This is a genomic window from Paenibacillus pasadenensis DSM 19293 (assembly GCF_000422485.1).
In the GTDB taxonomy this organism is placed as follows: domain Bacteria; phylum Bacillota; class Bacilli; order Paenibacillales; family Paenibacillaceae; genus Paenibacillus_O; species Paenibacillus_O pasadenensis.
The window spans coordinates 229,340-274,335 of the sequence record NZ_AULW01000016.1 but is presented as its reverse complement, the minus strand read 5'-3'; the positions used below and the strand labels follow the sequence as shown (position 1 = coordinate 274,335).

General features: G+C 63.0%; 28 protein-coding genes and 1 pseudogene (1 of these 29 cut by a window edge). 3 read left to right on the top strand and 26 right to left on the bottom strand.

The window, feature by feature from the left end; genetic code table 11:
* Positions 1-73: 73 nt before the first annotated feature.
* On the bottom strand, positions 74-2,803 hold the full coding sequence (locus H582_RS0104950; RefSeq protein WP_028597637.1) for a discoidin domain-containing protein: 2,730 nt from the start codon (positions 2,801-2,803) through the stop codon (positions 74-76).
* A 337-nt stretch (positions 2,804-3,140) separates the two neighbouring features.
* Entirely contained in the window at positions 3,141-4,394 is a 1,254-nt protein-coding gene (locus tag H582_RS0104940; protein WP_028597636.1) for an MFS transporter, read from the bottom strand.
* Between the two features lie 178 nt (positions 4,395-4,572).
* Here H582_RS0104940 and H582_RS0104935 point away from each other — a divergent pair, with 178 nt between their 5' ends.
* Positions 4,573-5,205 carry a DUF1796 family putative cysteine peptidase gene (locus H582_RS0104935; protein WP_052332975.1) on the top strand — a complete coding sequence of 211 codons (633 nt, stop codon included), beginning with the start codon at positions 4,573-4,575 and terminating at the stop codon, positions 5,203-5,205.
* Between the two features lie 689 nt (positions 5,206-5,894).
* Here the strand turns inward: H582_RS0104935 and H582_RS26050 are convergent.
* The 22 genes from H582_RS26050 to H582_RS0104820 form a co-directional block, all read right to left on the bottom strand.
* A complete protein-coding gene (locus H582_RS26050; protein WP_052332974.1) occupies positions 5,895-7,925 on the bottom strand; it encodes a DUF2264 domain-containing protein in 2,031 nt (676 codons plus the stop codon).
* Between the two features lie 12 nt (positions 7,926-7,937).
* Positions 7,938-9,098 (bottom strand): glycoside hydrolase family 88 protein, encoded by a 1,161-nt coding sequence (locus H582_RS0104920; RefSeq protein ID WP_240478933.1) that lies wholly within the window; start codon positions 9,096-9,098, stop codon positions 7,938-7,940.
* Positions 9,091-10,956: a cache domain-containing sensor histidine kinase gene (locus tag H582_RS26045; protein ID WP_240478932.1), complete on the bottom strand. Its 1,866-nt coding sequence runs from the start codon at positions 10,954-10,956 to the stop codon at positions 9,091-9,093. Before H582_RS26045 ends, H582_RS0104920 begins: the two co-directional genes overlap by 8 nt.
* Positions 10,953-12,584, bottom strand: a complete 1,632-nt coding sequence (locus tag H582_RS26040) for a response regulator transcription factor (RefSeq protein ID WP_052332973.1) — start codon at positions 12,582-12,584, stop codon at positions 10,953-10,955. Before H582_RS26040 ends, H582_RS26045 begins: the two co-directional genes overlap by 4 nt.
* A 72-nt stretch (positions 12,585-12,656) precedes the next feature.
* Positions 12,657-14,054, bottom strand: coding sequence for an ABC transporter substrate-binding protein (locus tag H582_RS0104905; RefSeq protein WP_028597633.1), 1,398 nt, complete (start codon positions 14,052-14,054; stop codon positions 12,657-12,659).
* Positions 14,055-14,183: 129 nt separating this feature from the next.
* Positions 14,184-14,987, bottom strand: coding sequence for a carbohydrate ABC transporter permease (locus H582_RS0104900; protein ID WP_043110945.1), 804 nt, complete (start codon positions 14,985-14,987; stop codon positions 14,184-14,186).
* Positions 14,988-15,041: 54 nt separating this feature from the next.
* Complete coding sequence (locus tag H582_RS0104895; RefSeq protein ID WP_028597631.1) at positions 15,042-15,983, bottom strand: carbohydrate ABC transporter permease; 942 nt, start codon at positions 15,981-15,983, stop codon at positions 15,042-15,044.
* 249 nt (positions 15,984-16,232) lie between these two features.
* Positions 16,233-18,089 (bottom strand): heparinase II/III domain-containing protein, encoded by a 1,857-nt coding sequence (locus tag H582_RS26035; protein ID WP_052332972.1) that lies wholly within the window; start codon positions 18,087-18,089, stop codon positions 16,233-16,235.
* Between the two features lie 187 nt (positions 18,090-18,276).
* Positions 18,277-21,069 (bottom strand): beta-galactosidase, encoded by a 2,793-nt coding sequence (locus tag H582_RS26030; protein WP_052332971.1) that lies wholly within the window; start codon positions 21,067-21,069, stop codon positions 18,277-18,279.
* 48 nt (positions 21,070-21,117) lie between these two features.
* A complete protein-coding gene (locus H582_RS0104880; RefSeq protein WP_028597630.1) occupies positions 21,118-22,113 on the bottom strand; it encodes a carbohydrate ABC transporter permease in 996 nt (331 codons plus the stop codon).
* Positions 22,100-23,035 carry a carbohydrate ABC transporter permease gene (locus H582_RS0104875; RefSeq protein WP_028597629.1) on the bottom strand — a complete coding sequence of 312 codons (936 nt, stop codon included), beginning with the start codon at positions 23,033-23,035 and terminating at the stop codon, positions 22,100-22,102. The genes H582_RS0104880 and H582_RS0104875 overlap by 14 nt, the downstream gene beginning before the upstream one ends.
* A 12-nt stretch (positions 23,036-23,047) precedes the next feature.
* Positions 23,048-25,672: a DUF5696 domain-containing protein gene (locus H582_RS0104870; RefSeq protein WP_028597628.1), complete on the bottom strand. Its 2,625-nt coding sequence runs from the start codon at positions 25,670-25,672 to the stop codon at positions 23,048-23,050.
* Between the two features lie 4 nt (positions 25,673-25,676).
* Positions 25,677-26,303: a YIP1 family protein gene (locus H582_RS0104865; RefSeq protein ID WP_028597627.1), complete on the bottom strand. Its 627-nt coding sequence runs from the start codon at positions 26,301-26,303 to the stop codon at positions 25,677-25,679.
* Between the two features lie 51 nt (positions 26,304-26,354).
* Positions 26,355-27,809, bottom strand: a complete 1,455-nt coding sequence (locus tag H582_RS0104860) for an NHL repeat-containing protein (RefSeq protein WP_028597626.1) — start codon at positions 27,807-27,809, stop codon at positions 26,355-26,357.
* A gap of 22 nt (positions 27,810-27,831) precedes the next feature.
* Positions 27,832-28,722, bottom strand: a complete 891-nt coding sequence (locus H582_RS0104855; protein WP_228551605.1) for a carbohydrate ABC transporter permease — start codon at positions 28,720-28,722, stop codon at positions 27,832-27,834.
* Positions 28,723-29,673 (bottom strand): carbohydrate ABC transporter permease, encoded by a 951-nt coding sequence (locus tag H582_RS0104850; RefSeq protein WP_164820091.1) that lies wholly within the window; start codon positions 29,671-29,673, stop codon positions 28,723-28,725.
* Positions 29,670-32,528 (bottom strand): extracellular solute-binding protein, encoded by a 2,859-nt coding sequence (locus H582_RS0104845; protein WP_164820092.1) that lies wholly within the window; start codon positions 32,526-32,528, stop codon positions 29,670-29,672. The genes H582_RS0104850 and H582_RS0104845 overlap by 4 nt, the downstream gene beginning before the upstream one ends.
* Before the next feature lie 100 nt (positions 32,529-32,628).
* On the bottom strand, positions 32,629-34,707 hold the full coding sequence (locus tag H582_RS0104840; protein ID WP_028597622.1) for a hypothetical protein: 2,079 nt from the start codon (positions 34,705-34,707) through the stop codon (positions 32,629-32,631).
* A gap of 29 nt (positions 34,708-34,736) precedes the next feature.
* Positions 34,737-36,074: a glycoside hydrolase family 30 protein gene (locus H582_RS26025; protein WP_052332970.1), complete on the bottom strand. Its 1,338-nt coding sequence runs from the start codon at positions 36,072-36,074 to the stop codon at positions 34,737-34,739.
* Positions 36,075-36,314: 240 nt separating this feature from the next.
* Entirely contained in the window at positions 36,315-39,119 is a 2,805-nt protein-coding gene (locus H582_RS26020; RefSeq protein WP_052332969.1) for a beta-galactosidase, read from the bottom strand.
* A gap of 361 nt (positions 39,120-39,480) precedes the next feature.
* Positions 39,481-40,536 carry a LacI family DNA-binding transcriptional regulator gene (locus H582_RS0104825; RefSeq protein ID WP_028597621.1) on the bottom strand — a complete coding sequence of 352 codons (1,056 nt, stop codon included), beginning with the start codon at positions 40,534-40,536 and terminating at the stop codon, positions 39,481-39,483.
* Between the two features lie 177 nt (positions 40,537-40,713).
* A complete protein-coding gene (locus H582_RS0104820) occupies positions 40,714-42,165 on the bottom strand; it encodes an RICIN domain-containing protein (RefSeq protein ID WP_028597620.1) in 1,452 nt (483 codons plus the stop codon).
* Positions 42,166-42,607: 442 nt separating this feature from the next.
* Between H582_RS0104820 and H582_RS0104815 the strand changes: the two genes are divergently transcribed.
* A complete protein-coding gene (locus tag H582_RS0104815) occupies positions 42,608-43,468 on the top strand; it encodes a helix-turn-helix transcriptional regulator (protein WP_028597619.1) in 861 nt (286 codons plus the stop codon).
* A gap of 63 nt (positions 43,469-43,531) precedes the next feature.
* On the opposite strand, the gene H582_RS0104810 is transcribed toward H582_RS0104815, so the two are convergent.
* On the bottom strand, positions 43,532-44,149 hold the full coding sequence (locus H582_RS0104810; RefSeq protein ID WP_028597618.1) for a histidine phosphatase family protein: 618 nt from the start codon (positions 44,147-44,149) through the stop codon (positions 43,532-43,534).
* Positions 44,150-44,496: 347 nt separating this feature from the next.
* On the opposite strand from H582_RS0104810, the pseudogene H582_RS32715 reads away from it, so the two are divergent.
* Positions 44,497-44,574: pseudogene (locus H582_RS32715) on the top strand (IS1096 element passenger TnpR family protein); the annotation flags it as partial.
* A 365-nt stretch (positions 44,575-44,939) separates the two neighbouring features.
* On the opposite strand, the gene H582_RS0104805 reads toward H582_RS32715, so the two are convergent.
* A protein-coding gene (locus H582_RS0104805; protein WP_028597617.1) for a glycoside hydrolase family 2 TIM barrel-domain containing protein crosses the window boundary here: on the bottom strand, positions 44,940-44,996 show its 3' end. It continues 2,283 nt past the right edge of the window; the window shows 57 of its 2,340 coding nt (coding positions 2,284-2,340); the start codon falls outside the window, past its right edge; its stop codon occupies positions 44,940-44,942.

The following is a 44,996-nucleotide window of genomic DNA, read 5'->3' as shown; positions in this document are numbered from 1 at the left end:
CCCGGCCGGTTTTCGCAAATCCAAGGCAGGTTTATGCCTTGGTTCCGGCCGCCCGGCCGAAAAGCCCGTTGTGCTAGTACACGTTCAGCTCGCGGATCGACCACCAGCTGCTCGCCGTGCCGGTCTGCACGATCTTGATATAGCGCGCTGTTTGGGGCGCGAACGTGGCCGTCACGACCGGTCCGCTGCCGGTGCCCATCGCCACCGGACTGCCCCAGCTCGCGCCGTCCGCCGACACATACACTTCATAGCCGCGCGCATAATCTCCGTCGCTGCCCGTCGAGTCCATGACGAGCTTGCTGAACGTCTTGGATGCCTTCATATCGATCGTGATCGACTGCCCCGGCGCCATCGCCGTGCCCGTGCTCCAGCGCGTCGCCATGCTGCCGTCCAGCAGGTTGGCCGCGATGTCGCCGCTCGACGGCGTGCTGCTCGCCGTCCAGCCCGTACGGTCCAGCGCCGCTCCCGGCGTCGGACTCGGGGACGGCGTTGGACTTGGCGTCGGCGTCGGGCCTCCGCCTGCCGTGCCGTACACGTTCAGCTCGCGGATCGACCACCAGCTGCTCGCCGTGCCGGTCTGCACGATCTTGATATAGCGCGCTGTCTGGGACGCGAACGTGGCCGTCACGACCGGTCCGCTGCCGGTGCCCGTCGCGACCGGACTGCCCCAGCTCGCGCCGTCCGCCGACACGTACACTTCATAGCCGCGAGCATAATCGCCGTCGCTGCCCGTGGAGTCCATGACGAGCTTGCTGAACGACTTGGACGCCTTCATGTCGATCGTGATCGACTGCCCCGGCGCCATCGCCGTGCCCGTGCTCCAGCGCGTCGCCATGCTGCCGTCCAGCAGGTTGGACGCGGCGTCGCCGCTCGACGGCGTGCTGCTCGCCGTCCAGCCCGTACGGTCCAGCGCCGCTCCCGGCGTCGGCGTTGGTGTCGGAGTTGCCGTCGGCGTTGGTGTCGGCGTTGGTGTCGGCGTTGGTGTCGGCGTTGGTGTCGGAGTCGCGCTTGGAGCAGGCGTCGCCGAGCCGTTGCCGGCCCATTCCGTCAGCGTCTGGCGCATCGCCTCGGCCGGCGTGTTGGCGTACACGCGGCCGCCGATGTTGTTGACGATATGCGTAATCTCGCTGCCTGCCGTGCCGGAGAGCCAGATCGTCGTCATGTTGTGGAATTTCACGCCCGGCGCGTTCGGCGCCTCGATGGCGCTGCCCAGCTTGACGGCCGCGTCGCGGAAGTAGGAGTAGATGCCGAGCCCCCACGCCTCGTGGCTCGTCACGCCGTCTCCGACCTTGTAGGAGGCATAGCCGTTCACGGCGCCGCCGCCGCTTTTCCAGGAAGCCTGGTTCGGGACGTCGTACGGAATCTCGGACTGGTAGAAGTACAGCCGCCCGCCGTTGCCGTTCCACACCGTCTGGTACTCGTTGTGATGCTCGTTGAACAGGCCGTACAGCGTAACGTCGGTTCCGTTGACGACGAGCCCGTTCTTGGAGACGTTGGACGTCCAGCCCGCTCCGGCGCCGTGGTCCGCCCGCCAGATCCAGAAATGGTCGCCGATGACGTCGCTGCTGTTGATGCGCAGGCTGACCTCGTTGCGTCCGTTCGATCCTCCGCCAGTGCGGAACGTCAGGTCATGGAGCGACGTCGGATTGGCCTGGTGGCGGGCGGCGCTGCCCTGCGGGCCGACCTCCAGCAGCACCGGCGAGCTCGCCGGGCCGGCGTCGAACATGAGCCCGGCGATCTTCACCCCGTCCACGTCGGCGACGCTCATCGCCGCCAGGCCCGTATCCGGCACGAGCGTCGGGATGCCGATGCCGAGCACGACCGTATTGGCGGAGGTGATCCGGATCGTATCGTTCAGATGATAGATGCCCGGCGTGAACAGCAGATGCTTGCCTTGAGCGAGCGCGGCGTTCAGCGCGGCTGCGGTAGCGCTTTCAGGACGCGCGATGTAGAACTGTCCGATCGGAATCGACTGGCCCGGCGTCGAGCCGGCCGCCCAGCTGACGCCCTGCGTGCCGCTTTGCAGCGCGGGCACGAACACCTGATACTGGCCGTTTCCGTCCACATACAGATAAGGCTTCTCGCGGATGAGCGGCGTCGTCGGCACGACCGTGTAGGGCGGATCGGGAAAGCTGGCGGCCGGCGCGTTTTTGCTGCCGACGAACACCATGTTCCAGACGCCGTTCGTCCACTCGCCCCACTCGCTGTTGCGGGAAAACCACTGCTGCTGCGACGCAGGCACGATCTTGCCGTCGACCCTGGAGTCGGCGAGGAAGCCGCCGCTCGCCCAGCCGGCATTCCAGTTGGAGTCGAAGTCAAACAGGTCGAGCTCGCCCTTGACGTTCAGGCGGCGCAGCGGCGCGGCCTGGGAGACGGCGATCTGCGTCTTGCCGCTAGCCGGCGCAAGCGTCATGTTCTCGATCGCGCGCCAAAAGTTGCGCGTCGCATTGCCGTTGTCCCAGTCGGCATTGACATTCACCCCGCCGGTCACCGTCACGTCGCCGGGATTGCGTCCGAGTCCGGCGACATGCGTGTAGAAGCCGACGTTGAAGCTGACGTTGTACGTGCCCGGCTTGAACAGCAGCGCCTTGCGGCTCGTGCTGAACTCGGCCGACTCCAGCAAGCCGAAAATCGACGTCGCCGTGGCGGAGATGTCCGCCGCCGGCATGGACGGATCGAACACATAGACGTCCGGTCCGAACATCGTCGTGTTGGCGTCGCTGACCGGAGCGGCCGAGGCCGCCCCAGCCGCCAGGCCGCCCAGCGCCATCGCCGCGGCGGCCGTCAGGAACAATCGCTTCATTTTTCATCCTCCTTCGGATTGGCCTTGCTTGTTTTTTCAGGCTGGCCGTCTTTCTGTAATCGTTTTCAAAAAGGTTGTCAGCCGCCTCCTCTCTCTCCGTATCGCCGGTGCTTCTGCCCCCGCTTGGGCGGATGGCTTTTCCAGTATAAATCGCCTCCTATAGGCTGGATATGGGGTTTTTCCAAGTTCTTGAAAAAACAAACCTAACGGCTGAAGTTTGCGCCGCCGGCCGCATTCGAAAAGCCCGCCCTCGCGCCGGAAAGCGCGAAGGCGGGCTGGATCGAACGGGCCGGGAGAACCTCTGCATCCGCCCATCCGAGTCGGAAGGCGCGGCCCTTCATCCCTCCGCCGGCTCCGCAGCCGGCTCGTCGCGGCGGACCAGCACCAGCAGCAGGAATTGCAGGCCGGCCATCGCGACGAGCACGAGCGCCATGCCGGCAGGCTGGAGGCCGCCGGCGACGAGCAGCAGGATGCCGATGGAGATGACCCGCCCCGTATTGAGGAACAGCTCGCGCATGATGACGGACTCCACCCTCAGGTTGCCCTTGAGCGGCAGCGTGCCGATGAGCCGGTAATAGTAGGAGGTCAGCGTGTTGACCGCGAGCGGGTTGAAGATCGAGAACAGCATCATGAACAGCACGACCGACCAGAGCGAGACGTCGACGAGCAGCAGCGACGCTCCGATCGTGACGCCGCTGGAGGACATCAGCAGGTACTTGTGGACCTGTTCCTTTTGAGCGGAGCGGGAGATGACATAACCGGTGGCGACCGTCAGCGCGGAGAAGAAGACGCCGAGGTATCCGACCCAGTCCTCGCGCCCGACGGTGCGGAAGAGCAGGATGTTCGGCAGGAACAGCATGACGCCCTGGAACAGCCCGAACACGAGGAAGCCGTACAGCGCCAGCAGCCAGCGCCGGTTCTTGCCCATGAGCAGCCCCATCAGCTTCAGGTAGTAGGTCCGGTGCCGGTCCGGCTTGAACGGGATGCGGAAGCTGACGGCCGCCGCGACGACGAACATGAGGAAGGCGAGGGCGAAGATCACGATATAGCCCTGCAGCCCCTCGCTGCGGCGGATGATGAAGCCCGCGAGCGCAGGCCCGGCGAGTCCGGCCGAGTTGAAGCAGATCATGTTGAACGCGAGGTAGCGGATCCGGTTGGCCTCGGTCGAGACGTCGTACTGGAGCACGAGGTAGCCGACCCAGTAGAAGCCCGACGAGATGCCGTTCAGCAAGGCGAAGAGCACGAAGAACTCGGCGACGTTTTCCTGGGCGATGACGACGAGCAGGTAGAAGACCGCGATCATGACGATGCCGAGCCGGTACGCGACCATCCGGTCCTTGCGCTTGGCGAGCCAGCCGCCGAGCGCGAAGGCCGCCGGCGTGATGCCGAAGCTGATGATGTTGTACATGCCGTTCACCGCCAGGCTTTCCGTCAGCCGCCACAGATACAGGTTGAGGAACAGCCCCGACATCGACGCTCCGAACTGGAAGCAGCTGTGGATGATCAGCGAGACGACCGCGTCGCGGCCGAGCCTTCTTTCCGGCGGAAGCACCGCGCGTGCGGGGAGCCTCCACCTTAGCCTTGAGCCCATTTCTTCTCTTCCTTCCGTCTCTCCCGCCGCTCGCCGGCCCTCTGCCGGACGGGCAGGATTGGTGTCAGGACGGATTATAGCACCGCCTGCCCAATTTGTCCCGCTTTCTGCGCCTGCCCTGTCCATCTATCGCCTTCTAGCATCTATTGATAGAAAGCTGAACGAGGAGGGACATCCGATGATGACGCTTTCGGAACTGAAAGGACCCTACGACGCGATCTACAGCCTCGGCCACAACTGCCTGCCGGGCGTGCAGCTGGCCAAGAACGGCCTCCGGCGCTACTCCGGGCCGATCGACTGGATGGGCTCCCCGCTGCTGAGCGGCGTCTCGCGCGCCTTGCAGGAGCGCTTTGCGAGCTTCATGGAGCTGCGCAACCTGAGCGTCACCGGCATCGATCCGAACGCCGGCTGCTATCTCGTGTACGATCCGGCCTACCACATCGTATCCAACCACGATTACCCGGTGCGTGCCGACCATGCGGAGGCGCTGCTTCCCTATCCCGAGGTGAAGGCCAAGCTCGACCGGCGCGTCGACCGAATGCTCGGCAAGCTCTCCGGCAGCAGCCGCATCCTGCTCGTGCGCACCGAGGGCAGCTATCCGGAGCTGTTCGAGCTGCAGCTCGTGCTGCGCTCGCTCGTCGGCGCGACGTTCGCCGTGCTCTACGTGCAGCATGGCGATACGGAGGGCATCGTCGACCTCGGCTGGCGCATCCCCCATGTGTGCGCCGTGCAGATCCCCCGCGTCCCCGACATGTTCCATGACAATGATGGAATCTGGCGCGAGCTGCTGGACGGGATCTATCACGTCTAGAGGTCTCGCGCTGGCGCGAGCTGCTGGACGGGATCTATCACGTCTAGAGGTCTCGCGCTGGCGCGAGCTGCTGGACGGAATCTATCATGTCTAAAGGTCTCGCGCTGGCGCGAGCTGCTGGACCAGCAAAAATCGATGTAGCTTCACGCGCTAACGACGCGTCAAACGCTTAGAAGCCTGGTTTTCGACTTTCCGACCAGCTAACGACGCCTCAGACGCTTACAAGTCACCAGGACCGTTATTTAGGCCGATTGGACTTCATTTTCCGCCTCTAAGCGTCTCACGAGTCGTTACGGTATGGAGAGAGCCGAAATCAGCGCTCTAGCGAGCTGATTCGTCGTTAGCTCCATGGACGACTTCGCTATTGGCTTCACAATCGAGAAGCAATCAGCTTCTCAACCGGCTTCTCAACCGAAGCTGCAGCCGCTGCGCAACCGGCAGCAGGCGCGCTTCGCTATCCCAAACTTGAAAACGCGCCAAAGCGGCGGGGCAGACGCCTCGCCGCTTTTTTCCATTCTCTCTACTTTATGCCTTGCCCTGCTTGCCTTGCCCTGCTTGCTTGGCGCTGCCTTGCGGAGCTAGTCGTTGCCGACCTCGCCGCACGCCGTCCTGACCATTGCCGCCCTTTTGGCTGCCGCCCTGACGGACCTCCTCCTGCTCCTCCTCCGACTGCCGGCCCGGGTCCGCCCTCATACGAGGCTCCATCCGCCGGAGTCGAGGTCGATCGTCAGCGTCCGTCCCGACCCGAGAGATTGGACCTGCAGCGAGCCTTGGCGCTCCTCGAAGGCGAACAACGCGCGCCATCCGCCGCGCAGCCCAGAGGCAGCGACCGCTGCTTCCGCTGCCGGCGCCTCTGCGCCTGCGGCTCCCGCTCCCGCAAGCTCCGCCCCTGCGGCTCCCGCCGTTTTCGGCGCGGCGCTGGAGCCGCCTCCTGCTCCAGCATCCGCCCCGACCGCCTCTCCCGGCGCTCCGAAGACGGCGGAGGCGAGCCAGAATATCCCCGGCTCGTGGCTCGAGCGCAGCATCGGGATGAACGTGCGCGGATGCAGCACATTCGTATTCGCCTGCGCCTGGATCAGCTCGCCGCTCCGCTCGCCGCCCGCGAGCAGCGCCTCGATCGCCACGGCTCCGCCTGCGCCCGAAGCGGCCGCCAGGCCCGGGCCCTGCTCGGCCTGCGGGTCGGCGAGATCCCGCCGCAGCGCGAAGCCGCCCTCGGCCGCGTCCAGCGGCCTGGCGCTTTCGATGCGGTGAATCCGCATATGCCAGGGCAGCCCCGCGACCAGCCAGGTGCGGATCTCGACGTCATGCCAAGGCTGCCAGCGCGCGTACAGGAACTCTCCGTCCACCTGCGACTCCTCGTTGCGCCGGCGTACCCGGTAGAGATTGTCCCGCTCGGACAGCGCCAGCATCGAGTCGAACGCGCCTTGGGCGAGCCCCCACTCCGCGCGCGGCACGCTGAAGCCGAAGACGGTCGAGTAGGCGAACTTCTCGTACTTGGCCGACGCATGCGTATGCTCGTTCGTTCCCGGATGGCCCGCGTTGAACGCCGCCACATGGCGGCCGCCGGCAGCGCGGCTCAGCACGAGGCGCGCCGGCCGCTGCGGACGGATCGCCTCCAGCGCAGGCAGCGCCAGCTCCTCGGCCGTCCAGAACGGATGATCCTGTGGCAGCGCCAGCGGCAGGAACGACTTGAGCGCCCAGTACGGCGAGCCCGGGGCGTTGTAGTTTTCGGCCATGACGAGGTTCGGATACGCGTACCCGATCGTCAGCACGCCGTCCGGTCCGAAGATCGGCTGCCGCAGCCACCAGCGCAGATGGCGCAGCAGCAGCCCTTTCATGACGCCCCACGGCAGCGCCTCGACGCCCGCATAGGCCAGCGCGCCCCAGAAGGCGGCCTGCGAGAAGCGGTACGACAGGCTCCGGCCGTACGGCAGCGCCGCGCCGTCCGCATCGAACCAGTGGACGAAGTCGAGGGCGAAGGCCGCGGCGCGCTCCCGGTATTTCGCCGAACGCTCCGGATCCTCTTGTCCCATCAGCACGCTGTAGAACAGGCCGTAATAGTGGAACGCGAACGGCACGTAGTAGTCCGCATGGGCGCCCGCGCCGTCCGCATACCAGCCTTCGCCCAGGTAGAAGGCGTCGATCCGGTCCAGATTGCGCTCCACGAGCGCCTCGTCCCAAGGAAGGCCGAGCTTGCGCAGCGCGAGGTTGACGATGACGGGGAAAAACAGCCAGTTGCAGTCCCAGACGGGATGTCCGCTCAACGAGGACAGCCAGGCGGCGACGCGCTGCTTGTCCGCCTCGGACAGCGGCTCCCACAGCCGCTCGGGCGCAAGCGCGAGCGCGAAGCCGAACGCGGCCGTCTCGACCATCTTCTGGTCGTAGTCGGCGAAGTCGCCCCAGTAATCGGGATGGGCGGGATCGGTGCCGGAGCGGAAGCCCCGGACGCAGCGCTCCGCCCAGTCCCGATCGTCCGCCGCCAGCTCCGAGCCGCGCTGTCCCGCAAGCAGGGGCGCCACGCCCCACAGCACGCGCGAGAAGCCTTCGAGCTGCGACACCTCGGGCGCGTAGCTCGCGCCGGTCGCTCCCAGCCGCAGCCGCGCGCCGCCTTCGCTGTAATGGGGCCGCAGCGGGGCGATCAGCTGGCGGACCGCCTCCTGCAGTTCGGCTCTCGTACGCAGCGGATTGTCCGCCGCCGGATGCCGGATCGATCCATGCATGACGGCCGCCCCCTATTCCCAGCCGATGACGTCGGCGCCGCGCAGGCGGGCCAGCGCCTCGACGAAGAAATAATCGCCGTAGATGAGCGGCACGTCGAGATGCTTGCGCTCGGGATAGTGGCTCGTGCCATGTCTCAGCAGCCCCTCCTCGGCCGGATCGTCCCAGGCGCCGCAGCGTTCGTCGAGCGCCCGCAGTAGGCGGACGCCCGCGCGCCAGTACGACGCGCTCTCGGCCGGCGGCACGAGGCCCGCGAGCAGCAGCAGCCCCGACGCCGCGCAGCTGCCGGCCGAGCTGTCGCGCAGATGCAGCGTGTCCTCCGGCGCGCGGAAGTCCCAGTGCGGCACCCCGTCCTCGGGAAGCTGGGACAGGAAATAGTGGGCCACGCGCTTGGACGCGTTCAAATAAGGCTCGCGGCCGGTATGATGATAGGCGAGAGCCAGGCCGTACAGCGCCCAGGCCGTTCCGCGCGACCAGCCGGATTCCGGCGACCAGCCCTGGCCGCCGAGCGCCTCGAGCGCCTCGCCCGTCTCGGGATCGAAGCGGACGATGTGGCGCACCGAGCCGTCCTCGCGTACGAAATGCTTCACGACCGTATCCATATGGGCGTTCGCCGCATGGCGGTAGCGCGGATCGCCGCTCTCGCGGGAAGCCCAGTAGAGCAGCGACGTGTTCATCGAGCAGTCGATGATGGCCAGTCCCGCGTTGTCGTCGCCCTCGAACCAGGGATTCCAGGCGCGGATGTAGCGTCCCTGCAGATTGAAGCGCCCCATCAAATACTGGGCCGCCTTGAAGGCGCGGCGGCGCGAGTCCTCCGCACCGGTCCGCTTATAGCGATAGACGCTCGTCGGCACCCACATGAAGCCGAGATCGTGGTCGAGCTTGTCGTAGCCGTCCAGCACGGCGTCGAGCCGCTCCTCGCATCGCTCGGCGATCTCCCTCAGCTCCGGAGCGCGCCCGCCCTCGTCGAGCAGCAGCAGCATGCCGGGCCAGAAGCCTGCCGTCCACCAATGCGGCGCTTCCAGCCCGTACGAGCCGCCCTGGCTCGCATGCGGGAATTCCGCGCCGATGCGCCTGCTGACGCGGAGCGTCTTGGCGAGCGCCCTTTCCCATGCCGCTTCCGCCCACTTCGCTCCCGCCTTGTGCTCGATATCCGCCATCGTCTCGTTACCCATCCTCTCGTTCCCCCTTTGTCATCTGCCGCTTCGCCGCGATCGTTCCTTCCGCCGGCCGCGCGGCCGGCAAAGGCACCCTCATCGTCACCGACGTTCCTCGTCCCGGGGACGAGTCTGCCTCGATCGCGAACCCTTCGCCATACATGAGCCGCATCCTTTCGCCGACGTTCGACAGGCCGATGCTCGCCTCCGCAGCCGACGCCTCCTGCGGACGCGGCTCCTCGAGGCGGCGCCGGAGCCCTTCCAGGCTCGGCTCGTCCATGCCCGCTCCGTCGTCCTCGACGCGCAGCAGCAGCCGCGCGCCGCCGGCCTCCAGCCGCGCCTCCACGCGCACCGTCCCTCCGCTGCGGCTGAGGCCGTGGAGGAGCGCATTCTCTACGAGCGGCTGCAGGATGAAGCGCGGCACCGGCACGAGAAAAGCGTCCGCGTCGATGTCCAGGACAAGATCGGCTCCCTCCTTCTGCCGCAGGTTCATGAGCTCCACATAATGCCGCAGCAGCTCGATCTCCTCATGCAGCGTGATCGCGGCCTCCTCCCGGCTGATCGTCATCCGCAGCAGCCGCGACAGCGAGGAGATCATCTTGGCGCTGTCGGCGTCGCCGGAGCGCAGCACCTTCATCCGGATCGAGTTCAGGACGTTGAACAGGAAATGAGGGTTGATCTGCGCCTGCAGCATTGCCAGCTCCGCCAGCCGCTTGCGCGCCTGGCCGGCCGAGATTTCCCGGATCATGTCCTGCACGCGGTCGAGCATCTGGTCGAACAGGATGCCGAGCCGTCCGATCTCGTCCGGCCCGCGCACGCCCGTCCGCATCTCCAGATTACCTCGCTGCACGGCGCTCGCCGCCTTGCCGAGATGGACGAGCGGATACGTCAGCCGGCGGATGATGCCGACGAGCAGCGCCAGCATCGCGACGAACAGCAGCAGCTGCGCCAGGAAGACGCGGTTGAAGATCTGGCTGATGTTGGCGATCGCCTCCTTGTAGGGCTGGACGGAGACGAGGCTCCAGCCGTTGATGCCAAGGCGCATCTCCGTCACGAGCCGCTTTCCGCCGTCCTCGCGGACGACGACCGATGCTGGGACGCCTGCATCGGCCGGCCGGACTCTGGCGAGCTGCGCGGAGCCGATGTCGCTCAGCTCCGGTCCCGACAGCACGGTGCCTTCTTCGTCCACGAGCAGCACCCGGCGCTCCTGCGCCACTTTTTCGAACTGGACGCGCAGCCGGCTCTCCATCGTCGTCACGACGACATAGCCGTAGATCGTCGAGTCGTCGAGCCGAAGCGTGCGCGCGACGCTCAGCTGGTACGGGCTGTTCTTCTTTTCGTACAGGAACACGGTCGGAGACGTCGGAATCCAGTAGCTCTGCAGGCCGATGAACGACTGCAGCTCCCCGAACCAGGCCTCCTCCCGGAACCGCCGGGGATGGAACTCGTCGGTCGAGTAGTTGGTGAACACCGTGCCGTCGGTGAGCAGGATGCTGATGTAGCTCCGGTCCCCGACGGCGCTCAGGCTCTCCAGCTGCTGCAGGATGCGGCTGCCGGCCGCGAACTTCCCGACCGGATCGGGCTGCTCGGACCCGAAGCGCACGTACCGCTTGAAATACCCCGTCATGTCCGGATTGAGCTGGATGTGGTTGGCGATCGTCAGCATGTCGCCGAGCTGCGTCTCGATGGAAGCCCCGGTCAGCTTCATCGCGTTCTCCGCATTCGCGATCGCCTGGCGCTGCACCGCGTCCTCGGCAAGCGAGCTGAACAGCAGCAGCGTCAGGAGCGCCGGCGCCAGCACGCAGACGACGACCGCAACCATCAGCTTGCCGCGGATCGATCGGAAGCCCGGCAGCCTCCCGAAGCCGCCCTTCACGCCCGGCCGCCTCCGCCGGCCTGGCCGGCGCCCGCCGTGCGGTACTCCATCGGCGTCGCTCCCGCGTGGGACCGGAACGTCTTGATGAAGTAGCTCAGGTTGTCGTAGCCGAGCTTCTCGCCGATCTCGCCGACGGACAGCGCCGTATGCTCCAGCAGCTCCCGCGCCCGCTCCATCTTCTCGACCGTCACATGCTCGATGAACGTGCGCCCCGTCTCCTTCTTGAACAGCCGGCTGAAATAGCTCGCGTTGAGATGCAGCTGCCCGGCCACCTCCTCGAGCGCGATCCGCCGCTCCAGGTTCCGCGAAACGTAGCGGCAAGCCTCGGCCACCTCCGGCCGCGGCCCCGTTCCGCCTCGCTTCGGCGCGCTCGGGTAGTAGGCGTCGAGCCGCTCCGCCGTCCACTGCTCCAGGCTCCAGAGCGAGTCCGTCTCCACGATCTCCCGGTGCATCCGGTCGGCGCTGGGCGCGGCTCCGGCATACGGAATGCGCCGCAGGCCGAGCCTCAGATCGAGCAGCAGCTTCAGCATCCACTCCTTGACGGCATGCTCCGGATGCCGCTCCGCGCGGATGACGTCGATCCAGCGCCGCAGCGCCAGCCTGCGGGCGCCGGGATCGGGGCTGGCGACCGCGTCGCGGATTTCGGTCCGCGCCTCGTCGTAGCGGCTGAACAGATCCCCGCGTCCGGGCGCGACGGGCGTCAGCCGGGCGATCTCCCTTTCTTCAAGGTAGAAGCGCTGCTCGGTCGCCGCGAGCAGCTCCTTCATCCCCCGCCGCAGCTCCTCCGGGGTGCCCGCTCCCGTGCCGATGAGAGCGGCGAAGCGCACGCCCAGCACCCGCTCCAGCTCCCGCTGCAGGCGGACCAGCGTCTCCTCCGCCGCGCCGACCGGGCGGCTGTGGATGCCCCGCCGGAACGGAAACAGCAGGAACGTATGGCGCTGGCCGTAGCCGACATGGATCGCTCCCTCATGCTGGAGCAGCTCGCCGAGCACGTTGCCGATCGCAAAGTGAAGCGTCTGCTCGGAGGAGAAGCGCTCCTTGAGCCGCTCGTAGCTCTCCGTGCAGACGAGCGCCGGCAGCACATGCTCCCCTCCGCGCAGCAGCCCGTAGGCGGCCGCTTCCTGCTGCCACTGTCCGGAGCTGAGCAGCGGCTGCTGGATGAAGCTGCGGAAAAACTTCTCCTTGCCGAGCTCGCCCGCCTCCCGCATCACCTGCTTCATCCGCGTCTGCTCCCAGTCTGTCTCGAGCTTCGCGTCGAGCGCCTGCTTGAACTTGCGCAGCACCTCCTTGAGGTCGGCCGGGTCGAGCGTGTCCTTGACCAGATACTCCTGCACGCTCAGCCGCATCGCCTGGCGGGCGTAGTGGAAATCCGAATGGCAGGAGAGGATGGCCACGCACAGTCCGGGATGCCGCTCCTTCATCCGGCGGCACAGCTCGAGCCCGTCCATCCGGGGCATGCCGATGTCGGTCACCAGCACGTCCGGCATGTCCCGCTCGGCATGCGCCCAAGCGGCGGCTCCGTTCTCGTACGCTCCGCAAAGCTCGAAGCCGAGCTCCGTCCAGTCGATCGCCTCGGACAGCAGCTCCAGCACGGGATAGTCGTCGTCGGCCAGCAGCACCTTGTACATCCGAGCCCCTCCCCTCCATCAAGGAAAGGGAAACGGGCAAGGGGCCGAGTCCCCTGCCGCTTCCCCGCTTCGTTAGTTTTTGTTCGCGGCGATGATCTCGTCGACGCGTTTCTTGGAAGCTTCGATCGTCTTGTCGATATCCTGGCTGCCCAAGATGAGCTTTTCATACTCCTCGTTCAGCGCTTTGTACACCTCGCTCTGGTACGTGGCCGGCGCGATGATCTGGGACGCCTTGGATTCCAGCATGACCGTGACGAGCGACTCCTTGTCGACGAGCTCCGGATTTTTCGTGCCGGAAAGGATCGTGTCGATCGTCGCGCTGACGTCTTCCGTCTTGACTCCGTTCCAGGCCGGGATGTTCTTGCCCTGCACGACCTGGCCTTCCGTCGTGTACCAGCGCACGAACTCATACGCCTCCTGCTGATGCTTCGACTTGCCGTAGACGGCGACGTAGTCGGTCGTCACCGGCGTCAGGCCGTTCTCGTCGGCCGCGTTCGTTTTCGGGAACGGCGCGACCGCGACGTTGAACGTCAGCGGCACCTTGTCCGTGCCGCCGATCTCCGTGTTCATCCAGGAGCCGATCGGGATCATGCTCGCCGTCTGGTTGAAGAACTGGTTCCGGTAGGCCAGCTTCTGAGAGATCATGTCCGCGTAAGGAACGGTCGACTGATCCTCCTTCTCCATCCGCACGCGCAGCTCGAGCGATTTGCGGAAGTTCGGGCTGTCGAGGTTCGACGTGCCGTCTTCCTTCAGGAAATCCGCGCCCTCCGGCTGGTTCTCCATGGCGATTTTCAGGAACTCCATCCAGCCGCCGTTCTGAGGACCGTGGAAATAGGCGCCGTAACGCTTCGACGGGCCGTCGCCCTTCGTCAGCGCCTTGGCATAATCGGCGAACTCGTCCCAGGTCCACTCGGTCGGAACGTCGAGTCCCGCCTCCGCGAGATGATCCTTGTTGAGCAGCACGTACCACGGGTTGAACTTGCCCGGCAGCGCGTACACCTTGCCGTTCAGACGGGTGTCGACCTTGTACTCCTCTTCGAGCTTGATGCCTTCCTTGGCGATGAAGTCGTCGAGCGGAGCGGCCATGCCGAGCGCCACCCGCTGCGCGTAGCCGGCCGGATCGGAGAACATCAGCACGTCGATCTGCTCGTCGGAGGCGGCCGCCAGGTCCAGCTTCTTGAACGCTTCCTGCGTATCGCCCTTCTCGCTCAGCTGCACGAGCTCGATCGAGACGCCGGGCTTCTTCTCCGTATAGGCGGCGAGCGTTTTTTGCCAATTATAAGCCTCTTCCGTGCCGTACGTATAGAGCCGCAGCTGGACCGGATCGCCGCTCGCGCCCGCCTGGCCGTCGTTGCCTGCGGCGGCCTGGCCTCCGTTGCCGCCGGCGTCCCCGTTGCCGCAGCCGGACAGCAGTCCGGCGACGAGCGCCCCTGCCAGCACGGTCGTCATCCAAGGTTTCGTTCTTGCCATATGCATTCCCCTCTCCGTTCTCGTTGGCTTGCTTCTTCATTATAGAAGCCGGCGCTCGCCGCCAATGTCGTTATCTTGACCGGAACTAGCGGCATTTTTACTTTTTTGGTTCCGTTTACATCCCCGGCCTCAGCCTTTGACGCCGCCCGTGGCGATGCCTTCGATGACGCTCTTCTGGCCGAGGATGAACACGATCAGCAGCGGCAGAATCGCCGAGACGGCCGCCGCCATGATGAGCGAGTAGAACTGGCCGCTCATGGAGGTGAACTTCTGCATCGCGAGCGGGATCGTGAACAGGGAATCGCTGCGCAGGAAGATGAGCGGGTTCTGGTAGTCGTTCCACGTCCAGATGAAGCGCAGGATGGCGTAGGTGGCGACGGCGGGGCGGACGAGCGGCAGCGCGATCGACCCGAACGTGCGCGGATGGCTCGCGCCGTCGATCTTCGCCGATTCGATCAGCTCGTTGTGCACCCCCATGAAGAACTGCCTCAGCATGAACGTGCCGAGCACGCTGAACGAGCCGAGCAGGATGAGGCCGAGATGGCTGTCGAACAAGCCGATGCGGCGGTACAGGATGAACTGCGGCACGAGGATCGCCTGATGCGGGACCATGTAGGTGGCGAGCACGATCAGGAACAGCGGCCCCGCCGCCTTGAAGCGGATTTTGGAGAAGCCGTAGGCGGCCAGGCTCGACACCGCCACCGAGATCGCCGTCGTGATCAAGGCGACCTGGATGGAGTTGAGATAGTAGCGCCAGAACGGATAGGAGCCGGCCCACACCTCCGAGTAGTTTTGGACGGCGTTCCATTGCTTCGGAATCCACTGGATCGGATAGACGAACACTTCCGATTCCGGCTTGAACGACGTCACGAGCATCCAGACGAACGGCAGCAGGAACAGGAGGCTGAGGACGAGCAGCGCGGCGGTCAGGATGCCTTTTTTCCAGCTGAATGCGGCGGCGGTTTCCGTCACTTGGTCTTCCCTCCCTTAATAATTGACCCATTTTTTCTGGGCGGCCCACTGGCCGAGCGTGATGAGCAGCACGAACGCGAACAGCACGACGGCAATCGAGGAAGCATAGCCGACCTTCAGGTTGACGAAGGCGGTGTCGTACAGGTACCAGACCATCATCGAGGTCGAGCCGATCGGCCCGCCCTGCGTCGTGACGGCGATGATGTCGAACACCTTGAACGTGCTGATGACGCCGGTGACGAGCAGGAAGAAGGACGTCGGCGACAGCAGCGGCACCGTGATTCGGGCGAACCTGACCCAGCCGCTCGCGCCGTCGATCTCCGCCGCCTCGTACAGGTCGCGCGGGATCGACTGCAGGCCGGCCATGTAGAGGATCAGGTTGAAGCCGATCGACGTCCAGACGACGATGAGCATGATCGAGGGGAGCGCGTAGTTCGGATCGGCGAGCCAGCCCGGCGGCTGGCTGACGCCGAGCGCGCGCAGCATCTGGTTGACCGGTCCGTTCGATGGATGGAACAGCACCTGCCAGACGACCGCGACGGCCACGATGTTGGAGATGTAGGGCATGAAGTACGCGACCTTGAAAAAGCCCTTCATATACACATGGCGGTCGATGACGACGGCCAGGATCATCGAGATCGCCATGTAGACCGGGACGGCGAGCAGGAAGATGACGTTGTTGCGGACGGATCGGAGGAACAGGTCGTCCCGCAACAGCTTGTCGAAATTGTCCAGTCCGATCCACTTGATGCCGTCCCAGCCCTGGACGAAGTTCCAGTCCGCCAGGCTGAGGACAAACGTGGCTACGATTGGCAGCAGCACGAGCACCGTCACGCCGAGCAGCATCGGACTGACGAACAGCCAGCCCCACAGCTCCTCCCCCCGGCTTCTTCTCCGCGCCTTCGAGGGCGGGGCGGCGGCTTCGACCGCCGCGCCGCCAGTCGTCGTTGCTTTCATGAGGTCCACCTCGCCTTTGCACGATGGACGGCCATCCCGGCCGCATGCTCCCGGGATGGCCGCCTCCTCGTTCCAGTATAGGAAAAGCCCGCGCGTCGCAGTGACGGTATTTTGATCTCGTTCACGCTCATTTTGACTGCTTGCGCAAGCGGCGGAAACGAAACAAGCAGCAGCCGGAGGACGGCTGCTGCAGGCAAGTCTCGGATGGCTTCCGCAGGCGGACGAGTCAGCGCTCCGGCGACTCGACTCCTACGGCAGGAAGCGCAGCGACAGCGAAATGGACGCGGACGAAGCTGCCGCGTCGACAGGGGCCGCCGTCTCGAAGGCCAGGCGGACGTACGTTTCCTCCAGCCCGGAGTGGTTCGAGAACGAATGCCTCTCGATGCGGAGCCGGAGCGAGCCTGGGAGCCAACATATCCGCATCCGGCGCCGGTTCCCATGCAGCAGCAGGCTGCCATCCTCCTGCCCGAGCGGCTCGCAGCGGGTGATCAGCGCCGTCGCGAGCAGCGGCACGCCGTCCGGCCGCGCCGCGCCGGCGAGCTCCGGCAGGCGGAGCTCGTCGGTCAGCTCCAGCTCGGGCAGCTCCTGCTTGCGCCAGCGGAGGCGGCGGGTCAGCGAGGCGCCGGGAGGCAGCGCGTAGGCGGCGGCCAGCTCCAGGCGCAGCCGGTCCTCGGCGGCGCCGGCCTCCGCCTCCAGGATGCGGGCGAAGCGCTCCCTGCCCGGCAGCTGGGAGAGGCCGAGCGGCGACGGCAGCGAGTGTCCGTGCGCCCCGGTGCAGGCATAGCCGTACCGCTCCGGGCCGAAGTAGGCGGCCGTGTACTCGCCGCTCCCGAGATCGGCGGCGAAGTCCGGCTCTCCCTCCTCGACGAGCAGGAAATGGCCGAGGTCGAGATGGTTGTGCGGCTCGGTGTTGTGCCCGCCCTTGGCGGCGAAGCCGAAGCTCCCGCCGGCGCTGCGATGGCGGGAGACGAGCCAGCCGGCATCGGGCAGCAGCCAGCTGCCGCTCGGCCAGCTCTCCGGCGCCGGCGCCCCGCGCTCCGCCGGCGCCCTCCACAGCAGATTGCGCAGGGCCGGCGCGAAGCGGGCGCAAGGATCGTCGCCGAAGCGCGCCAGCACGGACGGCGGAGGCGACGGCAGGCCGGGATAGCGGCGGCTCAGATAGGCGGCCAGGCCGGGCATGGCTCGCTCATGGGGCTCGGCGTCCGAGAAATTGACGGTGCGGCTGCCGCATAGATAGGCTTTCTGCTGGAAGCCCGCGATCGCTTGCTCCTTCGGACCGTCCAGCAGATCGAGCCTGCCGCCGGTGCGCGCCCGAAGCAGATCGGCGAAATAGACATAGTAGCCGAAGCCGTACGTCCAGTAACCGATTCCTTCCAGGCAAGCTCCGTCATCCCCGAAGCCCGCGAGGTAGGCATCCATCGAGCCGAGCGCCTTGGCGACGATCCGCTCCAGCCGCGGATCGTCGGCCGGCAGCGTCAGCAGCGCCGCCGCGCCGATCGAGCCGGCGCAGACGGCCGACCAGTTATGCTCGGCCGTCTCCCAGGGATAAGGCCCCTGCTCCAAATACGGGCCGAACAGACGCCGCTCGAGCTGCCCGGCGATCCGGCGGCGCAGCGGCTCGTCCAGAGCGTCGCCGCCCAGCACGAGCAGCTCCGCCAGAGCGAAGCCGGTCTCGGACGCGAACAGGTCGATGCCGCGCTCGATCGCCTCGCCCTTCATATGCGCCGGCAGGCACCAGGTGTTCTCGCCCAGCACGGCGTCGATCGTCTGCCGCATCAGCGCCCGCGCGGAATCGCCGCCGAGGCCGAGCAGCGTCAGCAGCCCGAACGCCGTCAGCCGTCCGCGCCGCTCGAAATAGGCCGCTTCGTAGCCGAGCCTCCTGCCCTCGCGCTCGAACTCGGCATACAGCTCCTCCGTCAGCTGCGGCTCCGGCCGCTCCTGCAGGCGGGCCGCCTCGGCGCGCAGCTCGGCGATCGGCTCCGCGAGAGCGGGATCGGCCGCGATCGCGGCCCAGTCAGGCGCTTCGCCGTCCCGTCCGTAGAGGCCGGCAGCCGGATACGGCTCATAGAAGGCGATCTCCTTTTCCTTCGATCGGTCTGGCTGCAAGCGAGCACTCTCCTTTGGCGGTCCGCAGCAGCCGGCGGCGGTCCGCGAATCCATCGTTTCGATCATTTTAGCGCGAAAATGAACGGGCCGGTATCGGCTTTTTTACCCTTTTGACGGCGATATTGACTTTCGGCTCCGCCAGCGTGCCTTCTCGCGGATCGTCGAGTCCATGGCGGCCGGCGTTCTCCTACTCGATATGCGGCTCCCACTCGCGGGCTGACGCCTCGTCATACAGCAGCCGCACCCGGTCCGGCGAGCGGCCCTGCTCATCGAACAGGACGAGCCGGTTGCGCTCCTGCAGCCAGGACATCGGAATCTTGTAGTCCTCCTGCGGTCCGATCTGCCAATATCGCCCGAGGTCGATGCCGTTCAGCCAGATCGAGCCCTTGCTCATGCCTGTCAGCCGCAGCTTGAGCCTCGGGCGCAGCGTCTCCGGCAGCGACGGCGCTGCGAACTCGCAAGCATGCCAAGCCGGAGTCCCGGCGGCGGCAGCCGCTTCTTTTCCGGCCGCCCTCGCCGCACCGTCCGCCCTCGCCGCTCCGGCTTCCTCAGCCGTCGCTGCAGCCGCGCCGAGCCGGGCCGCCGCCTCCGGCCGCTCTTCTCCGATGCCGGCCATGCTCCAGCCTCCGACGCTGTCGGCGGAGCGGTAAGCCAGCAGCTCCAGGCGCGGGATCGGGGACTTGAAGTACGGCATCTCGATGACGTTGCGGCCTTGCTGCACATACGCCGACAAATCGACCGTCCGGTGAGCGAACCAGTTCTGGTAGCCCTCGAGCGGCACGATCCGGCCGTTGACGCGAAGCGGAACGGCCACGGCGCCGACGAGCAGCGCCCGGTCCTGTCCGTCCAGGCTGAACATGCGGGACAGACTCGGCTGCCCGTCGACGGCAGCGACCCGGTCCAAATGAACGGCCGCCTCCGTCTCGCCGTCATCGGCCTTCCAGCCCGCGCGCAGGTCGAGCGCCACGCCATCGACATATCCCGTGTCGAACAGCCCTTTCGGCTCGCCCAGATCGGGCGAGAAGTTCAAGCGGCCCATGTTCTGCACGAGCAGCTGCAGCCGATTGCTTCCTTGCCGCAGGGGAAGGCGGACGGCAGCCGAGCCGACCTCGCGGATCAGCGCGGCTTCGGTTCCGTTGACGAATACCCGCGCCGGATCCTCCAGCTTCGGCAGAATCAGCGTCGTCCAGCCCTCGAGCTCCCGCTCGATCTCGCAGCTGTACAGCAGATAGCCGTACGGCTGCCCCCAGCTCGTGAAGTCCCGAGGCCGATCGACTGCCATGCCGCCGATGCAGTCCAGCTCCAACGCCGCGCTCGACCAGTCCAGCAGCGCCGGAGGCTGCGGCAGGCGGGCGGCCGCACGGCTGACCGCGACCTGGAACTCCCCCTCGCCTGCGGGCGTCAGATCGACATCGTCGCAGCCGAACAGCCACCGTCCGGCGCCGAGGCGCCAGGTCCGGTCCATCTCGCTGCCGCTCAGCACGATCAGGCGCAGCGCTTCCCCGCCTATCGTCAGCTCGATCGTTTGCGGCTCGCGAAAATGGTAGAGGTCGAAGGAAACGGTTCGCCCGTCCGGACTCCAGGAGGCGAGCTGCGGCCGCTCGCCTGCGAGCCGGATCGGCTCGGCGGCGGTCAGCTCCACGAACGAGCGCAGTCCGTCGCGCGCATGGACGATCAGCGTCCGCACGCCGCCGACGGGCTCGTTGCAGGCGAGGCTCGCCGTGCTCGTCAGACGCAGCCCTCCGCCGATGTCGACGGAGACGAGCACGGGGGCGATCTCGCCGGGATGGACGATGACCGGCAGCGTCCTGCCGTCCTCCAGCGTCAGATGGAACGTCTCCCTCTCCTCTTTCCCGCTTTCGACGAGCAGCAGCTGCTGATCCCCCAGCCTCCTGCCGCGCACGTCCAGCCCTGCCGACGCCCTGACGGCGGCAGCATCCAGCGGCTCCGACTCCAGCAGGAACGGCTCGATGGCCTGCACGAGGCAGGCGATCCGCTTCGCGGCGAAATATTTCGGCGTCGTCCGGCCGTACTCGTCGAGCGGCGCATCGTAGCCGTAGGAGGTGACCATGAACACATCGCTCGCGCCGACCGTCCGGCCGCCGTATCCGGCGAAGTTCGTGCCGCCGAAAAACATGTAATGGCTGATCCCGGAAAATCCGGCCCGAATGATCTCGAGCATCCGCTTCTCATACAGCTCCGGCGTTTTTTGAATTGCGGCCGGCGCTCCCCAATGCTCGAACCATCCGCTCCAGAACTCGGTCACGATTTTCGGAGCATCCGGCTGCTTCCGGGCGAGCTTGTCAAAATGCGAATCCGCCCCGCTCCAGAAGTTCGCGCCCTCCACCGCCCCCTCTACGCCGCCGGCGCAGGTGATCAGCGGCACCTCGATGCCCCGCCGCAGCCAGCCGTCCCGCAAATAAGCCATGTATGGCCGGCTGGCCTCGTCATCGGCCAGATAGCCGTATTCATTCTCGACCTGGACGAGAATGACGGTGCCGCCGGCACCGAGCTGGCGGTCCCGGATGATTTCGCCGATCCGGTCGAAATAGATGTCCACGGCGCGCAGGAACGTCTCGTTCGCTTCCCGGAAGCGGATGCCCTCCTTGCGGCTGAGCCACCACGGGAAGCCGCCGAAGTCCCATTCGGCGCAGATGAACGGCCCCGGTCTGACGATGACCCATAGGCCGAGCTCGGCGCACAGGTCGAGGAACGCTCCGCAGTCTGCATCGCCCTCGAAGCGCCACTGCCCCTCCTCCGGTTCATGGACGTTCCAGGCGAAGTACGTGTCGATGCTGTTCATCCCCGCCAGCTTCGCCTTGACGAGCGTCTCCCGCCACTCCGCGCGCGGCATTCGAAAATAATGGATGGAGGCGCTTTGGAGGAAGACCCGCTCGCCATCGATGACAAAGCTTTTGCGGTCGAAGTCGACTCTCGACTGCCGCTGGCCGGCAGATCTGGATAAGGATAAGGATTTCATAAAGGTGTACGCCTCTTTCTGTCTGGATGGGATCGGCAGCCCGGCCGGTTACCCGACGATGCCGGACTGCTCCAGGTTTTCGACGATCCGCCGTTGCGCGAAGAAATACAGGATCAGGAGCGGCAGCAGGAAGATGAGAGCCGCCGCCTGCTTGACGGCGTCGAACGCGAACGTCGTCGCGCCCGGCACGTCGTACCAGGTGCGGACCGCGTACAGGATGTTGTTTACGTTCGCAGGAGCGAACGTCGTCGCCAGCTTGATGCTCAGGTACGGGCCATCGGGATGGAAGTAGCCGGTATAGTACGTATCTCCGTAGTTCCATACGAAAGCGAGGATTCCGACGGTCATGATCGCCGGAAGCGCGTTGGGCAGCCCGATCTTGAAGAACGTCCGATAGAAGCCGCAGCCGTCGATATAAGCCGCTTCCTCGAGCTCGGCCGGCATCCCCTTGAAAAACTGGCGGAAAATGAAGACGAACATGCTCTGCTTCACGCCGAAGCCGAGCAGCGCGATCGCGTACAGCGTATACGGCTGGTTGATCAGGTCGATCGGGCCGCCGCCGAGCGCCGAGGCGATCCCCAGGACATCGAAGTTTTTGAAGCTCAAGTATTGCGAGATGAGCAGCGACTGAGGCGGGACGACGAAGGACAGGATGACGAGCCCCATGACGGCGTTCCGGCCCCAAAAACCGATCCGGCCGAGCGAATAGCCGGCGATGGCGGACATGAAGATCTGAATCAAGGCGATCGCCGCCCCATAGGCGACGGACTGCAGCAACGGCAGGCCGTTGCCGAAGACGAGCCGCATCGCAGCCCGGAAGCTGTCTACGGACAGCTCGATCGGCACCCAGATGACGTCGGGATTGCCGAGATCCTCGAGGTTGTTGAACACGAACGGAATCAGCTTGATCAACGGATACAGGATGGCGAACCCGAGCCCGATGACAAGCGAATAGAAGAAATACCCGATGACGATGCCGCGGATCGCCTTCTTGAGCCGATAAGCCTGGACTGGATTTTTCGTCCGCGTTTCACTTTGCAGCATGGCTCAGCTTCACCACCCGGTTCATGATCAGCATCAATAGCAGCAGGTCGGCCAGCACGTTGACGAGATAAACGACCGACAAGGCGGAGCCCGCGCCGATATTGTTCTTGTTGAAGGCGAAATAATAGATTTCCGTGGAAATCGGAGACTTGAGGAACATGTCGACGAACGTATAGATCAGCGCGAACAGCGAGATGTTGCCGACCAGCGGCAGCGTAATCTTCCAGAAGATCTCGTAGCTGTTGGCGCCCTCGATCTTCGCCACCTCGTAGAGCGACGGGTTGATGGACTGCAGTCCGGCGAGGAAGATAAGCGTCTGCACGCCTGTCTGCGAGAGCAGCAGGAAGATGTTCGTCGCCAGATCCGAGATGAACATCGTAATGTCCCGGGGCAGGAACGTGTACTCCCTCAGGAAATCGAAGATCATCTCGTTGTCGATGGTGCTGTCGACGGCCGCATCGGCCACGTCCCCGCCTGTCGAGACCATGATCAGGTCGACGACGACCTTCAGTCCAAGCACGATCGGCAGGAAAAAGACGACCCTCGCCAGTCCCTGGCCCTTGAACTTCACGTTGACCAGAATCGCGCAGAACAGGCTGAAGACGACGATGACCGGCGTGTTGATGAAAATATTGACGTTCTCGTCGGAGAACACCCTCAGGAACGGCTGGCTCTGGCTCGATACCTCGACATTGAAGAGATTCGTAAAGTTGTCGAGGCCGACATACCGGAGCGCCATGCCGCCCGTTTCCGCCACGCCGACTTCATGAAAAGCGTACTTGATCGTACTGGCCAGCGGCGTGACGAAAAACAGGCCGAACCCGATCAGCCACGGCAGCACGAACACGATGCCATGGATTTTCTGCATCGTTTGGTAGGAGAGGCGCGATCTCTTCCGAATCTTTTCTGCCGCACCCGGCATGGCATTACCTCCTTACGGCGTTGGCTGGATGACATAGCCAAGAGCGTCCAGATTCGATCCGGCTGCTGCGACCGGAAATTTATTGTAGTTGACGATGACCGAGGCGCCCGAGGCATAGGTCGTTTCGAACACATTATCCGCAAGCATCCGATGGCCGACGATCTCCTTGGAGCCGATCGCCGCCAGCCCCTCGCTGTATTCGGCGTATACGGCCTTGATCTCGTCGGCGAGGACGGCGTACTGCATGGAGAAGTAGTCGCTGTACTCCGAGTTTTTGAGGACGTCGACGTTCTCCGCGCTGATCGTGAACTTCGGCAGGCTGCCGAGCTCGAACGCCTGCAGGAGGAAGTAATCGCTGCGATCCGCCGCAAGGTTCACGTCCAGCGTCGTATATTCCGTCAACCCGTTCATGACGAGCTGCCGGAACGGAATCGAGCTGTACATCGTCGCATAGCCGCTGCTCTCCCGGGAGATGTCGGAGGCATACGCCGCATACCCGATCCGGTCGATGGCCGGATTTTCGAGGATGAGCTTCTTGCGGGCGGACAGCTTCTTCAGGTTCTCCTCGACGATGCCGCGGCTGATGACCGGATCGACGATTTCACGCGGATTGTAGCTCGCATAGTAGGTCGAGCCCATGTCGCCGAGCGAGAGATTCGGATACGCCTGCGAGTCCTTGAGGAATTTGTCCACCGTGTCGCTCAAACGAAGCGGATGGAGCAGATAGCGGCCTCGGCTGTCCGGATCGAAATTGCCGAAGGCATAATTGTACTTGCGGATCTCGACCGGCTTGCCGTCGTATCCGTACAAGGCGTTGCTTTTCGGCCAGAAGCCTCCGCTCGTGTCCGCCACCCGCATCAGATCGGCGTGGAGGAACAGCGAGCCGTTCCCGCTCTCGACCTGCTTGCGCAGCGCCTCCAGCTCCTTCCTGCTGCCGTTCGCTCCGACCAGCTCCGCCTTGTTCCCGATCGTGTTGTCCATGCCTCCGTTGAAGACGCCCTTGTAGTTCACGACCGCGTTCACGTCCTGCAGATCCTTGACGATGTCCAGCAGCTGGCTGTATGTCGTCATGGAATACGGCTCGGTATACGGGACGCCGAGCCTCCTCTTCTCCAGCGTGACCGTTCCGATCACGTCCAGGAACAGCTTCGGCTCCGTCGAATAGGCCGGCTTCAGGCCGTAGGTGTCGATCAGATGCTGGCGATACGTCCGGGCCAGATCGTAATAGTCGACCTTCCCGGCGAACAGCTTGTAACGGACCGTGTAGTCGACCGGGATCAAGCCGGTGTCCGCCAGGAAGCGAGCCTCGTTGTCGCTGTAAGGCCCGAACACCTTCACCCGCGAATACTGCGTGGAGTCGAAGGAGCTGTACACCTTGTTGTACAGCGAGCCTCCCGCCGAAGCGTCCTTCGTGCCGAGCTGCACCTTCACGTAGCCGAGCTCCGCGCCTTTTTCGACGATGCCCAGATGTCCTTGGGATCTCCCGCGGAGATCGGTCGCGTACAGGCCGAACACCGGCATCGACAGCGTTTCGGGATATTCCGGCAGCTCGTATAACGTGTTGTAGTAGGTATTGTCGTACAGCGGACGCTCGTATTCCGGGAACTTGCCGTTGAACGTATTGATCTGGAACAGCGCGCCCGCCCCGTCCGGCACGACGATCTGCCCGTCCTCCGCCTTCTCGGCCGACACCAGTCCGAACGCAGGAAGCACGCTGATGTTCTGGATCGTGTAGAAGTCGTTGTCTCCCTCGATCGAGTAGGACGGCACGCGGACGACGAGATCGCCTCGATCGAGCTTCGCCTCCATCGTCACGACGAAGCGGGCCGGCTGCGCGATCGTGACCGAAATGCCATACTGCTGGCTGTCCGCCAGCAGCATCTCGGTCGTATAGCCGACCGCCTTGGAGAACTGGATCAGATCCTTCACGAGCGAGAGCGGCGGCAGCCCGGAAAACTTGAAGAAGTAGAGGCCGTTGTCCTCATCCCGCTGATACGCGATGGAGAGCGACTCTTCATGCTTTTTCGCCTGAGCCTCCGTCAGCTTTCCCTGGCTCACCGCCTGCTCCAGCTTTTCGAGGAAGAGCTTCTCGTAATGTTCGATCGAGATTTTCTGCGGCAGGTACTCCTGCAGGCGGTACGATTCCGATTCAAAAAAATCAAACACGATCTGCACGCCGCCGTCGATCCGGTTCAGCGTGTAGCGGCCGTTCTGGATCGCGTACTTGTACGCATCCCATTCGTACATCGCGCTGTCCTTGCCGAGGAACCGGATGAGGAGCGGGGATTTTTCGGCATCCCCGCTCTTGCCGTCCTCATACAGGCTGTTCCACGTCGCTCCGCTTTGCGCGTCCACGACTTTCAGATTCAGCGTGCGGGCGTCGAGGTACAGCTCCCTGCCTTCGTTTTGGGCCAGCAGCACCGTGCCGGCCCCCTTGTCGATCTCGCCCGTCGCGGGCGACAGTCCCGCCCGCTCGTATTCCGGCAGCGGCTGCCGTCCGATGCTGTAATGCTGGACGACGGAGGGGAGATAAGCGATCGCGGCGGACGCCAGCACGGCCAGCAGCGCGAGCGCCAGCGCCATCCGGCCCGCGGCCTTTTTTCGGAAGGACGCCGCTTCGCGCAAATCCTTCAGCATGTCGTCACCACCTCTTTGATAGCTCCAGGAACACGGCATAGACGAATCCGACGACTTTCCCGATCAGCGTGAAATAGAGCATCGACAGGAAAAGAATCAGAACCGCCGAGGCGCATGATGCGGCCAGCGTCACGATGTTGACGAGAGCCGAATATTCATGCGTGACGGTCAAGCCGCAGAACAGCAGGAACGCAAACCATACGGTCCCGATCGCCGTAAACGCCTGCAGCAGCCCCGCCTCCTCCTGCGTCACGACATTGCTCAGCGCGATGCCGGCGAGGTCGAACGCCAGCTTCGGCAGGAGCGCATAGCTGAGCACGATGTAGATGTCGCCGATCGTGCCGTTGCCGTCGAACAGCGTCGTCACGCTCCAATTGCTGAGCAGGAACAACAGGAACGGAAACAGCGTCGTCACGAAGAGGGCGATGCTGTTCATCTCGAACAGCGGGAAGTAGTTCAGGATGAAGCCGGTGTACTGATAGCTCAAGATGCCCGTCAAGCCGCAAAGGAGCATGATGATCGTCGCCAGCGCGAAATTCCGTTTGCCCAGGAACTTCACCTCGTAGAACCCGTCGAACGGATGGAAGAGCACGCGGAGCATAGACTTGCCGTCTTCGACAATTCCGGTCATAAGTCGCGATCCTGCCTTTCTTTCGAGAACATGATGGAGCCGACGCATCGATCAGCCGGTCTTTCGGTTGTACCGGTATTCCGAATAGAACAACAGGACCGCGAACGCGACGAACACGAGGACGAACCACAGGAAATGATGCTGGATGAACAGGTTGCGATACTCCGCGAACGCCTGCGAATAATAGCCGCGGCTGTTGCCGAGCTTCGTGTAGTACATCGCCTCGTCGAACTCGTCCTGCATCAGAAGGTTGCGGCCGACTCCCGTATAGGCGATGTCGTAGTTGGCGTTGCGCTCGAGCGTGTCCAGGTAGGCTCCGCCCGCCGCTTTCCAATTCCCGTTGAAATACTGCTTCTCCGCTTCCAGCGCGGCCGCTCCGAACTCCGTCGGCTGGAACACGGACGCGCTTCCGAATTGCCGGTCGAGCAGGATCAGCCGATCTCCGAACCAGGCGATCGAGGTCGGCTCCTTGACGTTCCCCTTCAGGTTGCCGATCGAGTTGAACACGTTCATGATGTCGCCCTCGAAGTTGTAAAGGAACACCCGGCCCATCGTCTTGTCCAGAAGCGCGTACACGCCGTAATCGGAAACGGCGATGTCGACGAACTGGCTTTCCTGGCCCGTGACCCGCGTCAGATCGCCCATGACGGGGAAATATCCGTTCTGGACGAGGATGTTCTCCCCCTTCGAGTTGAACCGGAACACTTTGTTCTGCGCGGACGGGTCGAACGTCGTCGCATAGATGAGTCCTTCCGCATCGATGCTGATGTTGTTGAAGGAAGGCGCGAACAGCTTTTTCATCTTTTCCTTCTGCTGGCTGGAGGCCAGCGACTTCCAGAAGAAGTCCGCCAGATCGACCCGCGGCTTGTTCAAGCCGAAATACCGGGAGAAGGACCCGTCGGGCTGGATCTCGATGATGCCTTCGTAGCTGCCCTGCACGACGACGCTGATTTTCCCGTTCTTGTCGACGACGAGCTTGGATGGCTTGAACAGGGTCGCTCCGACCATGTTCTCCGGCCTCTCGATCGTCCGCTTGAACGCATAGGTCATCCCGTCCAGGACGACGATCCGCTCCGCGCCCGTGTCCGCGATATACAGCTCCTCGGACGCCTCGCTGTAGAACACGCCCTCCGGATTCGTCAGCATCAGCTGCTTGCCGGTCGCTTCGCTCACCATGATCTTGCCGGCTCCGTCGCGGATGAGCTTGATCGACGCTGCGAAACGGAGCTGGGCATCAAAGACGCTGATGCGGCTTTCCGTCGCGTCCGCCACAAAGATCCGGTCTTCGGAGACGAAGACATCATCGAAGCTTCCGACCTTGATCGGCTCCATGTCCCGGCTGTCCAGCGTATCGACCAGCTCGAACGCCGGGGGACTTCGCTTGACGTTCCCCCAGGCGTCGTACGTGTAATTGCTTTCGAACGTCGTGGCGGCATGCGCGCTCGCCAGCGGCCAGATCAAGCAGAGCACGGCCGCGATGCCGGCCGCCCGCAACGTTTTCATCATCGCGGAACCCTCCTCTCCGTCGTTATTCCTTGATGCCTGCCGAGGCCATCGTCTGGATGACGTTGCTCTGCGAAAAGATGAAGACGGCCACCGGCACGACCAGCATGATCAGCGTCACGGCCGAGGCGACCCCCGTGCGGGCTACGCCGGCATTGACGATCTGCGCCAGCGCATAGCTGATCGGCTTCAGCTTCTCGCTGAAGATGAAGCCGCCGCCCGTCGTCCCCCAGAAGTTCTGGAACGAGAGGATGATGAGAGTGATCCAGGCCGCCTTGGACAGCGGCATCATGACTTTCCAAAAGATCGTGAACTCGCTCGCTCCGTCGATCTTGGCCGCCTCGATCAGCGCGTCGGGCACCTGGACCATGAAGTTCAGCATGAGGTACAGTCCGAGCGTCGAGCCGACCGAGGGCAGGATGACCGCCCAGTAGCTGTCGATCATATTCAGCTTCGACATGATGACGTAGTTCGGCAGCGCGGTGACGGTGCCGTTGAACATGAGGGAGTAGACGATCAGCTTCGACATCGTCTTCGAGCCGGGAAAGACGTATTTGGCCAGCGGAAAAGCCGCCATCGAGCCGATGATGACCGTGCCCGCCGTGCCGGCCGCCGTAAGGAACAGCGTATTGAACAGATAGCGGGACATCGGGATCCAGGAGTTGCCGATGATGATGAGCAGATCCTGGAAGTTCGTCAGCGTCGGGCTCAGCACGAACAGCTTCGGCGGGAAGAGGAAAATCTCGTTGAGCGGCTTGAACGCGTTGTTGAGGATGAACACAAGCGGCCAGACGCTGAACAGGCCGAACAGGCCGAGGAAAAACGTCAGGCTCATGTCGCCCAGGATGCTTCGGTTCCTTCGCCTGAACTTTCGCGACAAGTACGCTTTTTTGACCGCTGCAGGAACGACGCTCACCTAAACCCCTACCCTTCTCAAAGCTTTCTGCACGATGATGTTCGTGAAGACCATGATGAAGAACAGCACCGTCGCGATCGCCGAGGCGTAGCCCATCTCGTAGCGGATGAAGCCGTAGTCATGCAGATGCGTCAGGATCGTATGGCCCGAATACTCGACCGAAGGGAAGCCGGCGAGCTCGATCGACAGCTGCGACACCGACAGCGAACTGGTGATCTGCATGACGGCTCCGAACAGCAGCTGCGGCTTCATGGACGGCAGCGTGATGAACCAGAGCTCCTGCCACCGGTTGCGGATGCCGTCGATCTGTCCGGCCTCGTACAGCGTCCGGTCCACGTTTTGCAAGCCCGCGATGAACGCCAGGAAGCTCACGCCAAGGCTCAGCCACAGCTGGACCAGAATCAGGATCGGGAACACGTACTCCTTCTTGTCGAACCACAGGATCGGCTCGCTGATGAAGCCGAGCCGCAGCAGCCAGGCGTTGGAATAGCCGTACATGTCGGACGAGAAGATGAGCTTCCAGATCAGATAGGCGTTGCCCGAAATCGAAGGCGCGTAGAATACCAGCGTCATGACCGCGCGCACTTTCGGCGTCAGCTCGTTGATCAGCCAGGAGAAGACGAAGCACATGATATAGCTGATCGGCCCGGTGATGAGCGCGAAAAACAGCGTGTTCTTCACCGCGACCAGAAAGATTTCGTCGTTCACGAGCAAGTTGATGTAGTTCCCGAATCCGACGAACTTCGGCAGCTCGAGCATGTTGAACGAGGTGAAGCTGAGCACGATCGAAGTCAGGACGGGAATGACGGTGAACACGACAAAGATGACGGAGAACGGAAGCAGCAGCAAGTATTTCTCTTTATGTCTTTTCCAGACATGCGAGATCGACGTCTCGCTCTTGCGGGTCAGGATAGGTTCCCGGATCGAATTCCGACTCGTCTGCATACTCACCTTGCCCCTCTATCTGTGGAGAGCTTGAATTCCTTGCGCTTCTTCTCCAGCTCCCGATCGATCTGCTTGATGTTCATATACAGCGCCTCGCGCGGGTTCCGGCCGCTCGTCACGACCGAGCGGAACGCATAATCGATCGCCCGCGGCGTCATGTAGCCGCCCGGCACCTCGGGGAATCCGACGGTGTCCTCGAGCTGCCGCATCAATTGCTCCGCGTCCTTCGCCGCCCAGGGCAGCCGCTTCAGCACGTCGACGTTCGCAGTCGGGTACCTGGCGGCGGAGCCCATGACCGATTCAAGCGCATTGGCGTATTGAGCCTGCGTCTCCGTCTCGGCCCACCACTTCATGAATTCCCATGCCGCTTCCTTCTTGTCCGACGCCTCCATCATGACGCTGTCGATCGTCGTCGCCAGCGCGGCGCGGTTCACGCCGCCGCCGGCCTGCTCGACTCCCGGCAGCGGCGCGAACGACCATAAGCCGCGGATTTCCGGAGCGAACACCTCGAGCTGGTTGTAGGTGACGTACGGCGCGATCCCGACCGGCATCGATCCGGTGCGGAACCGGTTCGGGAAGTCGGCGGTGACAGGCAGGCGATAGCTCGTGAAGAAGCGGGTCAGCTGGTTGAACGCGCTCATCGCTTCATCGCTGGCCAGCCCGCTCTGGATGCCGTAATCGCTGCCGCTGCCTTGGTACAGGTCTCCGCCCGATTGGTACACGAGCGACGGATAAAGCTCCTGGCCGGAGATATAGAAGTCGTAGTTGTTGGCATGAAGGACGGAGATGACATGCTCGGCCTCGGCCCAGGTGCCGGGCGGCTGCAGGCCGAGCTGGTCGAGGATGTCCTTGCGGTAGAACATCATCAGGAACGTCGACTGCTCGGGAATTCCGTATACGCCGTCCCGGTACGATACCGTCCTCCACAGGCTTTCGTTGAAGCGGCCGCGGATGCCGTCAAAGCCGTCCAGCTTGGACAAGTCCGCGAGCGCGCTGCGCATCGCGAAGTTGACGACCGTCGCCTGCGGGATGGCGAGTGCGACGTCGGGGCCGTTGCCCGCCAGCGTCGCCGGCAGGATGACCTCCTCCGGGATCAGCTGCAGCTCGACGGGGATGTTCGACCTCGGCGTGAAGCTTTGATCGATCAGCGTCTTGATGACCTGGGCCTGATCCCGTCCCGCCGCGATCCACACCTTGATGGCGCCGTCCTGCTCGCCGCTGGACAGCGTCGTCTCATCGACGAAGAAGGTCGAGAAAAATCGGACCGCTCCGTAATAGGCGCGGACGAACGGATTCGGCTTGGCGGCCGGGAGCGGGGCGTCGGGCGCGGACAGCGTAAAGCTGTCGAGCTGCAGCGGCATCTCCGAGATCGAAGAGATCCAGGTGCCCATCGAGGAGATGTTGTTCTCCATCGTGGCCAGCTCCGTGATGACCGCTTCCGGATTTTGGCTCAGCCGCTCCGCCTGCACCTGCATTTTTTCAATCATCGCCGTCTTCTCGCCCTTTTCGCCGGTGATCCTCACCAGCTCGCGGACGACAGCCTGCAGCCGCTCGCTCTCCTCCTGCAGCGTCTGCGCGTAGCCGGGAATCTTTTTCGTGATCTCATAGTCGATGTACCGATCCGGCACGAGGCCGGTAATCTGGACCGTCTTGCGGTACAAGCCGTTCAGAGCGAGCACGCTCTTCTCGACTTCCGACAGCGGCATGGCAAAATCGCCCAGCACGACCTCCAGCGAGATCGTATTCTCGCCTTGCTTCAGCGGAATGAGGTATTCCTCGCCGCCGCTTCCCGGCACATAGTGGACGAACCCGGAATGGAAGGCGAACGGGATCGCTTCCGCCTCGCGGAAAGGGACTTCCCCGTTCACCTTCAGCTGCCGGTACGACATGACGCCGCGGTTCGTATTCTGCGCCCCGCGGAAGGAGATCCGGTACAGCCCCTCCTCCGGCGCCTCGATGCGCCAGGAGATGAAGTCGCCCGGCGTCCTCCAGCTCGTGCCGCCGATCGTGTTCAGCTTGATTTTATAGGGATGGTAGGGAACGGTGCTGGGATTGGCGTAGTCGGTGGCCAGCATGATGTCGACCGACGATTTCTCGATTCCGACCGTGCGGCCGTCGGTCCGTTCCGCCTGATAGACGAGGCTCGCTCCGTCATATACCTTGAGCTTCGATTGCCATTGCGCCAGCGCGTCCGCATAGGGCTTGATCTCAGGCGCCGCTCGCAGCGTGATGCCGCGGATCTCGATCGGCTCCTTGACGGATTCGAAGGAGAGGTCATGCGTACCCGCGCTCAAGTAAAAGGCATACGGCTCCAAGCCTCGCTTGCGCGAGTCGTTCAGATAGACCGTCATCGGCTCCGTCTTTTCGATCGCGTTGGGCCGAATTTCGTTCCCATCCTTCTGCGCGATGGCCGCGCTGCTGTCCCATACGCGATGGAAGACCAGCTGGTCCATGCCGGCGAACAGGCTTTTGCCGTCGATCCGCAGCTTGCGCTCGATCTTCGCGTTCGTTCCTGCGACAGGCGCATACGTGAGCGCGATATGGTAGAATCCCGCCTCCCGCACCGGCACGCTCCAGGTGATGCTGCCGTTCTCGCCAGCGATGGCCGCGCCGTCCCGGTAGCTTGCCTCCATGCCGTCCGAGGCGGTGAAGGAAGCGACATCCACCTCGATGGCCGAGGAAGCCATCTTCCCTGCATAACCGGCGCTCTCGAGGTAGGCGCGGTACGATTCCTCGAGATAGCCTTGCCGCTCTTGCGTTCCATCCGCCGTCAGCGCATTCACGCTGCCTGCTCCTGCCGCAGACAGGAGCAGGGCGAATGCCGGCAAGGCCAGCGCCGCGCACAACATCGTTCTTTTCATCTTGGACATACGCCTGGACCCTCCATTAAAGGGCTGCGGACGGCGGCCGCCGCCCGGCTGGGCGCCGCATCCGCAGCCCGCAGCGATTCGCGTCTGCTCCTTACTCGACCGTCACCGGAATGGTCAGCTCCGCCGCATTGCCGGCAAAGTCCTTCACCGAGAGCTTCACGTCATAGGTGCCCGGCGTCGTCACATCGAGGCTTCCGATGTCCGCGGCAATCTGGCCCTTCAGATCGAAGCCGTCCTTGTCGACCGCCTGATCCACGAAGTCCGCTCCCCAGTTGATGGCCGAGGCGTCTTCATCCACCTTCACCTTGCGGTATTCCGCTTTTGCGGCGAGGGTCGGCGGCTTTTTGTTGTTCGGATCGTAGACGATGACGGCAAAGGCTCCTTTGCCTTCGTTGCCGGCGGCATCCTTGGCGGAAAGCGCAAGGCCTCCGTCATAGCTTCCGACCGTATCGAACTTCGTCTTGGAGACGTCGACCGCGACGCTTGCAAACGGAATCTCGCCGTCAATGCCGTCCGCCGCCTTGACGAACGCATCCCATTTGATCGTCGACGGATCCGTGCCGGCCGGAATCGCGATCGGCGTGCCGGTCGCCGTAAAGGCAGGCGGCATGTTGTCCTTCGATTCGCCGGAGCTGATCGTCTTTTCAACCGCAGCCATCGCGTCTACGATGACGTTTTTCTGCGCGTCGATCGCGCCGGCATATTTCGGAGAGCCGTTCAGTCCGTACAAGGAATTGCCGAGGATGACGTCCGTCCATATGTTGCTCCATGGCATGATCGACGCATATTCGTTCGGGCTGCTGCCGGAGATGGCTGTGAACGCTTCCAAAACGGCGTCTCCATATTGCTCGTTCGTGACGTCGAAGCCGTAGTTGATCGCCGTGCTCTTCGCTTGCTTGCTGAAGAAGTCCAGCGCCTTGTCGCTGCTCGCCAGCGTCTTGTAGACGGTCGACCAATAAGTCTTGTAGGCCTTCAGCGCAAGCTCCGTCTTCTCTTTGGAGACGCCCTTCAGGACGGCGAACTGATTGTTCGGGAAAATGACCTGGCCATACTTCGGATCGTCGGCCGCGATGCCGTCCGGTCTCGGGAACGGCACGACGCCCATCGACTCGCCGCGGGACGCCAGCGTCTGGCCCGCTCCGTTCGACAGCCACGGCACCATGTTGGTGAACACGGTCTCTCCGTTGCCGAAATCGCTGCCGTTCCAGGTCCAGCCCGGAACGGAGGAGTCGTCGCCGTATCGGGACGTCATCATCAGGCTTTTCGACATCAGCCGATCGAGATAGGCTACCGCCTCCTTGGCTTCCGCCGAATCCGCCGTCAGCCCGTCGGCTCCGTACACCGCTCCGCCGTTGGCGTGGATCGCCTGGAACGCCGTATAGCGGTAGTCGGTCTGGAACGGCTTGATCGGCACGTCCGTCCGCACCGGCGACTTTTTGTTCGCGTAATACTCGTTGACCTTGGACAGGTAGCTCTCGAAGGCCGACCAGGTCCATTTGCCTTGCTTCCACAGATCATGCGGATAGACCGTCTTGCCGTTTTCCTTGAGCGCGTCGACCTTGTCGAGGTACGAGATGTTGTAGACGAGCGGCCAGGCGTTGACGAAGTCGAGGATGTAGTTCAGGAAATATTTGTTGCCGAACATCTTTTCGCCGAGCATCCAGGCGTCGTCCGGATCGCTGAAGATGCTCTCGTACTCGTCCAGCGGCTGGAAGATGTTCTGCCCGATGAGCGTTCCTTGCGAGCCGCCCCACAGCAGCGCCAGGTCGACGAGCGGAGCATTCGCGAGCACCGACTTCAGCAGCGACTCCCGCAGGTCGGTCGGGTATTGCAGCCATTTGATCTCGACGTTGAGCTCGCTGAGCACCGCCTCCTGGGCTTTCTGGCGGGCGAGCAGCTGCTCCGGCGACATGCCCGGCTCGCCGGTCACAGGATCCTTCCAGCTCGGGTCGTCTCCCGCCTGCCAGTGGGTGCCGAATACGATGACGGTCGGCTCTCCCTTGCCGCCTCCTCCGCTCGGCTGCGGCTCCTCCTTGCTTTGCGCCGCTTCGTTTTTAGCCGGAGCTTCCGCTGCCGGATCTCCGTTCGAATTCTCGCAGCCGATCAAGACGGTGAAAAACATCGCGATGGCCATGAACATCGCAGGCAGCCTTTTCGATTGGATTGCCATGTTCGATCCTCCCCATTTGGTTTGCGCCTTCAGCTTTGCCAAAATCCGGCCGTTCGTGCCTGGACGACGAATGTCGTAACCGATTCCGGCGGCAGGACATAGTTCCCGAGCGAGCTCACCTCCTTCACGAGGCCGAGGTCGCGAGCCTCCGACGTTTCGTAGATCTCCGCCTTTTTGCCATGAAGCCCGGCGAACGAGACCGGCTTCTCCTGCTTCCCGGCATTGACCGCCACGATGACGGTCCGGTCCTGGTCCGGACTGACATAAGCGGAGGCCAGCACGTCGCTGTCCTCGCTCGCGGCCCCGATCCGGGTCGAGCCCGGCTGGATGAACCGCGAATAATTGCCGAAGCTCCACATCCGCTTCGCGGCGCCGAACTGCCTCGTGGACGGATCGACGTACACCAGGGCGTCGCGATAGTCGCCCTTGGCGACGGCCAGCCACTGCTCCCAGGTGGATACCGACAGGATCGTCATATCCTCATGGATCGTCCTCGCCAGCACGAGAGCCGCCTCCATGCCCGCCGCGTTGCCGTCCACCATCTCGCACCATTCGGTCTGATGCAGCGGGAGCAGGTCGTCGAACTGCGAGAAATACTCGGCCGCGATCTTCTTGTCCTTCACGCTCGACCAGTAGGAATGCACGGCGTAGGCGTCGATCGCGCGGGACAGCACCTCGTCGCCCATGATCCGCTTATACATCGCGAGCGTGTACTCCGGGTCGTTCCAGGTGCCCGACTCGGCGACCAGCAGCTTGACGGGGAGCTTTCTCGCCTCCAGCTCCAGCGCCACCTTGCGGGACAGGCGGATCACTTGCTCCGGCTCGTAATGGCAGCCCTCCTGCCCTCCCTTCCAGTCCCACTGCGGCTCATTGATCGGGCTCAAGTATTTGACCGGTAATCCTTCGCGGACGATCAGCTCCGTGATGTCCACGAGATACTTGGCGAACGCCTCCTCGTTCTCCGGAGGGAGATTCGGCTTGCCCGACGGCTCTCCGGAGGAATAGCCCGATGCGGTCAGCCTGGCGGGCGGACTGTTGGCGAACAGCACGATGTCCGCTCCGCGCTTGGCCGCCTCCTTCATCGCCTGGACCGCGTTCCGGTCCCGGTCGAGGTCATAGACGCCGGGGGATACCTCCACCGTCATCGTCGTCCGCCACGGATCGGTTGCGATCGTCGGCTTGCCGGCTCCGATGTTGTAGCGGTAGATGTCGAGCCCGATGCCCTGCTTGTCGTCGTACAGCAGGTCCATGATCGCATCCAGATGCTTCCAGCCGCCGACCTCCTGCGCCCACCACGCTCCGGAGGCTCCGAATCCGTCGATCGTCTGGTAAGCCGTGTCGTAGTCCAGCTGAATCCGTTTGCCCATGAGCGCTTCCCCTTTCCCTGGCTCCTCATCCGCGCCGTGCTTTGGCGACAGCGGCATCGCGAGGAGCAGAATCAAGATGCCGCATGCCGCCAGACCTGCCAATCCGGCCAGAACGATCCTCTTTGACCTGTTCCGCATCGCTTCTCCCCCTATCCTGGACGCTGCCGTCATCGACGTATGGACTATGATGAAACGGGTTACATAAATCGACAGCCCCGCTCGCCTCCACCCCCGTCCAGCCTATACCGGGCGGAACGACAGCTCCTCCAGCACGGACGGCGCTTCGCCGTCGACCGCCTCCAGCAGGAGCGCCAGCTGGCCGGCCTCCTCCCGGAACCACGGCCCCGGCACATAAAACGAATCCTGGCTCCCGCCCGTGAAGAAGGGACGAGAACGGCTGCCTTGCAGCCAGATGCGGCCGACCAGACGCCCGTTGAACAGCGCCGTCAGCTTGAGATTCGAGCCTTTCGCCTGAACCCGCCAGCCTTTGCCGTCATTCGAATGGCCGACGGCTCCGATCAGCCAGCCCATGTCTCCGGCCTCCAGCTGGACGGGCAGCCGGACGTTTGCCGCTTCCTGCAGCGACTGGGCGTGGGCATGCAGCTGCTCTTCCTCGCCGGAGAAGATTTCCCATCGGTTGGCTGCGACGCCCTCGTACAGCGTCACTTTGCCGGCGGCGGGCCCAGGCTGCCTCTCCATGAATACCGCGAGCTGAACCGGCTCTCCAGGCTGGACAAAAGCGGAGAGATCGACGTATGGATCGCCCGGATGAACCGGGCCGGCGTCCTTTCCGTCGACGAAGACATGGACCGATGCCTGCAGACCGTCGAAATGCAGCGTCCAGCAATTTGCGTCGCTCGCCGCTTGAAAGCGGTTACGATAATACTCGAGAGCGGGTCTCGCGGACGACAGCCAGCCTCCGAAGCTGACGATCGGCCATAACGCTTCGTCGGCCGTCCTGCCGATCCATTCCTCCTTCGGCTCGCGGTCCGTGGCGGCCTTCACCCGCCAGTTTCCCGTCAGAGGGATGACTTTCGTGACGGTGGCGAGCCCCGTCAATCCTTTGCCGGCGTGCAGCCGTAGTCCAGGAAGACGGATATCGTCGAAATTGCTATGCCCCCAGATCTCCGCCCGCACCGTAATCGGAATCGGACCGTCCGTCGCCGGATCTGCGAACGGAACGTATCGGCTCGATCCTCCAGGAACGATCGTGGCCAAGTACCGCTTGCCCGCATAAAGGGACAGGACGTCGCTTCCGTTGCGCACGAGCAGCCCCTGCGGCTCCGCGGCTGGCGGCGGCTCCGTCTCCGCGACGTACCAGCCGTAGCCTCGTTGGATTCCGTACGACTCCAGATATCCGGCCCCGCCGGCCGAGAAGCCGTGGCGGCGCGATGTCGATAGCGGGCGATCCGCCTCCACGGGCGAGAACGTCCACGGAATGTCAAGCTCGACGGCTTCCTTTCGATAGTCCGGCATTTCCCCGAACCGCAGCTCGCCGTCTTCTCCAATCTCCTCCAGCAGCAAGGCGCGGGAGCGGTCCATCGCGATCAGCTCCAGCACGGAGCCGTCCGGGAGCGCGATCCTGCACGCCGCGTCCTCGCTCGAATCGAAGGTCAGCATGAGCGCTCCAGCCGTTTCATCCGCGTCCATGCCCGACGTCTCCAGCACCGTCGCTCCCTCGATTTTCAGCGCGATCTCGCCCTGGCCTTCCGCGTGGAAAGCGAGGACCGTCTTTGAGCCGAGCTTGCGGCAGCTCCACAGCTCCGCCGTCGCATGCAGCAGCGTGCCCTCGATTCCCCAGGCGCGAAGCGGCACGCCTACCGGCAGCGCCAAGGAGCGCCAGCGCTCCAGCCGGAGCGTCGACCGCTGCGGAATCCGCGTCCCGGCGATCTCCAGCACGACAGCCGCCGTTTCTTCCGCGACGTTGGAGACGAAGCCGAGATAGCCGCCGTCCCGCAGCTTAAGCGCTCTCGAGCCGGCCGCCGCTCCTTCCGGAGCCGCCAAGGTCCGCATCATCCCCTGCCCCGCAGGCGCCGCTTCCGCCAGCGTCGCGCCATAGGCCGCCATCAAGCGGCCGAGCAGCCTGCCCTCGTACGCCTCGGGACGGATATGCCCTTCCGGAGAGATCATGCCGCCGAAGTCATAGTCCGAGGTTAGGAAAGCAAGCGGCTTGCCCCAGTTGTTCGTCGCGTTGGTGAATCCGAAATCCGTCCCTGACACCTGCAAATAAGGGCCGAGCAGCTTCGCGCCGCAGGACAGCAGCCGCCGGAGCAGGAAGTGGGAGCGGTTCGTCTCCGTCACCAGCAGCGGCAGTCCCTTCCCGGCGAGCAGCTCCTGATAGCGGCCGACCTTCTCCTCGAACGCAGGGTCGCGGTCGTTCGGATAGAAGTTGCAGGTCGGCACGACTCCATCCGCGAAGCCCGACGCCTCCATCAGGCCGCCCTGCCCCGCGCAGGCGATCAGCGGCACGGCGATGCCCCGCTCGAGGGCCATCTCGCGCAAGGTGGAGATGTAGCCGCGAGGGTCCTTGCAGCCGTAGAAGTCCAGCTCGTTGTCCAGCTGCACGGCGACGATCGTGCCGCCGCTGCCGATCTCATAAGCTTTCAATACGGGGAGGATGCGGTCGAACCACTTCGCCGTCGCTGCGAGGAAAAGCGGATCGTTGTCCCTCAGCCTCATGCCTTCGACGGCGGACAGATAGGCAGGCAGCGCCCCTCCATCCCACTCCGAGCAGATATAGGGACCCGGCCTGGCGACGACGAACAGTCCAGTTTCATGGGCTTCCTGCAAGAAGGCGCGGACATCCTTCTCGCCGGCAAAATCCCATTGCCCTTCCTCCGGCTCATGGTAATTCCACGGGAAGTAGACATCGATCGCGTTGTAGCCGAATGCCTTCAGCTGGAGCATCCTTTCCCGCCATAAGGCTCGCGGTATGCGGAAGTAAAACAGCGAGGCGCAAAGGAGCAGCTCGGACTTTCCCTGGATGCGGACTTCATTTGCCGCCAGACTGACGGGAGCTGCGGCGAGGGCGGGCGATTTCATCATCGGTTCATCCTCCATAGTCAGACTATGAAACGGGTTTCACTAAAGATTAGAACGAATTGCTTCCCATCGGAATCAAGCCAGGAGCAGAAACGGTACAGCCTCGTTGAAATAGATCCGATGCTTTTTCCTTCACAGGATCGATCTCAATGATTTTTATGTAATGGGTTTCATAGATAAGGAAGTGAAATAGAGGAAATCGAATCGATGCCGTTTTTTTGTAAGGGGTTTCATTTGGATAATGTCATTCTAGTCCGAGGCCTCGTGGATGTCAATCGCTGTCAGTAAAATTTTTTAGGAATGTCCCTTGCCGCGCGCTCTCCGTACCCGCTCCTGCCGATGAGCAGGGGGAGCCGGGGGGCGCTCATCCCCCCTTGCGGACGGCGGCCGTCGATTGGCGCACGACCAGCTCGGGCAGGACCGAAAGCAGCTTCGGCACCTTTTTCTTCCCGATCATCCGATGCAGCGTCTCGGCGGCGAGGCGGCCGATCTCGGCGGCCTTGAGCGATACGGTCGTCAGCTCCGGGATGCTGTTGGCAGCGAACTGGATGTCGTCGTAGCCGATGATCGACAGCTCCTCGGGCACGCGCACGCCGGCGCGGCTCGCCGCCTTGAGCGCTCCGATCGCAACCAGATCGTTCAGGCAAAAGATCGCGGTCGGACGCGGGTTCATGGCGAGCAGCCGGGAGGTGAACTCCACGCCAGCCTCGACCGAAAAACCGTCCTGCAGCATCCACTCCTTGCGCGGCTGCAGGCCATGCTCCCTCATCGCAGAGCGGAAGCCCTGCAGCCGCTGCTGCGTATTGCTCATCGCCGAATAGCCGCCGACGGCGGCGATGTCGCGATGCCCGAGCTCGAGGAGATGCTGCGTCGCCAGCACGGCGCCGAGCTTCTGGTCGGTGGCGACGCGGTTCAGCCCGACCTGCGGCAGGCTTCCGTTGAGCAGCAGGAACGGAACGCGCCGCGCCGCTTCCTCCACTTCGCGAATCATTTGGGGATCCGGTCGCGACAGATCGATGCGCCCGCCGAGCATGACGATGCCGTCGACCTGCTTCTCCATCAGCAGGCTGATATATTGGGACTCCCGCTCGTACTGATTGAGAGTCTCCTCGTTGGTCGAGAACGTGTCGCACAAAAAGTACGTATACCCCATCTTCCGCGCCTCGCGGTCGAAGCCCGCCAGCACCTCCGGAAAGAAGGGATTGGTGATGTCCGGCAAAATGAAGCCGATCATGCCGGTCTCCTTGCGGATCAGACTGCGGGCCAGAGCATTCGGCTGGAACTGGTATTTCTCAATCAGCGCGCTGATGCGCTCTCTCGTTTCCTTTTTGACCGGCGCCGTGTTGTTCAGCACCCGCGAAACGGTCGCTACCGAGACGTTGGCCTCTCTGGCGATATCATAGACGGTGACCGTCTTCATTGGCGGACTTCTCCCTTTCCTTCAACCCAATTTGAAATCGGTTGCATTATCGTAGCATCGTCAGCCCTTGCGTGCAAGCTCTTTCCCGGCTGCTTCTGCTCTTTTCCCTTTAGAGAAAAAAGCGGCACGCGCCAGAAAGGCGCGTGCCGCTTCGATGCTCCATCGTTTATGCAAGGCTCAATTCGCTTCTACGATCTGCCATTGCTGATTCGCGCCGTTGTTGTCCGTCCAGCCGATGACGTTCGCGCCGTCAACGAGCGAGCCGGATGAGACGTCGATCACTTTGCCCGTGGCCCGATTTGTCAGCTTGAAAAATCCGCCGCCAGCGTCGATCAGCTGCCAGTGCTGGCTGGTCCAGCCGCCATCGGTCCACTGCTCCAGCGCGGTGCCGTCCGCCGAAGCGCCGCCCGTCGGCCCGAGCAGCAGGCCGCCGTTCTGGTTCTGCAGCTTGTAATAGCCGCTGCCGGCGTCGATGAGCCGCCAGCGCTGGCTGCCCAGGTTGCCGTCGGCCCGCTGCTCCGCGTCGGCGCCTGTCGCGGTCGAGCTTTCTTTGATGTTCAGCAGCTTGCCGCTCTTGCGGTTCACCAGCTCATAATTGACGTTGGAGTTGACCGAAAACGGCACGCCCGCGACCGTGCCTGCCGCCGCGTCGATGTTCAGCTTCGGATACCAGCTCATCGACAGCGTGGTCGAGGATGGGAAGCTTAGCGGCAGCCACACATACTTGGAGTCGTTGACCGGACTGCTCCAGGCCCCCGCCCAGCGGTCGCCCAGATAGAGATAGGACGTTCCGGAAGAACCTTCGACCGGAACGACATGGGTCGATTGGGAGCCGAAGGTCGTCGAGTCGCCGAGATTCGCCAGTGCGCTCCAGGAGCCGCTGATGCTGGACGCTGTCGCGTACTTCGCCTGATTGGGGCTCCAGCCGGTCGCTCCGGAAGTGATCAGGAAGTAGGTCGAGCCGCGCTTAAACATAGCCGGCGCCTCGCGGTACGATCCCGGCCACAGCGTCTGCACGAGCGATTCCACGCCGAGGAAGTCCGGCGTCAGGCGATAGATGTTCAGATCCGCGTTGACCCGGGTCGCGGAGATCAGATACGCGGTCCCGTTGTCGTTGAACACCGTCATGTCCCGGGAATCGTAGCCGAGCGGGCGAAAGCTGCCGTGATACGTGTACGGCCCCTCGATGGAAGAGGAGGAAGCGACCGCTACGCGAGCTTCTCCATAATCGACTCCGTTTTCCTTATGCGCCCACAGGACGTACTTCGAGGTCGCCGCGTTGTAGATGATTTTCGGACGCTCGATATTTGCGGTCGCCAGCTCCGCGGCGGACGACTTGGACAAAATATTTGCTCTGAACTCCCAGTTTTTGAGATCGGTCGAGCGATAGAGCGAGACATAGTTCGTTCCGTCCCGATTCTCCCCCGCCCAGTAGTAGTAGGCACCTACCTTGATCATGCCGCCGCCATGAGCGTGGACGACTCCGCCGCTCGTATTCTTGAAGGCGATGCCGTTCGTGACGCCCACGACAGCCGCTTCCCCTGTACTGCCCAGCGGCATGAACCCGATCGTCGCCGAGATCAGCAGCATCAGCGCGAGCAAAACGATCCTCTTTCCTCCAGTCATCATTTCATTCCTCCTCTTTATTTAGATGAGTCTAGAGACGGGGCGATATTCCCCTTGGAACACGGCGGTTCTTCACCTCCTCCCCCACGACTGTAAGCGCATACAGTCGATTGTTCCAGTATACAATTCTGTCTTTTATGAACAAACGCGGCTTTCCACCCTGCCGGTGCTGATCGTCTACCCGTTCCTGCAAAAGTACCTCTACAAAGGCGTCCTGATCGGATCGATCAAAGGCTGATCTCCGTTCCGGGCTGCCGCTTCGCGAACGCAAGCCTCCGCCTCGGCATCCCGCAGCAGCAGCTGCGTATGTCGAGGCTTTCCGGCGTTTACCGCGGGCAGGCCCTCGGCGCAGACCGCGCGGCTCGAGTTGACTATGAAAGCGTTTAAGGGTATCTTTTCTAGCAAATGGATTGCGAACGACCAAACGAGACCAAGGGGTGGGGAGATGAACGAACGGAATCTCGTCGTCATGGAGGTCCCGCCGATCCCCCACTATGTGGCGATCGGCCGGGCGACGCTGCAGCCGGGCGAGCAGCATCCGAGCCGCCGCCATCTCGGCTTGTTCGACCTGCTGTGGGTCGTCAAGGGAACGCTCTATATCGGCGAGGACGATCGGGAGTGGGAGGTTTCTTCGGGCCAGACGCTGCTGCTCCTGCCGGACCGATTCCATTATGCGGTCAAGCCGTGCGCGGAGGAGACCGTCTTCTACTGGATCCACTTCGACTATGCCGGAGCGGCCGTCCAGGCGGAGACGGCTTCCAGTCCCTATCATTCGGCGCGGAACGCCTGGGAAAACCGGTATTCGATCCGGATGCGGCAATATTCGACGTCCGTCGACTTGTCGATGGCCGAGCGGCATCTGAACCAGCTGCTCGCCTATTCCGGCGAGCTCCGGCATGAGGCGTTCTGGAACGAGCAGCAGCTGTTCATGGAGCTGCTCAAGCTGCTTGAGGAGCGGTTCAGCGGCAAAAAGAGCTCGCCGATCGTGCGGCTCGCCGAGCAGACGGAGGCGTATCTGCGGCAGCACTACCAATCGCCGCTGACCAACGAATCGCTCGCGGAGGCGCTGCACTACCATCCGAACTATGTCATCCGGTGCATGAAGGAGATCTACCATTGCACGCCGATGGAATATTTGCATGACTACCGCATGGAGCAGGCCAAGCTGCTGCTGCTGAAGACCGACTGGCCCATCGCCAAAATCGCGGAGCAGGTCGGCTTCCAGTTCGCGCCGTATTTCTCCAGCTGCTTCAAGCAGTTCGCGAACGTCTCGCCGCTCAAGTTCCGGAAGCAGTTTACTTCGTGAGAAGAGGAGACAGGACGTCGGCTGCCGTATTGCATAGAAGCTTCGTTTGCCACGTAGCGTGCTTTATCGGCCATTTTTTGCTTTCAAATGGACGACGGATGCGAAATCCTCTATCCGGCACTCCCCATTTTCAATGATAAGCGTCGTAATTGAGCATTCAGGAATCAGCTCGCTTTGCTTGGATACAAAATGAGGATGCCATAGCTCGAGATCGTTTTGGGGGAGAAAGTGAACGGAAAAATCCGTCATGATTCCCCCGTGAGTGACGACTACGATATGACTTCCCGGCGGACTCTGTTCTGACAACGTAGATAATGCCGATGCTAAACGCGCGCCCGCCTCCTTTGCCGAATCGCCGGCTTCTGGCCTGTAGTCCGGCTCATTAGTACAGCGGTTCCACATTTCTATGAACTGTTCGAAAGTCTGGCCGGGGGCATCGCCCCAATTCACCCGCTCGCGCAAACGATTATCCTCCGCCAATTTAGCGCCTGTCATCGAGGCGATATGCTGTGCGGTTTGTTTTGCTCTTTGCAGAGGACTTGTTCTTACGGCGTCAATTGGAAATCGACTTAAATGCACCGCCGTCAATTGGGCCTGCTCGATCCCTTCAGAGGTCAAGCCGACATCGCCCATCGCTTTTTCCTTGACTGCATGCCGAACAAGAAAAAAAGTCGTCTTCATCGTCAGAATTTCCTCCATTCCCATTATCTATTTCGATATTAATCTAATTAGATGGACATGTAAATACATTTCGAGATCCGCTGGCTTCTTGCTAGACGGCTTTCGGCCGGGATCGCGGGGCTAGCTCATGGCTTCGGATCTGTGCATCTTATACTATTGGTACTCCATCGATGACATCCTTGGAGAAGCCTTAGTTTTCACTCTATCTTCCATCCATCCCAATCCCTTCTGGTATACAGTGGGTCTGTTAAAATCCCCAGACTACTTGAAAGGAGAATGCGATCATGGTTTATAGATGCAGGATCGAGCTCAATGAAATCACCCCGAAGATCTGACGGGAGTTTCAATTTCATCCGGACGTGACGTTTCATCAGCTTCACAAGATCATTCAAACGTTCATGGGATGGGAAAACTACCATTTTTAACATCGCGTCAGTGTATGCCGAGATCAAGTGAACGACGATGAAACGGCCGAATGGTTCGACGAAATCAAGGAGCGCCTCGAAGCCGTTGTTTCGAAAACAGCAGGAATCGGCTGGGGCATTCATGACAACTTGGCCGAACTGTATGCTCAATTACGATGGATTTAGGCGAAGGACTTATGCGCGGCAGGAAGAATGGAGAGTTGGAATCCATTGAAGTGAAGTTGATTATTCTCGAGCCATCATGAACAGAAAACAGCCGCCCTCCGCGCCTAGAGAGAGCAGGCCGCTGCGCTTCAACCGTGCTGCGGCGCATCCGCCCAAGCCTAAAGAGCGCCGGGAGAATCTCCCGGCGCTTCTGTTTCAATCTAGCCTACCGCTATCGCAACCGTAGAGGCAGGAATCCCTTCGGCCATCGCAGTCAA

Bases quoted from the DNA above. Each gene is read 5' to 3' on its own strand.
- H582_RS26030 (WP_052332971.1), bottom strand. From the start codon at position 21,069: ATGAAATCCTTATCCTTATCCAGATCTGCCGGCCAGCGGCAGTCGAGA.
- H582_RS0104880 (WP_028597630.1), bottom strand. From the start codon at position 22,113: ATGCTGCAAAGTGAAACGCGGACGAAAAATCCAGTCCAGGCTTATCGG.
- H582_RS0104825 (WP_028597621.1), bottom strand. From the start codon at position 40,536: ATGAAGACGGTCACCGTCTATGATATCGCCAGAGAGGCCAACGTCTCG.
- H582_RS26050 (WP_052332974.1), bottom strand. From the start codon at position 7,925: ATGCATGGATCGATCCGGCATCCGGCGGCGGACAATCCGCTGCGTACG.
- H582_RS0104815 (WP_028597619.1), top strand. From the start codon at position 42,608: ATGAACGAACGGAATCTCGTCGTCATGGAGGTCCCGCCGATCCCCCAC.
- H582_RS0104905 (WP_028597633.1), bottom strand. From the start codon at position 14,054: ATGGCAAGAACGAAACCTTGGATGACGACCGTGCTGGCAGGGGCGCTC.
- H582_RS0104845 (WP_164820092.1), bottom strand. From the start codon at position 32,528: ATGAAAAGAACGATGTTGTGCGCGGCGCTGGCCTTGCCGGCATTCGCC.
- H582_RS26020 (WP_052332969.1), bottom strand. From the start codon at position 39,119: ATGATGAAATCGCCCGCCCTCGCCGCAGCTCCCGTCAGTCTGGCGGCA.
- H582_RS26025 (WP_052332970.1), bottom strand. From the start codon at position 36,074: ATGGGCAAACGGATTCAGCTGGACTACGACACGGCTTACCAGACGATC.
- H582_RS0104820 (WP_028597620.1), bottom strand. From the start codon at position 42,165: ATGATGACTGGAGGAAAGAGGATCGTTTTGCTCGCGCTGATGCTGCTG.
- H582_RS26040 (WP_052332973.1), bottom strand. From the start codon at position 12,584: ATGTACAAGGTGCTGCTGGCCGACGACGACTATCCCGTGCTGGAGCTG.
- H582_RS0104810 (WP_028597618.1), bottom strand. From the start codon at position 44,149: ATGAAGACGACTTTTTTTCTTGTTCGGCATGCAGTCAAGGAAAAAGCG.
- H582_RS0104875 (WP_028597629.1), bottom strand. From the start codon at position 23,035: ATGCCGGGTGCGGCAGAAAAGATTCGGAAGAGATCGCGCCTCTCCTAC.
- H582_RS0104870 (WP_028597628.1), bottom strand. From the start codon at position 25,672: ATGCTGAAGGATTTGCGCGAAGCGGCGTCCTTCCGAAAAAAGGCCGCG.
- H582_RS0104950 (WP_028597637.1), bottom strand. From the start codon at position 2,803: ATGAAGCGATTGTTCCTGACGGCCGCCGCGGCGATGGCGCTGGGCGGC.
- H582_RS0104865 (WP_028597627.1), bottom strand. From the start codon at position 26,303: ATGACCGGAATTGTCGAAGACGGCAAGTCTATGCTCCGCGTGCTCTTC.
- H582_RS0104895 (WP_028597631.1), bottom strand. From the start codon at position 15,983: ATGAAAGCAACGACGACTGGCGGCGCGGCGGTCGAAGCCGCCGCCCCG.
- H582_RS0104935 (WP_052332975.1), top strand. From the start codon at position 4,573: ATGATGACGCTTTCGGAACTGAAAGGACCCTACGACGCGATCTACAGC.
- H582_RS0104940 (WP_028597636.1), bottom strand. From the start codon at position 4,394: ATGGGCTCAAGGCTAAGGTGGAGGCTCCCCGCACGCGCGGTGCTTCCG.
- H582_RS0104840 (WP_028597622.1), bottom strand. From the start codon at position 34,707: ATGGCAATCCAATCGAAAAGGCTGCCTGCGATGTTCATGGCCATCGCG.
- H582_RS0104860 (WP_028597626.1), bottom strand. From the start codon at position 27,809: ATGATGAAAACGTTGCGGGCGGCCGGCATCGCGGCCGTGCTCTGCTTG.
- H582_RS0104920 (WP_240478933.1), bottom strand. From the start codon at position 9,098: ATGGGTAACGAGACGATGGCGGATATCGAGCACAAGGCGGGAGCGAAG.